Below are 57182 nucleotides of genomic sequence, written 5' to 3' on the forward strand. Positions count from 1 at the left end.
CATCGGACAACGTGATCGCCACAGCAGAGGGCCCCGAATGCGACATGGCAACAGGGTACTTACTAATCCTCAGGATTTCCGGCGCATCACACTAGAGATGCCCCCTCTAAGGGACGCCCCCCTCTAGGGACGCTCGCCGCAGTTCCCACCCGTGGTCCACCGGCCCGATCCCGCCCCCGAGCGCGAAGCCCGCCGCGATGGCGCCGGTCACATAGCGTTTCGCCGCCGTCACCGCCGCCGGGACCGGGTCGCCGAGGGCGAGGCGGGAGGCTATCGCGGAGGCGAGGGTGCAGCCGGTGCCGTGGGTGTGGCGGTTGTCGTGGCGCGGGGCCCGCAGCCAGTGCTCGGCACTGCCGTCCGTGAGCAGGTCCACCGCCTCGCCGGGCAGATGCCCGCCCTTGACCAGCACCCACCGGGGGCCGAGGTCGAGAAGCGCCGCGGCGGCCGTCCGCAGATCGTCCTCGGATCCGACCCGGACGCCGGTGAGCTGTGCCACCTCGTCCAGATTCGGGGTGACGACGGTCGCCAGCGGCAGCAGCCGGGTGCGTACGGAGTCCAGCGCGGAGGCGGCGAGCAGGGAGTCGCCGTGCTTGGAGACGCCCACCGGGTCGATCACCGCGGGCGCGTCCGTGCCGCCGATCAGTTCGGCGACCGTCTCGACGAGTGCGGCGGAGGCCAGCATCCCGGTCTTGACCGCCTGGACGCCGATGTCGTCCACGACACTGCGGAACTGGGTGCGCACCGCCTCCGGCGGGAGTTCCCAGGCGCCCTGGACGCCGAGGGAGTTCTGCGCGGTGACGGCGGTGATCACGCTCATGCCGTGCACCCCGAGGGCGAGCATGGTCTTGAGGTCGGCCTGGATCCCGGCGCCGCCGCCGGAGTCGGAGCCGGCCACCGTGAGAACGCGGGGAGGTGCGGTGCTCATGACTCGATGTCCCCCAGGTCCCCGAAGTGGTCCCAGCCGCCCTTGCGGGTCCAGGGTGCCCCGTCCACGGTCACCTGCGGCAGCGCCGAGGGGTTGAGCACCTCGCCGATCACCTTCCAGCGCGCGGGCAGTTTCACCTCCGGCGGGAAGGTGGCGACGATGGCGTGGTCCTCGCCGCCGGTCAGCACCCACTGGAGCGGATCGACGCCGACGGCCTGGCCGATGTCGTTCATCTGGGACGGGATGTCGATGGCGCCGGAGCGGATGTCGATCCGTACCTTGCTGGCCTCGGCGATGTGCCCGAGGTCGGCGATCAGTCCGTCGCTGACATCGCACATCGCGGTCGCGCCCAGCCCGGCGGCGGCCGGTCCGGCGTGGTAGGGGGGCTCGGGGCGGCGGTGGGCCTCGACAAAGGCGCGGGGGGAGCGGAAGCCGCGGGAGAGGACCGCGTACCCGGCGGCGGACCAGCCCAGCCAGCCGGTCACCGCGACCAGGTCGCCCGGCCGGGCGCCGGCCCGGGTGACCGGCTCCTGGTTGCGCAGATCGCCGAGCGCGGTGATCGACACCATGATGGTGTCCCCGCGCACCACATCGCCGCCGACCACCGAGGCACCGGCGACCTGGCACTCGTCGCGCAGTCCGTCCATCAGCTCGGTGGGCCAGGTGACGGGGAGTTCGGCGGGCACCACGAGCCCCAGCAGCAGGGCGGTGGGTACGGCGCCCATGGCGGCGATGTCCGCCAGGTTCTGGGCGGCGGCCTTGCGGCCGACGTCGTAGGCGGTGGACCAGTCGCGGCGGAAGTGCCGGCCCTCCAGCAGGATGTCCGTGCTCGCCACGACACGCCGGTCGGGTGCGGCGACCACCGCGGCGTCGTCGCCGGGGCCGACCCGGACCGCCGGGTTGGTGGTGAGCCGGGAGGTCAGCTCCCTGATGAGCCCGAACTCACCCAGCTCGCCCACAGTGCCCTTCATCGCCCTTGCACCCCTTCTATGCCGATAGAACCAGATGGAATCCGATACAGCCCGAGGTGATCCGTTGTGGCCTGACGCAAGCGACATGACCCGATATGCCCACTACAGAGGCCAACACCCCTCGCCCGCGCACCCCGGCGCGTGCGCGCCCCGCCCGACCAGGTCTCCCCCTTGCGAGCGGCGACGCGATACCGTGGCGTTCCTTTTCCCCACATGATCCTCGTGGCCGCCCTGGAGGTTCCGTGGTACAGGCGTACATCCTGATCCAGACGGAGGTCGGTAAGGCGTCGACCGTCGCCGACACGATCAGCAAGATCCCTGGAGTGATCCAGGCCGAGGACGTGACGGGACCCTATGACGTCATCGTCCGCGCCCAGGCCGACACCGTCGATGACCTGGGCCGCATGGTGGTCGCGAAAGTCCAGCAAGTGGACGGCATCACGCGCACCCTGACCTGCCCGGTCGTCCATCTGTAGCCCCCGTCTACGCTGGGCCGGTGCCTCTCTTCCGTCACCGGCCGCTCGGCCTGCCCCCGCTTGCGCTTGTGCTCGTGATCACTGTCGCGGGCTGCTCATCAGCAGACGACACCGCCACCGCGGCGGTTCCGTCGCCGGACGCGGCGGTGACCGAACTGTGCGGAAAGCTGGACGATGCGCTGCCCGCGACGGTGGCCGGTCAGAACCGTGACGATCCGGAACCGGCTTCCGCGCTGACCGCGGGGTGGGGGAGCAGCCCGGCGATCATACTGCGGTGCGGGGTGATCCGACCGCCGAAGATGATCGATCCCAAAGTGGCGGAGGGCGGGGACGCCGATGCCGTCGCGGGCGGTGTCGACGGGGTCGACTGGCTCCAGGAGAAAGGCGACGACGGGGCGTTCCGCTTCACGACCGCGAGCCGGGTCGCCTATGTGGAGGTGGCGGTTCCAGGGGAGCGGGAGGGGGACAGCGCGGGGGTGCTGGTGGATCTCGCCCCGGCGATCAAGTCGGCGATCCCGGAAGGCATCGCCGACTGATCACACCGCTGCCGCCCTACCGCAGTCCCGTCGAGCGGTTCAGGGCCGCCCGGATCAGGCGGTCCACCAGTTCCGCGTAGCCGACCCCGCTCTTCTCCCACATCTGCGGGTACATCGAGATCGGGGTGAAACCGGGCATCGTATTGATCTCGTTGATCACGAACTCGCCGGAGTCGGTCAGGAAGAAGTCCGCGCGGACCAGTCCCTCGCAGGACGCGGCCTCGAACGCGGCCACCGCCAGCCGCTGCACCTCGGCGGTCTCGGCGGGCGTCAGCGGGGCGGGGACGATCCCGGGGGTGGAGTCGATGTACTTGGCCTCGAAGTCGTAGTACGCGTGTTCCTGCGGCGGCGGGATCTCGGCCGGTACGGAGGCCCGGGGGCCATCCTCGAACTCCAGCACCCCGCACTCGATCTCCCGGCCCCGCAGCGCGGCCTCGATCAGGATCTTCGGGTCGTGGCGGCGGGCCTCGGCGAGGGCCTCGTCCAGACCGGCGGGGTCGTCGACCTTGGTGATGCCGATGGAGGACCCGGCGCGGGCGGGCTTCACGAACAGCGGCCAGCCGTGCTCACCGGCGAACTCCACGATCCGCTTGCGCGCGGCGGACTCCTCGCGCTCCCACTCCCGGGGGCGGATCACCAGATACGGGCCCACCGCCAGCCCGAAGGAGGTGAACACCCGCTTCATGTACTCCTTGTCCTGGCCGACGGCCGAGGCGAGCACCCCGGAGCCGACATAAGGCACCCCGGACAGCTCCAGCAGCCCCTGGAGCGTGCCGTCCTCGCCGTACGGGCCGTGCAGCACCGGGAAGACGACATCGACCTCGCCCAGCGCCTTGGGCACCGAGCCCGGTTCGCTGTAGACGACTTCGCGGTTGGCGGGGTCGACGGGGAGCACGACGACGCCCTCGTCGGACTCGGCCAGGTCGTCGACGCTGGGCGTACGGCGCTCGGAGATCGCCATCCGCTCCGGGGCGTCGGCGGTGAGGGCCCAGCGGCCGTCCTGGGTGATGCCGATCGGCAGGACCTCGTACTTGGTCCGGTCGATGGCCCGCAGTACGGCGCCGGCGGTGACCACGGAGATCCCGTGCTCGGAGCTGCGCCCGCCGAACACGACGGCCACACGCGGCTTACGGAAGGGCTGTCCCGGCCCAGGGCTCTGGGGGAGGTTCTCGCTGCTCATATCGCGTTGAGCGTACCCGCTGCCCCGGCGCGCTCCTAGCGTTCCCGGCCGGGGCGTCGCACAGGTGTCCACCGTCCGCCGGGTTGCGGCGCGGGGCCCGGCGGCGGCTGCTCAGCGCCGTTCCGGCTTGGCGCTGCGGGACATGAGTTCCTTCAGGGCGACCACCGGCGGTTTGCCCTCGTGGACGATGCCGACGACCGTCTCGGTGATGGGCATGTCGACGCCGTGGCGGCGGGCCAGATCGAGCACCGACTCACAGGACTTGACGCCCTCGGCGGTCTGCCGGGTGACCGCGATGGTCTGCTCCAGGGTCATGCCCTTGCCGAGGTTGGTGCCGAAGGTGTGGTTGCGGGACAGCGGCGAGGAGCAGGTGGCGACCAGATCGCCGAGGCCCGCGAGCCCGGCGAAGGTCAGCGGGTCGGCGCCCATGGCGAGACCGAGGCGGGTGGTCTCGGCGAGCCCGCGGGTGATGAGCGAGCCCTTGGCGTTGTCGCCGAGACCCATGCCGTCCGCGATCCCTACGGCGAGCCCGATGACGTTCTTCACCGCGCCGCCCAGCTCGCAGCCGACGACATCGGTGTTGGTGTACGGACGGAAGTAGGGGGTGTGGCAGGCGGCCTGGAGACGCTGGGCGACCTCATCGTCGGCGCAGGCCACGACGGCCGCGGCCGGCATCCGCGCGGCGATCTCCCGGGCCAGGTTGGGGCCGGTGACCACGGCGATCCGGTCGGGGCCGGACCCGGTGACATCGGCGATGACCTCGCTCATCCGCATGGTGGTGCCGAGTTCGACCCCCTTCATCAGGGAGACCAGGACGGTGCCGGGGGCCAGCAGCCCGGTCCAGGCGGCGAGGTTGGCGCGCAGGGTCTGCGAGGGGACGGACAGCACCGTGAAGTCGGCGGCCTCGGCGGCCTCGGCGGGGTCGGTGGTGGCGCGCAGATTGCGCGGCAGCTCGATGCCGGGGAAGTAGTCGGGGTTGGTCCGGGTGGAGTTGATGGCGTCCGCGACCTCCGCGCGGCGTGCCCACAGGGTGACCTCGCACCCCGCGTCGGCGAGCACGATGCCGAACGCCGTGCCCCATGAACCGGCGCTGAACACCGCCGCCTTGACCGCCTTGCTCACTTGCTCCGCCCCTCCGCCTGCTTGCCCTGCGTCTGTGCCCTGCTCCGCGCCCCGGCGCCCGTACCCCGGATCTGCCGGGGGGCCTGCTCCCGGGACCGGTCCCGCTCCTGTGCGCGGGACCGCCCCCCTTCCCCTTCCACTTCCCCTTCCCGGGGCTGCTCCCGCGTCTGTTCCCGGGTGCGCCGACGCTGCTCGATCCGCTCGCGGCGGGGATCGTAGGGCGTGGCGGGTGCCCGTTCGCCGCGGACCTCCTCCAGTTGGCGGGTGATGGCGGCCATGATGACCTCGGTCGCCTCCCTGAGCACCTCGGCGGTCATCTCGCGGCCGTAGAAGCGGGAGAGGTCCACCGGCGGCCCGGCCAGCACATGGTGGGTCTTGCGCGGCAGCAGCCGGGGTCTCTTGGCGTACGGCGGGAGCAGTTCGTTGGCGCCCCACTGGGCCACCGGCACCACCGGGCACCTGGTCTTCAGGGCGACCCGGGCGGCGCCGGTCTTGGCGGTCATGGGCCAGCCGTCCGGGTCCCGGGTGATGGTGCCCTCCGGGTAGAAGGCGACGCACTCACCGCGCTCCACGGCGTCGATGGCGGCGCGGAAGGCGCTGAGGGCGTCGGTGCTCTCCCGGTAGACGGGGATCTGCCCGGTGCCGCGCATGGCGGCGCCCACGAACCCCTTCTTGAAAAGACCGCTCTTCGCCAGGAATCGCGGAACGCGTCCGGTGTTGTACTGGAAGTGCGCGTACGCGAAGGGGTCGACGTGGGAATTGTGGTTCACCACGGTGATAAATCCGCCCTCGGCCGGAATGTGCTCCATTCCGCGCCAGTCCCGCTTGAGCAGAACCAGCAGGGGCGGTTTGCAGATCACCGCGGCCAGGCGGTACCAGAAGCCCTTTCTGCGGCGGGGCACGCGAACACCTTCCTCTAGGGCCTGGGGGGCCGCACAAGTGTCGCCCCAGGCCGCCTGTCTGTCGAGAACACCGTACGCCCGCCGGTCACCGGCCAGCGCTTCCCCGAGCGGCGTCACGCGCCTGCGCAGAGGAAACCGTGCGACGGCCCGGGTGACAATGGCCGCGACAAGAGAAGGACGGAAACGCTGGTGCAGTGGACCTTGGTGGTACCCCTGAAGCCCTTGGCGCGGGCCAAGAGCAGGCTCGCGGACACGGCGGCGGACGCGCTGCGCCCGGGACTGGCGCTGGCCTTCGCCCAGGACACGGTGGCAGCGGCCCTGGCCTGCCCTGCGGTACGCGGTGTGGCAGTCGTCACGGACGACGCGCTGGCCGCCCGGGAACTGTCCGCACTGGGCGCGGGGGTCCTCCCCGACGAACCCGGCCGGGGTCTGAACGCCGCCCTGGAGTTCGGCGCGGCAAAGGTACGGACCGCTCTCCCCAATACCCCGGTGGCCGCTCTCAACGCCGATCTCCCGGCACTGCGCCCCAGGGAATTGGCCCGGGTCCTGGACTCGGCCGCGCAATTCCCGCGCGCTTTCCTGCCGGATGCGGCCGGCATCGGTACGACTCTGCTCACCGCGTCCCCCGGCCTGGAATTGCGCCCGGCATTCGGCCCGGATTCCCGCATCCGGCACCACACCTCGGGGGCCCAGGAACTCATCCTCGACTCGGTGGATTCGGTACGCCAGGACGTGGACACCGGCGCCGATCTGCGCGCGGCACTCGCCCTCGGGGTGGGTCCGCGAACGGCGGCGGTCGGCGCGCGGCTGCTCATCGCCGGGCAGTAGGCTGCGCTCATGCAGGCCACCGCATACGCATACGACGCCGAGACCCGCAGCGGGCAGGTGCTGCTGGACGACGGCACGCCGGTGCCCTTCGACGCCGCCGCGTTCGACGCGGGCGGGCTGCGGCTGCTGCGGCCGGGTCAGCGGGTGCGGATCGAGGCGGAGGGCGAGGGTGCCTCCCGGCGGATCACGCTGGTGACGCTCCAGACCCTGTGACACCGGCACCGAACCCCGGGTAACGGCAGCTGGCCTGGGCCGGAACACGCCGCGGGCCGGGCTCCCGAGGGAGTCCGGCCCGGCGCGTGAGTGCCCTGCGGTCCGCCTACTTGCGGGCGGTGGCCTTCTTGGCGGTGGTCTTGCGGGCCGTCGACTTCTTGGCGGGGGCCTTCTTGGCGGTCGCCTTCTTCGCCGGGGCCTTCTTGGCCGTCGCCTTCTTGGCGGTGGTCTTCTTCGCGGCCGTCTTCTTGGCCGCCGCCGTGGTCTTCTTGGCGGTGGTCTTCTTGGCGGCGGTGGTCGCCTTCTTCACCGCGGCGGTGGTCTTCTTCGCCACGGTCTTCTTGGCGACGGCCTTGGTGGCGGCCTTCTTCGCGGTGGTCTTCTTGGCCGCGGCCTTCTTGACGGTGGCCGAGGCGCCGCCGGTCAGGCTGCCCTTGGGGGCCTTCTTCACGGCGATGTCGCCCTTCGGGAGCTTCTTCGAGCCGCTGACCAGGTCCTTGAAGCCCTGACCCGCGCGGAAGCGCGGCACGGAGGTCTTCTTGACCCGAACCCGCTCGCCCGTCTGGGGGTTGCGGGCGTAGCGAGCGGGACGCTCGACCTTCTCGAACGAGCCGAACCCGGTGACCGAGACCCGGTCCCCGGCGACGACCGCGCGGACGATGGCGTCCAGGACCGCGTCGACGGCATCGGCGGCCTGCTGGCGGCCACCCATCTTGTCGGCAATCGCTTCTACGAGCTGCGCCTTGTTCACGTCTTCCCCTTCGGAGACATCGCCGGAACGAAAGTGTTCAGGCTTTTTCGCACGTTAGGCAGATATATACCGCAAATCAAACACGAAACGGGCTTATCACCCTTGTGCCGCAACGGACTCGACTGCCCTGTCTCGTTCAGCCTTCCTCGTCGGGGAATCGACCCTCGTCGAGGTCAGCGGTGAACGCCTCCAGACGCCTTGCCGCATCGGCGAGATCGTGCTTGGCCGCGGCCGTAATGACCAGCAGCTTCCGGGTCAGCGCCATCCGTACGCCCTCCGGGACTTGCAGTGCGCGCACAGCTGTGTGCGCTTCCTTGAGTTGGTCCGCGACTGCCGCATAGAGCTTGAGTTGGCCGTCGTGTCCCATGCACAGATTGTGCCATCTGGGGCGAGTTGTCGCCTGCTCGGGGGGCAACTGCCCCCTCCAACGGCCCTTTCGGGGCCCGCCGCCGGACCTCCCGCCGATCCGCCCTGTGCCGCCAACCACCCTTGTGACATGGGCAGTTGCAGACGCCTCCGGCCGGGCATGCCGCCGTACGGGTACAGAAACGGCTGTACCCCCGATCGGGCCGATCGGGGGTACAGCCGGGGTGTTCGGTGGCCGAAATTCGACCGTCGGGCGGGGCCTCACGGACCCGCCCGAGCTCACACGGGCAGGGTGCGCGGCTTGTAGGAGGGCCGCCCGGCCTCGTAGGTGGCGATGTCCGCCTCGTTCTGGAGGGTGATCGAGATGTCGTCGAGGCCGTTCAGCAGCCGCCAGCGGGCGTTCTCGTCCAGCTCGAAGGAGGCGGTGATGCCCTCGGCGCGGACCTCGCGCCGCTCCAGGTCGACGGTCACCTCGGCCTTGGGGTCGCGCTCGGTCAGCTCCCACAGCGCGTCCACGATCTTCTGCTCCAGCACCACCGTGAGCAGGCCGTTCTTCAGCGAGTTGCCCCGGAAGATATCGGCGAACCGGGAGGAGATCACGGCCTTGAAGCCATAGTTCTGGAGCGCCCAGACGGCGTGCTCACGGGATGAGCCGGTACCGAAGTCGGGCCCGGCGACCAGCACGGTCGCCCCCCGCCGCTCGGGCAGGTTGAGCACGAAGGTCTCGTCCTTGCGCCACGCCTCGAAGAGCCCGTCCTCGAACCCGTCCCGGGTCACCTTCTTGAGCCAGTGGGCGGGGATGATCTGGTCGGTGTCCACATTGCTGCGGCGCAGCGGGACGGCCCGGCCGGTGTGGGTGGTGAATGCTTCCATGGCGGTTCAGACTCCAGCGGGCGTGCGGTCGTCGGTCAGGTCGGCCGGGGAGGCGAGATGCCCCAGCACCGCGGTCGCGGCCGCGACCTGCGGAGACACCAGATGCGTACGGCCGCCCTTGCCCTGCCGCCCCTCGAAGTTGCGGTTGGAGGTGGACGCCGAGCGCTCCCCCGGGGCCAGCTGGTCCGGGTTCATGCCCAGACACATCGAGCAGCCCGCGTGCCGCCACTCAGCGCCGGCCTCCTTGAAGACCGTGTCCAGACCCTCGGAGACGGCCTGGAGCCCGACCCGCGCGGAGCCCGGCACGACCAGCATCCGTACCCCGTCGGCGACTTTGCGGTCCTTCAGGATCTCGGCCGCGGCCCGCAGATCCTCGATCCGCCCATTGGTGCAGGAACCTACGAAGACGGTGTCCACGTTGATGGACCGCAGCGGCTGCCCGGCCGCCAACCCCATGTACTCCAGGGCCTTTTCGGCGGCGAACCGCTCCGAGGCGTCTTCGTACGAAGCCGGGTCGGGGACGTGCGCCGAAAGCGGGGCACCCTGGCCCGGGTTGGTGCCCCAGGTGACGAACGGCGACAGCGCGGCGGCGTCGATGACGACCTCGGCGTCGAACTCGGCGTCGTCGTCCGTGCGCAGCGTCCGCCAGTAGGCGACCGCGGCGTCCCAGTCCGCACCCTCGGGGGCGTGGGCGCGGCCCTTGAGGTAGGCGAAGGTGGTCTCGTCGGGGGCGATCATGCCCGCGCGGGCACCGGCCTCGATGGACATGTTGCAGATGGTCATCCGGGCCTCCATCGAGAGCTTCTCGATGGCCTCGCCCCGGTACTCCAGGACATAGCCCTGGCCGCCGCCGGTGCCGATCCGCGCGATGATCGCCAGGATCAGGTCCTTGGCGGTCACCCCGTCGGGCAGCTCGCCGTCGACCGTGATCGCCATGGTCTTCGGGCGGGCCATGGGCAGCGTCTGGGTGGCGAGCACATGCTCGACCTGCGAGGTGCCGATACCGAACGCCAGCGCGCCGAAGGCACCGTGCGTGGAGGTGTGCGAGTCGCCGCAGACCACGGTCGTACCGGGCTGGGTGAGCCCCAGCTGCGGGCCGACGACATGGACGACGCCCTGCTCGACGTCTCCGAGCGGGTGCAGCCGGACGCCGAAGTCGGCGCAGTTCTTGCGCAGCGTCTCCAGCTGGGCCCGGGAGACCGGGTCCGCGATCGGCTTGTCGATGTCGAGGGTCGGGGTGTTGTGGTCCTCGGTGGCGATGGTCAGGTCCAGGCGGCGCACGGGGCGCCCGGTCTTGCGGAGGCCGTCGAACGCCTGCGGGCTGGTCACCTCGTGCAGCAGGTGCAGATCGATGTAGAGAAGGTCGGGCTCGCCCTCCGCGCGCCGGACGACATGGTCGTCCCAGACCTTCTCCGCGAGTGTCCTACCCATCGCTTTCCCTCCGGCCGGCGCACTGCGCGACGGCCCAACTAGAGATCGAGAGGCGGCGGCGCCCTCCCCCTCGGTTCCGGGCGCGGACCGCCGGGCCCCTTCGCAACCGCGGGCCCCTGTGCCTTCGTGTACCTCCAGAGTGGCGCGTTCCACGAAAAATTGAACTTGCGTTTCACAGAGTGAGACGCGAATATCGTTGCATGGACAACAGTAGCGGCGTCGGCGTTCTGGACAAGGCGGCCCTCGTCCTGAGCGCTCTGGAGTCCGGCCCGGCCACCCTCGCGGGTCTGGTCACGGCCACCGGACTGGCACGACCCACGGCTCACCGCCTGGCCGTGGCCTTGGAACACCACCGCATGGTGGCACGCGACATGCAGGGCCGATTCATCCTGGGCCCGCGCCTCGCCGAACTGGCGGCGGCGGCGGGCGAGGACCGGCTGCTGGCCACGGCCGGCCCGGTCCTGACCCATCTGCGCGATGTGACGGGCGAGAGCGCCCAGCTCTACCGCCGCCAGGGCGACATGCGCATCTGCGTCGCGGCGGCGGAGCGCCTCTCGGGTCTGCGGGACACGGTCCCGGTCGGCTCGACCCTCACCATGAAGGCGGGTTCCTCCGCCCAGATCCTGATGGCCTGGGAGGAGCCGGAGCGCCTGCACCGCGGCCTCCAGGGCGCCCGCTTCACGGCCACGGCCCTGTCGGGCGTACGCCGCCGGGGCTGGGCCCAGTCGATCGGCGAGCGCGAGCCCGGGGTGGCCTCGGTCTCCGCGCCGGTGCGCGGCCCGTCCAACCGCGTGGTGGCCGCCGTCTCGGTCTCGGGCCCCATCGAACGCCTCACCCGCCACCCCGGCCGCATGCACGCCCAGGCCGTGATCGACGCGGCAGGCCGCCTCTCAGAGGCCCTACGCCGCACAGGCTGACCAGCAAGGAAGGGCAAAAGGGGGCCTCAACGCCGCGACCCCCTTTTCCCACCGGAACCGTCTCCCCACAGCGGGGCAGAGACTCTGATTTCCAGGGGCGCGGGGAACTGCGCGCTTTTTAGGGGCGCTGGGGGTACCCCCTCTGGGGGAGGAACTGCGCAAAAGCGACCACGACCCGCGCACGAAAACGGCCCCCCACCCGACCTCCCGGTCAGGCGAAGAGCCATCGTCGCCGTACCCCCGACCGGATTCGAACCGGCGCTACCGCCTTGAGAGGGCGGCGTGCTAGGCCGCTACACAACGGGGGCGAGGATCTTGCGTTTCCGCAGATCCGAGCTGGTCTACCTGGACTCGAACCAAGACTAACTGAACCAGAATCAGTCGTGCTGCCAATTACACCATAGACCAATGTGGTTTAGACCAGTTTGTACCCCCGACCGGATTCGAACCGGCGCTACCGCCTTGAGAGGGCGGCGTGCTAGGCCGCTACACAACGGGGGCCCTAGCGATCCTGCATCGACATCAGTGGGTGCGACCCGACTGTCGTCGCGGGAAGGATCTGTACCCCCGACCGGATTCGAACCGGCGCTACTGCCTTGAGAGGGCAGCGTGCTAGGCCGCTACACAACGGGGGCTTTGCGGATGAGATCCGCGGGTGCAGATGAAGCTCTGCGAGCTGGCCTACCTGGACTCGAACCAAGACTAACTGAACCAGAATCAGTCGTGCTGCCAATTACACCATAGGCCACTGGAACGCAAGCCCCTGCGGGGATCTTGTTCTAGTCTGCGACGCTGGGTTTGGCCTCTCGGCCCGCTCCCCGGCGGCGCAGGAAGAACATTACCCGAAGGTGGACGGGGCTCCAAAACGGGTATCCGCGCCGAGGAGCGCGGGGAGTTCGGCGAGGGAGACGATCCGGTGGCCGCCCTCGGGGACGGCCCCGGTGTCCGTACCGGTCCGGTCGATCCACACCGACAGCAACCCGGCGGTCACCGCGCCGCGTCCGTCGATCTCCGGGTGGTCGCCGACGTAGGCGATCTCGTGCGGGGCGAGGGCGAGGGCCTCGCAGGCGGCGCGGAAGGCGGCCGGCTCCGGTTTGCTCACGCCGAGTTCGGCGGCGCAGAGCACCGACTCGAAGCGGTCGCGCACCCCGAGGATCCGCAGTTTGCGGTCCTGGACGAGGAGGCTGGAGTTGGAGAGCACCGCGTGCCGGTGGCTGGCGGCGAGGGCGTCGAGGACCGGCAGCACATCGGGGAAGAGCGCCCAGGCGGCCTCGTAATGGGCGACGTAGCGCTCGAACCAGGTCTCGGCCTCGGTGTCGGTGAGGTTCTGGCCGAGGGGGCCGAGGAAGACACGGACCCGGTCGCGGCGCTGCTGTTCGAAGGTGACCTCGCCGGCGGCGAAGCGGGCCCACAGGCTGTCGGTGATCGCGCGCCAGCGGGTGAGCGCGGCCTCGGCGCCGCCATGGGCGTCGAGGAGGCCCTCGGCGGCGAGATGGCTGCCCATGCCGGACCGGTCGGCGGTGGTGTAGTCGAAGAGGGTGTCGTCGACGTCCCAGAGAACGGCTCGGATGCTCATGAACCGACGGTAACGCCTGGGCGCCGGGCCCGGGGCGGCAACCGGGATGCCGGTCGCCGCCCCGGGGGCGGGACTACGCGGTGAGCCGGGCCAGGGCCGCGTCGATCCGGGCCAGGGTGGTGTCCTTGCCCAGGACCTCCAGGGACTCGAACAGCGGCAGGCCGACCGTACGGCCGGTGACCGCGACGCGGACCGGGGCCTGGGCCTTGCCGAGCTTGAGGCCATGGGCCTCACCGGCGGCGAGGACGGCGTCCTTGAGGGAGTCCGGGGAGTTCCAGTCGGCGGACTCCAGCTGCTCGCGGGCCGTGCGCAGCAGGGCGTCGGAGCCCTCCTTCATGGCCTTGGTCCAGCTGGCCTCGTCGAGGACCGGCTCGGCGAGGAAGAGGAAGTCGACGTTGTCGGTGATCTCGGAGAGGACCTTGAGGCGGGTCTGCGCGTGCGGGGCGATGGCCTGCCACTTGGTCTCGTCGAAGTCCTCGGGGGCCCAGGGGGCGAAGGGGGCGCGCAGCCAGGGGGCGCAGCGCTCGGTGAAGTCCTTCACCTCCAGGAGGCGGATGTGGTCGGCGTTGATCGCCTCGCACTTCTTGAGGTCGAAGCGGGCCGGGTTGGGGTTCACGTCCTTGATGTCGAAGGCCGCGACCAGCTCGGCGAGGGTGAAGACATCCTGGTCGGCGGAGAACGACCAGCCCAGCAGGGAGAGGTAGTTGAGCAGGCCCTCGGGGAGGAAGCCGCGCTCGCGGTAGAGGTTGAGGGAGGACTGCGGGTCGCGCTTGGAGAGCTTCTTGTTGCCCTCGCCCATGACGTAGGGCAGGTGGCCGAAGGCGGGGACGGACTTCGCGATGCCCAGGTCGATCAGCGCCTTGTAGAGGGCGATCTGGCGTGGGGTGGAGGAGAGGAGGTCCTCGCCGCGCAGGACGTGGGTGATCTCCATCAGGGCGTCGTCGACCGGGTTGACCAGGGTGTAGAGCGGGGCTCCGTTGGCGCGGACGATGCCGTAGTCCGGGACGTTCTCCGGGGTGAAGGTGAGGTCGCCGCGGACCAGGTCGGTGAAGGTGATCGTCTCGTCGGGCATCCGGAAGCGGACGATCGGGGCGCGGCCCTGGGCGCGGTACTCCTCGACCTGGGCGGCGGTGAGGTCGCGGCAGTGGCCGTCGTAGCCGGAGGGCTTTCCGGCGGCGCGGGCGGCCTCGCGGCGGGAGTCCAGCTCCTCCTGGGAGCAGTAGCAGTGGTAGGCGTGCCCGGCGTCCAGCAGCTTGGCGGCCACGTCGGCGTAGAGGTCCATGCGCTGGGACTGGCGGTACGGGGCGTGGGGGCCGCCGATCTCGGGGCCCTCGTCCCAGTCGAAGCCCAGCCAGCGCATCGCGTCGAGGAGCTGCCCGTAGGACTCCTCGGAGTCGCGGGCGGCGTCGGTGTCCTCGATGCGGAAGACCAGGGTGCCCTGGTGGTGCCGGGCGAACGCCCAGTTGAACAGGGCGGTGCGGACCAGGCCCACATGGGGGTTACCGGTGGGCGAGGGGCAGAAACGGACGCGTACGGGGGCGGGTGCGCTAGCCACGCTTGACAACCTTGTTGGTGAGAGTGCCGATGCCTTCGATGGAGACGGCGACCTCGTCGCCGACGGTGAGGGGGCCGACCCCCGCGGGGGTGCCGGTGAGGATGACGTCTCCGGGGAGCAGGGTCATGGCCTCGGTGATGTGGACGATCAGATCCGCGATGGAGTGGATCATCTCGCTGGTGCGGCCGAGCTGGCGCTGGGCGCCGTTGACCGTGAGCTGGACGGTGAGGTCGGACGCGGTGGCCAGGTCGAGGCCGGTCTCGACCCAGGGGCCGAGCGGGCAGGCGGTGTCGAAGCCCTTGGCCCGCGCCCACTGCTTCTCGCGCTTCTGGACGTCCCGGGCGGTGATGTCGTTGGCGCAGGTGTAGCCGAAGATCACGTCCTGGACGCGGTCGCGGGGCACCTCGCGGCAGAGCCGGCCGATGACGACGGCCAGCTCGGCCTCGTGGTGGACCTCGGTGGAGAAGGCGGGGTACTGGATGTCGTCGCCGGGGCCGATGACCGAGGTGGACGGCTTGAAGAAGGCGAACGGGGCGTCGGGCACCTCGTTGCCGAGTTCGCGCGCGTGCTCGGCGTAGTTGCGGCCATAGGCGATGATCTTGCTGGGGAGCACCGGGGGCAGCAGCCGCACCTTGCTCAGCGGGACCTTCGTGCCGGACAGCTCGAAGTCCGTGAAGGGGATGCCCTTGATGATGTCGAGGACGAGTTGGTCGGGCTGCTCGCCCTCGACCGCGCCGAAGGCGACATTCCCGTCGATGGAGAACCTGGCGATGCGCACGGGATCCTCGCGCCCCTCACTGAACCGGCTGGAGTCTGACGCTCCAGGCTATCCCGGCGGCGGGGGGCCGCTCCGCGCACAGGCCGCTCACCGGTGAGAGGGGCCGCCCCGCGCAGTGCGGGACGGCCCCTCTCATGGGCCCGCTCATTGGACCTCTCATTGAGGCCCTCTTATGAGGTACGGGTGCGGGTTACTCCGGGACGGCGGCCGTGCCGGCCGGGATCTCCATGAGCACCGTGCGCCGCGGGTTGGCGGTCGACGCGGGGAGGTCGACGGAGTGCTCCAGCTCCGGGGTCTGCAGCTCGTCGGCGTCCGCCAGATGTGCCAGGGTGGTGCGGCGCGGGTTGGCCGTCGTGTGGAACATCATCGTCTTCACGGGTGTCCGGGACCTTGTCGTGTACGGGCGTTCCGGGCCGCCGGGGCGGTGCCGGGCACGCCGGGTTGTCAGAGAGTCACCTCTTGTAAACCGTCAGGCTAAACATCCGATTCCCCGCGGGCCGGGCCCGGACCCCATGATCGGCGTGTGAGTTTGCTCACGACGTCAACCCCAAATCCGCCCATACCCACCTCGTCCCGCACATCGGTGAATCGGACATTGGTCCATCGAAGCGATGATTCCGCTCCTGATCATGGCGACTGGGACACCGGGAGCACTCCGGCAACTCGCTCCGTTATGCCCGATATATGGGATACGTTGACCCACGCCCGGTGATCCGGCCCTCACAAGCAGTCACAGATGTCACAGCCTGACCAACTGGCCTTGTTGGAGATGCGGCACTGTGCTGGAATTCCAGCGACCGCCGCAGGATCGAGCCGGCGCGCAGGGGGCGCGGAACGCGCGCCGAAGTGGCGGCGAGACAAGGGGGAGCCAGCGCCGGTCACTCACGACCACTCGGGGACGTAATTCAGGACGTGCCCGACCACGCCGACACCGTCCGTCCGGTCACCCGGAAGGGCGCCTGGTCCAGAGGTTGCGACGCTAGTGCAGGGACGTTTCAAGAGGGATGGCAGCGCTTCGGCGGAGCCGGAGCCGCACGGCGGGACTGGCCCTATGGCCGTCAGCTCCTCGCCCCAGCACGCCCAGAACCCAGGCCAGCCGGCATCCGCGGACGGCGCTGAGCGGGGCGGGCGCCCCGGCGCGAACCCGGCGGCGGCCGTGCCCTCCCCGCCGGTCAAGCCGCCGCAGGGGGCGAGCGGGCCGGGTCCGCGAATAGCGCTGCGCAACTGGCGCATCTCCACCCGGCTGGTGGCCCTGCTGACCCTTCCCGTGGTCGCCGCCACCACCCTGGGCGGGCTCCGTATCGAACAGTCGATGGACGACATCCAGCAGCTCGACAACATGAAGCTGCTGACGGACATGACCAAGCAGGCCACCGAGCTGGCCACCGCCCTCCAGGAGGAGCGCGACAAGTCGGCCGGTCCGCTGGCCAACGGCTCGACCTCCAGCGCGATCACGGTCAAGGGCCTCCAGGACAAGACCGACCGGGCCGTCGAGAACTTCGTCAACGCCTCCGAGGAGATCGACGCCTCCGCCCGGGACGGCAACCTCCAGGGCGTCCGCGACACCCTGGTCGGCCTGGTCGGCGAACTCGGCACCCTGGCCCGGATCCGCAACACCGCCTACGAGGCCGAGGACAACTCGACCCAGACGGTGGACGCCTACCACCGGGTGATCAGCCATCTGCTGGACCTCTCCCAGGACATGGCGGAGGCCACCAGCAACCCGGAGATGATCGCCCGCACCCGTACCCTCGCCGCCTTCTCGTCGGCCAAGGAGTACGCCTCCATCCAGCGCGCGGTGATCGCGGCGGCCCTGCCCGCCAACAAGACCACCGCGGGCGACCTCTCCGAGAACGACCGCCTCTACGCCGAATCCGCGCTGGAGAGCGAGTCCTCGGAGCTGAGCAGCTTCCGCTCCATCTACGGCGACGAGTCCGCCGCCGAACTGCTCCAGCCCATCGAAGAGGGCAACGCGATCATCGAGGCGACGGACACCTACGCCTCCCGCGCGCTGAGCAGCCGCGACGGTCTGGCCGACCGGCCCAACCGCTCGTACCAGGACTGGGTGGACGACAGCTCCACCAAGATCCAGCAGATGCGCAACATCGAGCGGCGCCTGCTGGAGGACCTGGAGCAGACCGCCCGTACGCTGCGCAGCGACTCCGAGCGCGAGGCGTACATCTCCGGTGCGCTGATCCTGCTGGTCCTCGGTGTCTCGCTGGTCGGCGCGTTCGTCGTCGCCCGGTCCATGATCCGCTCGCTGCGCCGGCTCCAGGAGACCGCCACCAAGGTCGCCCAGGATCGGCTGCCCGAGCTGGTCAAGCAGCTCTCCGAGTCGGACCCCCAGGATGTCGACACCTCCGTCGAGTCGGTCGGTGTGCACTCCCGGGACGAGATCGGCCAGGTCGCCGCGGCCTTCGACGACGTGCACCGCGAGGCGGTCCGCCTCGCCGCCGAGCAGGCGCTGCTGCGGGGCAACGTCAACGCGATGTTCACCAACCTCTCGCGCCGCTCCCAGGGCCTCATCCAGCGCCAGCTGTCGCTGATCTCCGAACTGGAGTCGCGCGAGGCCGACCCGGACCAGCTGGCCTCGCTGTTCAAGCTGGACCACCTCGCCACCCGTATGCGCCGGAACGGCGAGAACCTCCTCGTCCTCGCCGGTGAGGAGCCGGGCCGCCGCTGGACGCGTCCGGTGCCGCTGGTCGACGTGCTCCGCGCCGCCGCCTCCGAGGTGGAGCAGTACGAGCGGATCGAGCTGGCGTCCGTGCCCACCACCGAGGTGGCCGGGCGGGTCGTCAACGACCTCGTGCACCTGCTCGCCGAGCTGCTGGAGAACGCCACCTCGTTCTCCTCCCCGCAGACCAAGGTCAAGGTCACCGGTCACGCGCTGCCCGACGGGCGGGTGCTGATCGAGATCCACGACACCGGTATCGGCCTCTCCCCCGAGGACCTCGCGGCGATCAACGAGCGGCTCGCCTCGCCGCCCACCGTGGATGTCTCCGTCTCGCGCCGCATGGGTCTGTTCGTGGTCGGCCGGCTGTCCCAGCGGCACGGCATCCGGATCCAGCTGCGCCCCTCCGACTCGGGTGGTACGACCGCGCTGGTCATGCTGCCCGTCGATGTGGCCCAGGGCGGCAAGAAGCCGCAGGGCAAGCCGGGCCAGCCCGGTCAGGTCGGGGGGCCCGCGGGCGGTCCGGCCGCGGCGCAGGCCGCCGCCGGAGTGGCCGCGGCCCGTCGCCAGGGCGGCGGAGCGGTCGGCGCGGGCGCCGGTGCGCCCGGTGGGCGGCTCGCCGCCGGTCAGGGTCCGCGGGCCGCGCTGCCCGGCGACCCGGGCGGGCGTCCGGGTGGCCCCGGTGGACCGGGCGGGCCCGGCGGGCCACGTGGTCCGCAGCAGGGCCGGCCGCAGCCCGCGGGCGCGGGCGCCGGCTTCGGCGGTCAGGCTCCGGGTGCCCCGCAGGGGCTCCAGGCGGCCGGGACCGGCACGGGCCAGGACATGTTCGGCGGCGCGCGGGGTCCGGCCCTTCCGCAACGCGGTGGCGCGGGCGACGGGCAGGACCGTCCGGACCGGCAGGACCGTCAGGGGGCGCGCGGGCGTCAGCCGCAGTTGCCGCCGCGCGGCGGGCCCCGGGCCGAGCTGCCCGGCGGTAACCCGCAGCAGCGCCCGAGCTGGAGCGACGAGAACGCCCAGCCGCCGCTCTCCCCGGCCTCGCTGGACGCCCCGCGCGGCCATGACGAGCCGGACAGCGCCCGCACCTCGCGGATCCCCCGGGTGGACGACCGCCAGGGTCCGGGCTCGACCACCGAGATCCCCCGGGTGGGCTCCGGCCCGTACCCGGGGCCCACCGGCCCGTTCGCCGCCCCCGGCGGCAACGGCCCCCAGGACACCGGGCAGTTCCCGCGGCCCGGCACGAACGCCCCGCAGGACCCCGACCCGTTCGCCGCCCAGCCGGGTCAGGGCGGCGGCCGTCAGGACGGTGGCCCGTTCGTCCGCTCCGATGTCTTCGGCGCGCCCGGACAGGCCCCGGTCCCGCAGGGCTTCGACAACGGCTACGACAACGGCTCCACCGGGCAGACGCCGGTGCCGCAGGGCTATGACAGCGGCTCCACCGGGCAGTTCACGGTCCCGCAGGGGTACGACAACGGCTCCACGGGCCAGTTCCCGGTGCCGCAGGGCTACGACAACGGCTCCACCGGGCAGTTCCCGGCGCCGGGTCGTGAGGACGCCGAACGTCAGGCGCCGCCCACCGGGTACAACGGCCGGCCGAACGGACAGCAGGCCGACCCGCACGCCCCGCACCAGACCGGTCAGTTCGAGCGGCCGCAGATCCCGCAGCGGCCGGTGCGCGAGCCGGAGGCACTGCCCCCGGCCGGTCCCGGCGACGGGCGGACCCCGCTGTTCGACACGCTGGAGACGGACTGGTTCCGCGGCCAGCAGGAGCAGCAGCGGGCGGCCGGTCACGGCGGTGACACCCCGGTCGTACCGACCGCTCCCCAGCAGCCGCCCGCCGCTCCCCCGCAGCGTCCCGCGACCGCTCCGGGCGGTCCCGGTGGTCCCGGCGGTTCGTGGCGCAGCTCGCCCAACGACGAGCTGGTCCGCCGGGCCGAGCGGGTACGACAGCCCGCCGCCGGCGGAGTGACGACGTCCGGCCTTCCGCGCCGGGTGCCCCGGGCCAACCTGGTCCCGGGCACGGCTCAGCAGCAGCCGCAGCAGAGCGGTCCGCAGGTCTCGCGCGCCCCACAGGACGTGCGCGGCCGGCTGACCAACCTCCGTCGGGGCATCGCGCAGGGCCGTCAGGCCGGTGGTACCGGTCAGACGGGCAGCTTCACGAGCCCCACTCACCAGCAGGAGCGTTAGTTGAGCCCGATGAGCCAGGCGGCACAGAACCTGAACTGGTTGATCACCAACTTCGTGGACAACACCCCCGGGGTGTCCCACACCGTCGTCGTGTCCGCCGACGGTCTCCTCCTGGCTATGTCGGAGGGCTTTCCGCGGGACCGGGCCGACCAGCTGGCGGCGGTCGCGTCGGGTCTCACCTCGCTGACGGCCGGTGCGTCCCGGATCTTCGAGGGCGGCAATGTGGCACAGACCGTGGTGGAGATGGAGCGGGGTTTCCTCTTCCTCATGTCCATCTCGGACGGTTCGTCCCTCGCCGTGCTCGCGCATCCGGAGTGCGACATCGGTCTCGTCGGCTACGAGATGACTCTCCTGGTCGACCGCGCGGGGGCCGTGCTCACACCCGATCTGCGCGCCGAACTCCAAGGAAGTCTGCTTCACTGACCGGCTCTGGATCCACCCGTCTCACCACATCGACATCCGGCCGTCACACTCCCCCCACCGGCCACGTCAGATAGCACGACTGACCCACATGCTGTCCCGCCCGGAGGATTCATGACCCCGCCCACCGCTCCTCACGATCCGTACACAGAGGCGTACGGGGACGAGGGCAACGAGCCGCTGGTACGCCCGTATGCCATGACCGGCGGCCGGACCCGGCCGCGCTACCAGCTCGCCATAGAGGCGCTGATCAGCACCACGGCCGACCCGGCGGCGCTCATGGGGCTCCTTCCGGAGCACCAGCGCATCTGCCATCTGTGCCGTGAGGTGAAGTCGGTCGCCGAGGTCTCGGCGCTGCTGACCATGCCGCTGGGCGTCGCCCGGATCCTCGTCGCCGACCTCGCCGAGGCCGGTCTGGTCGCCATCCACCAGCCGGGCGGCGACGAGACCACCGGTGCGCCCGATGTGACACTGCTCGAAAGGGTGCTCAGTGGACTTCGCAAGCTCTAGCGCGGGGCCGGCGGCACCCGGCCGCTCCACCACCTCCGCGAAGATCGTGGTGGCGGGCGGCTTCGGCGTGGGCAAGACCACGTTCGTCGGCGCCGTCTCGGAGATCAACCCGCTGCGCACCGAGGCCGTCATGACGTCCGCGAGCGCCGGCATCGACGACCTCACCCACACCGGGGACAAGACGACCACCACGGTCGCCATGGACTTCGGCCGCATCACCCTCGACCAGGACCTGATCCTCTACCTGTTCGGCACCCCCGGACAGGACCGGTTCTGGTTCATGTGGGACGACCTGGTGCGCGGCGCGATCGGCGCGGTCGTGCTCGTCGACACCCGGCGCCTCGCGGACTGCTTCCCCGCCGTCGACTACTTCGAGAACAGCGGGCTGCCCTTCGTCGTGGCGCTCAACGGGTTCGACGGACAGCAGCCCTACACCCCCGACGAGGTGCGCGAAGCCCTTCAGATCGGGCCGGACACCCCGATCATCACGACCGACGCCCGGCACCGCGCGGATGCGAAGTCCGCGCTGATCACGCTGGTGGAGCACGCGCTGATGGCGCGGCTGAGGTAGCGCTCAAGTCCGACAGCGCGTACGGCAGTTGTCGTAGTCACTTCGGAGCCGGCTGTGGCCTTTGACACGGTCGGCTCCGGTGTTCATAACGTTTCGGCAGAGGAATCGGGTGGTACCGCAACGCGTCGCGTTCATGTGGTGCCGCTATGCGTACGACAGCCCCGTCTTTTGACGGGGCTCGCTCTTTATGACCGTTTTATCTAGTACTTACATCACCTGGAATCCGGGGTTCCCCATGTTTGGAGTAGTCCCGGATGACGTGCTGGAATGCCTGAACTGCCCATGGGTCGATGACGTACTTCCCGTCGACGGCGTCGATGGCACCGGGCTCTGAGACACTGCGGCACGACGAAGGTGCCGACCGCCGAGAGGTTGTTGGTCGAGTGAGGCGAAGCAACAAAGGTCCCGAGCCGCCCGCCCGGGGCAACTTCACCCCGCCGGCGCGCGGAGCGGTACCCGCCCCCGTGCCCGGCCCGGACCGGTCGGCACCTCCCGCCCGCGGCGGCGGCAGCCGGCTCTCCCCCCGCAACTGGCGGGTGCCCACCCGGCTGAACGCGATCCTCCTCATACCCGTGGCCGTCGGACTGGTCATGGGCGGCTTCCAGGTCAAGAGCTCGACCGACACCTGGCGGGAGGCCGAGGACGCCCACAAGGTGGCGCTCCTGGTCCGCGCCGCCGACGACTACGGCACCGCCCTGCTCAACGAGCGCGACCTCTCCGCCGCCGATCTGCTGACCGGCAGGGGCGAGACCGACGCCGTACGCACACTCCGCCAGGACACCGACGCCGCCAAGCAGCGGTTCGACGAAGCCGCCCAGGATCTGCCGGGCACGGCCCGCCTCGACCGCCGGATGGAGCTGTTCCGCTCCAACGAGACCAAGCTCGGCACGCTGCGGGAGCGCGCCTACACCCCCGCCATGGACCCGGTGGCCACCGAGGAGGGCTATGTCTCGGTCCAGCACTCGCTGACCGAGTTCGCCAATGAGCTGGGACTCGGCACCGGCAATGTCACCAGCTACGGCCGGACCGTCTACGCCGTCTCGCTCGCGAAGGCCGCCGCCTCGCTGGAGCGCGCGATCGGTGTGCATCTGCTGCTGCGCCCCGCCGACGAGGCGGCCGTCGCCGCCCAGCAGCGGGTCTCCCTCGCCTCCTACCGCTATCTCGAAGGCATCGCCGTCAACGAGTTCGTCTCCGGCGCCGAGACTGCCGATGTCGAGCGGCTGAACGCGGTCATGGCCGAGAAGCGCCAGGAGGTCGGCGACCGGGGCGAGGCCGTCGACGCCGGGACCTCGACCCAGGGCGGCGCCTACTCGGCGATGCCGCTCGCGGACACCATGGTCCAGGCCATCGCGGGCGGGCTGGACACGGACGCGCTGGAGCGGCGCGGGGTCACCCCCACAGCCTGGATGGGGGTCGCCACCGCCAAGTTCGAGGGCTACGACCAGATCGAGAAGGAACTCGTCGACAAGGCGGTCAACGAGGCCGCGACCCTCGCCGACAACGCCCGGCGGGACGCCTTCATCACCGGCGCCATCGTTGTCGTCGCCCTGCTCGCCGCGTTCATCCTGGCCGGCATGGTGGCCCGCCAGATGAGCCGCTCGATGCGCCAGCTGCGCAACGCCGCGTTCGGCATAGCCGAGCAGCGGCTGCCGATGCTGGTCGACCAGCTCTCGCGCACCGACCCCGGCCGGGTGGACACCCGGGTGGCGCCGATCCCGATCACCTCGACCGATGAGATAGGCGAGGTCGCCCGCGCCTTCGACCAGGTGCACCGCGAGGCGGTCCGGCTCGCCGCCGAGCAGGCGCTGCTGCGGGGCAACATCAACGCGATCTTCACCAATCTCTCGCGCCGCAACCAGTCGCTCATCGAGGGCCAGCTGACCCTGATCACCGATCTGGAGAACAACGAGGCCGACCCCGACCAGCTGGCGAACCTCTTCAAGCTGGACCATCTCGCCACCCGGATGCGCCGCAACGGCGAGAACCTGCTCGTCCTCGCGGGCGAGGAGCCCGGCCGCCGCTGGGACCAGCCGGTCCCGCTGGTCGATGTGCTGCGGGCCGCCTCCTCCGAGGTGGAGCAGTACGAGCGCATCGAACTCCAGGGCGTCCCCGAGGCCGAGATCCACGGCCGGGCCGTCACCGACCTGGTCCATCTGCTGGCCGAGCTGCTGGAGAACGCCACCACCTTCTCCTCCCCGCAGACCAGGGTGCGGGTCACCGCGACCCGGCTGCCCGACGGCCGGGTGATGATCGAGATCCATGACAAGGGCATCGGCCTGACCGCCGAGGACTTCGCGGACATCAACCACAAGCTGGCCAACCCGCCCACCGTGGACGCCGCGATCTCGCAGCGCATGGGCCTGTTCGTGGTCGGGCGGCTCTCCGACCGGCACGGCATCCGGGTCCAGCTGCGCCCCTCCGGCGAGCAGGCCGGGACCACCTCGCTGGTCATGCTCCCGGACGCCATCACCCATGGCGGTGGCGGCGAGAGCCCGCTGGAGCGCGAGGAGTTCACGGTCTCGCAGATCATCCCGGAGCAGAACTTCAGCGGCGGCGAGAGCTTCGCCCCGCAGCCCCACCAGTCCCAGCAGCCTCAGCAGCCCCTCCAGCCCCATCAGCCGCAGCCCCAGCTCACCGCGGCCGACCTGGGCTTCGACGACAGCCGCTACGGCACCGAGGTCCCCGACGACCCGCGGGATCTGGACCCGGTGGGCCGCTCCCTGATGCGCGAGGAGCGCCGGGCGTCCCTGGAGTCCCAGACCCAGCCGGAGCCGGGCACGGACCTCCCGGGCGGCCCGACCTACGACGGGTTCGGCACCGCCCAGCAGCCCCCGTCCTACGGCAGCGGCAACGGCACCGGCGCCATCGGCTACGACGCCGCCCCGGCCCAGCCCGGATACGCCGAGCCGGACGCCTTCGGCCGACCGCAGCCCGGGTACGAGGAGCAGCCGCAGCAGCAGTCGGGCTACGAGGAGCGGTACTTCGCGCCCGGCACCGAGCTGCCGCAGCACGAGGGGTACCCCGGCCAGGACGGCTACCCGGCTCAGGGCGACTATCCGACGCAGGGCGACTTCCCCACCCGGAGCGACTTCCCCGCGCAGGGCGACTATCCGACGCAGGACGGCTACCCGGCTCAGGCTCCCTATGCGGAGGAGCCGCAAGCCCCGTATGCGGAGCAGCCGCAGGGCGAGTCGGGGACCGCCGGGCAGAATGGTTACCCCGGGCCTGAAGAGCGGCCCTACCAGGACGACTGGCCCCAGCCGAACGGCTATCGGAACGGATACCCGGACCAGTTCACCCCGGAAGCGGAATCTCCGGGGGCCGCTGACGCGGGTGAGCGGGAGCGCGTAGGCTTCGAGCGTCCGGGACCGACCCCCTCCGTCGGCCATGAGCTGACCGACGCCGGGCTTCCGCGCCGCGGCTCCACCGCGAGCGGCGCGGGCGCGGGCCGCCCCGCGAACCGGGAATCGGCGGCTCCGGCGGCGAACGGAACCTCACACGCCACCGCGAACGGCACGGCCCAGGACAACGACGACTGGCGCTCGGCGAACGACGAGCGCTGGCAGCAGGCCGCGCAACTCCGCAAACCCAAGGCGGGTGGGGTCACCTCCTCCGGCCTGCCGCGGCGGGTGCCCAAGGCCAATCTGGTCGAGGGCGCCGCGGAGACGACCCCGCAGGGCGGCCCACAGGTCTCCCGCGCCCCCGAGGACGTCCGGGGCAGGCTGAGCAACCTGCGCCGGGGTGTCCAGCGGGGACGCAGCGCAGGAAGTGACAAGAGCAACGGCCAGGCCACCAGCAGCCAAAACGGTGGTCCTGACAGCACCTACAACCAGGAGCGTTAGTGTGAGCCCGATGAGCCAGGCGGCACAGAACCTGAACTGGTTGATCACCAACTTCGTGGACAACACCCCCGGGGTGTCGCACACGGTGGTGGTCTCCGCCGACGGACTCCTTCTGGCGATGTCCGAAGGCTTTCCCCGCGACCGCGCCGACCAGCTCGCGGCCGTCGCCTCCGGTCTGACCTCGCTGACCGCCGGTGCCTCACGCATCTTCGAGGGCGGCAGCGTGAATCAGACGGTGGTGGAGATGGAGCGGGGCTTCCTCTTCATCATGTCCGTCTCCGACGGGTCGTCGCTGGCGGTGCTGGCCCACCCGGAGGCGGACATCGGTCTCATCGGGTACGAGATGGCGCTGCTGGTCGACCGTGCGGGCACGGTGCTGACGCCGGATCTCCGGGCCGAGCTCCAGGGGAGCCTTCTCAACTAACAGACAACGGTGCGTTTTCGGGTCCCGTGGCCGTAAGGTTTCGGAACGCGGCTCCACAGCGATGGGTGCCCGACACAGGCACAGTCGGAGGAGGAGAAAGTGGCAACACCCCAAGGCGGTTCCTCGGGCAACTGGTCGTACGGCCCCGGTCAGGGGCACGGCGACGGGTCCGCGAACCCGTACAACTTCCCCTCCACGCCGAGCCACCGTCAGCAGCCGTACGCCCCGCAGGGCCCGGGTCCCTCGCCCTACGGCGGGGCGGGGGCGCCGCGTTTCCAGCCGGTGCAGCCGCAGCGCCGTGCCCCGGAACCGGCACCCGCCGGGACGATGAACAACCCCCTGGTGCGCCCGTACGCCATGACGGGCGGTCGCACCAGGCCGCGGTACCAGCTCGCCATCGAGGCGCTGGTGCACACCACCGCGGCTCCGCACCAGTTGCACGGGCAGTTGCCCGAGCATCAGCGGATCTGCAACCTGTGCCGGGAGATCAAGTCGGTGGCCGAGGTCTCGGCGCTGCTCTCGATCCCCCTCGGCGTGGCCAGGATCCTCGTCGCCGACTTGGCGGAGGCGGGACTGGTAGCCATCCATCAGCCCGGCGGCGACGAGAGCGCCGGCGGCCAGCCAGACGTGACACTGCTCGAAAGGGTGCTCAGTGGACTTCGCAAGCTCTAGCGGAGGGCCTTCCCGCTCCACCACCTCCGCGAAGATCGTGGTGGCGGGCGGCTTCGGCGTGGGCAAGACCACGTTCGTCGGCGCCGTCTCGGAGATCAACCCGCTGCGCACCGAGGCCGTCATGACGTCCGCGAGCGCCGGCATCGACGACCTCACCCACACCGGGGACAAGACGACCACCACGGTCGCCATGGACTTCGGCCGCATCACCCTCGACCAGGATCTAATTCTTTATCTGTTCGGTACGCCCGGACAGGACCGGTTCTGGTTCATGTGGGACGACCTGGTGCGGGGGGCGATCGGCGCGGTGGTGCTGGTCGACACCCGGCGGCTCGCGGACTGCTTCCCCGCGGTCGACTACTTCGAGAACAGCGGGCTGCCGTTCGTGATCGCGCTGAACGGGTTCGACGGGAATCAGCCGTACTCGCCCGATGAGGTGCGGGAGGCCCTTCAGATCGGGCCGGATACGCCGATCATCACGACGGACGCGCGGCATCGGGCCGATGCGAAGTCCACGCTCATCACGTTGGTCGAGCATGCGTTGATGGCTCGGTTGAGGTAGGTCGGGCTCGGCTACGGGGGGGGCCGGTTGTTGTGGTGTGCCGGGTGCGGGTGGGGTGTGGCTGGTCGCGCAGTTCCTCCCCCGGAGGGGGTACCCCCAGCGCCCCTCAAAGACAGGGCGTTGCCCCTGGTGGTGTCGGAAAAGGGCCCTTCTCCGGGTGGAGAAGGGCCCTTTCGGGTTTTCAGCGCCAGCTGTGGGGGGCTCGGAAGCCCGGTTCGCGTTCCAGGCGGCGCCAGGGGGCGCGGCGGGTGGCCGCGGGGGCGGGCTCGGGGGTGTGGGCACTCGCGCGGGCCAGCAGGATCGCCGTGAGAGCGGCGACCTCTTCGGGCTCGGCATGGCCCTTCTCGACGCGGATGTCAGGGGTGTTCATGGCTTCAGTCTCCGTGGAAGAGAGGTCCGCGGGGTTGCCGCGGCGGGTCCGCCGGGTTACTGCGGGGGATTGCCGTGCTTGCGGGAGGGCAGGTCGGCGTGCTTGGTGTGCAGCATCGCCAGGGCCTTGGCCAGTACCTCACGGGTCTCGGCGGGGTCGATGACGTCGTCGACCAGGCCGCGCTCGGCCGCGTAGTACGGATGCATGAGTTCGGACTTGTACTCCTTGACCATGCGGGCCCGCATGGCCTCGGGGTCCTCGGCGTCGGCGATCTGCCGGCGGAAGATGACATTGGCGGCACCGTCGGCGCCCATCACGGCGATCTCGTTGGTCGGCCAGGCGTAGGTGAGGTCGGCACCGATGGACTGGCTGTCCATCACGATGTAGGCCCCGCCGTACGCCTTGCGGAGGATCAGGGAGAGCCTCGGCACGGTGGCGTTGCAGTAGGCGTAGAGCAGCTTCGCTCCATGGCGGATGATTCCGCCGTGCTCCTGGTCGACGCCCGGGAGGAAGCCGGGGACATCCAGGAAGGTCACGATCGGGACATTGAAAGCGTCACACATCTGCACAAAGCGCGCAGCTTTTTCGGATGCCTCGATGTCCAGGACCCCGGCGAGCACCTGGGGTTGGTTGGCAACGATGCCGACCACCTGGCCGTCGATCCGGGCCAGCGCGCAGATGATGTTCCGCGCCCAGCGCTCATGGACCTCCAGGAACTCGCCGTCGTCGACGATCTCCTCGATCACCTTGGCCATGTCGTACGGCCGGTTGCCGTCGGCCGGGACGAGGTCCAGCAGGGTGTCGCCGCGGCGGTCCACCGGGTCGGTGGCGTCGACGCGGGGCGGGTTCTCGCGGTTGTTCTGCGGGAGGAGGGAGAGGAGGTAGCGCACCTCGGCGATGCAGGTCTCCTCGTCGTCGTAGGCGAAGTGGCAGACGCCCGAGGTCTCGGCGTGCACATCGGCGCCGCCCAGGCCGTTCTGGGTGATCTCCTCGCCGGTGACCGCCTTGACGACGTCCGGGCCGGTGATGAACATCTGCGAGGTGTCGCGGACCATGAAGACGAAGTCGGTCAGCGCCGGGCTGTAGGCCGCGCCGCCCGCGCACGGGCCGAGCATCACCGAGATCTGCGGGATGACGCCGGACGCCTTGGTGTTGCGCTGGAAGATGCCGCCGTAGCCGGCGAGGGCGGAGACGCCCTCCTGGATCCGGGCCCCGGCGCCGTCGTTCAGGGAGACCAGGGGGGCTCCGGCCGCGATGGCCATGTCCATGATCTTGTGGATCTTGGTGGCGTGGGCCTCGCCCAGGGCGCCGCCGAAGATCCGGAAGTCATGGGCGTAGACAAAGACCGTACGGCCCTCGACCGTGCCCCAGCCGGTGATGACACCGTCGGTGAACGGCTTCTTGGCCTCCAGGCCGAAGCCCTGCGCGCGGTGCCGGCGCAGCTGCTCGACCTCCTGGAAGGACCCCGGGTCCACGAGCAGCTCGATGCGCTCGCGCGCCGTCAGCTTGCCCTTGGCGTGCTGGGCGGCCGTCGCCTTCTCGCTCGGCCCGGCGACCGCCTGCGCCCGGATCTCGTGGAGCTCGGCGACGCGCCCGCGCGCGTCGGTCGGCTCACCGGTGGGCTCACCCGTCGTCTCTTCCAAAACGGTCATGTAGCGACCTTACGAAGTCCGCCAAGGAAAGCGAGCCGTCGACTCCGTACAGTCTCCGGCCCGTTTTCCTGGTACCACTGAACAGAACCTCACCGCCATGCAGGCGTTCCGACTGCTCAGACGGCGTGGCCGTTGTGGGGGTCGCACAAAGCCGTCACCCGGTCGCCACCCCGCATTCTCGTCCGCGGCATGCCGTCGCCGGAGTGATGTGCCCGGTGTCCGGGCCGTTTGTGCGGCACGCTTCCGGTGGACAAGAAGACATGCACGGGCAACCAGAAGGCAAGCACGCGCAACACCTTCGCTCTGATGTTGAAACTTGAACCGAATAGGTCTAGGGTCATCACCGCAGCGAGATTCTTGAAGATTCAACCGAAACGAACGACTGTGCGGCTGTACGGATACACGGATGTACGACCGCCCTCGACCCCAAGGAGCACGCCATGACCGACCTCTCCGCGCTGACCGGCGAGTACACCCTCGACCCGGCCCACACCACCATCGGCTTCACCGCCCGGCACGCCATGGTCACCAACGTCAAAGGCAAGTTCCTCGACTTCACCGGCAGCCTGCACCTGGACGGCTCGGACCCGGCCAAGTCCACGGCGACCATCGACGTGAAGATGGAGAGCGTGGACACCGGCAACGCCGACCGCGACGGCCATCTGAAGAGCTCGGACTTCTTCAAGATCGACGAGTTCCCGACGATGACCTTCCGCTCCACCGCGGCCGAGGCCCTCGGTGACGAGGACTACCGGATCACCGGCGATCTGTCGGTGCTCGGGGTCACCAAGCCGATCACCATCGACCTGGAGTTCAACGGCGCCGCCAAGGACCCGTTCGGCAACGAGCGCGTCGGCTTCGAGGGCAAGACCGAGATCAAGCGCTCCGAGTGGGGCCTGACCTGGAACGCCGCGCTGGAGACCGGCGGCTTCCTGGTCTCCGACAAGATCAAGCTGATCTTCGACATCTCGGCGATCAAGAACGCCTGACCACCACGGCAGCGGGCCGCCCTCCGGGGCGGCCTTCGTGTGTCACGCCCCCGTCACGCCCCTCATCACGCCCCCCTCACTCCCCCGCCTTCTCCAACCGGGCCACGTCCGTCGCCAGGCGGGTGGCGCGGCCCTGTGCCGTGCGGGTGCGGAGCAGGCCCAGGATGATCAGATAGCGGTCGGTGCGGCCCAGCGCGTCGAAGGCCGCGCGGGCGCGCGGGCTGGCGTCCAGCGCCGCCGCCAGATCGTCGGGCACGGTCGCCCTGCTCTGCGATTCGTACGCCGCGTCCCAGCGGCCGTCCGCGCGGGCCGCCGTCACCTCGGACCGGCCGCCGGAGCGCATCCGGCCCGCCGTCTCCAGTTCGGCCACCCGGCGCACATTGACCATGGACCAGTGGCTGCCGCGCCGCCGCGGGGTGATGCGCTGGAGGTAGTGGGTGGCGTCCAGGGTGCGGCGCTGGCCGGTGATCCAGCCATGGCACAGGGCCACGTCGTTGACGTCCTCCCAGGTGACCGAGGCCAGCCCCGAGTCCTTCTTGGCGACCTTCACCCACAGGCCGGGATGCGGTGCGGGATGCGCGGCGAGCCAGGCGTCGAGGGCGTCGGCGGAGGTGAAGGGGAGCGGGGTGGAGCCGTCGGGCGTGGCGGGCGTGGGCTTCGCGGTCGTCGTCATCTCCGTACCGTAGGGGGGATGTAGGACGGAAGCTGGCCTAGTGGGGCGGGGGGTGGGTCAGAAGCCGCCGCCGCCTCCGAAATCGCCGCCGCCGAAGCCGCCCCCGCCACCGAAGTCACCGCCCCCGCCGAAGTCCCCGGGGTCGAAGTCCGCGCCCGAGACATCGCCGCCCTGGTAACCGGCGGCGCCGAAGTCGCCGTAGCCGGAGCCGTAGTCGGCGGCGTAGGACGGGGTGGCCATGGCGCTGCCGAGCAGGGTGCCGACCAGCAGGCCGGGGAGCAGGCCGCCGCCGAAGTAGCCGCCCGCCCAGGGGCCGTAGGCGGGTCCGGCGTCCCAGTACGGGCGGCGTCCCGTGGGGGTGTCGACCTCGCGGACCAGCGGGGCCTCGCCGTCCGCCAGCCGGGTGCGGTCGGCCGCGCAGACCGGCACCTCGCGGGTGGCGCCGCCGGGCGGGGTCCAGGTGACCTCGGCGACCGAGGGGCCGTGGCGCGGGTCGAAGAAGCAGGGCGGGCGGCGCTCGGGCAGCGGCTGTCCGGCCCGGCGGGCGGCGAGGGAGGCGAGCGCGAAACGGCCGTCCTGGAGGGCCTGGGTCACCTCGCGCACCTGCTCGGGGCGGGTCGCGGCGGCCATCAGGGACTTGGCCTGTTCATAGGCGTCCAGGGCGTGGGTGTAGTCGGCGCGCATGGCGTCGTCGGCGCCGGGTTCGCCGGGGTGGAAGTCGAGGCGGTCGAGTTCCTCGCCGTAGGCGGTGATGTCCTCGTCGACGACCACGGCCAGCTTCTCCAGCGCGGCCCGGCGCTCCTGCTCGTGCCGGGTGCGGTTGCGGCGGAGCAGGGCGTACGCGGTGACGCCGCCCGCCGCGAGGACCCCGCCGGCGGTGATCAGACCGGTGGCGGAGACGCCTGAGCCGGTGCCGCTGCCGTCGCCCCAGCTCGCGGGGGCCGTGCCGCCGACACTGCGCAGGGCGTCGTCCACGAAGTCGTTGAGCTGGGCCTTGGCGTCGCCCGCACCCTGGGCCGCGGTGACCAGGTTGGCCACGCCCTGGCGGCTGAGCACGCTGCTGTCGGCGCGGGCGTCGAAGCGGTCGCTGAGCCGGATGCCGTAGAGGCCGGTGATGCCGGTGTCGGTGCGCAGGTTCTGGAAGAGGTTCTGGGTCGGCCGGCCGGGCGGGAGGACGGCGACGAAGACCGGCTTTCCGGCATCCTCGATCTTGTCGGCGAGGGCCTGGGCGTCGGAGGCGGCGAGGATGTCCGTCGCCGCGGGGTCGACATAGACCGGGCTCTCGCGCAGGGCCGCGGCGACGGTGGAGAGGTCGGTGTCGGCCTGTGCGCCCGGGGCGCCCAGCAGCACCGCCAGCACCGCCGCGACCGGCACGGCCAGCAGGCGTACGGCGTCCCGGACGAGCGTGCCGTTGCCCTTCATAGGTACGAAAGTACCTGAATAGCCAGGAATCAGGCATTCGGGTGCTGCTCTTCGGCCGGTCCGGAGGGCGGTTCACAGGCTGGGGGAGATGGCGTACTCGTCGCCGCGCTGGAGGGACTGGAGGCGGCGCTGGCGCATGCCCTGGATGATGTGGTTGAAGTGCTGGGTGCGGGCCGGTCCGGGCGGGACCTCCTTGCGGTGCAGGGCTATGTCGCACAGCAGGCTCTCCAGCGCGCCCAGCTCGTCCTTGCCCAGATCGGGCTGGAGATAGCTGGTGAAGGCGAACAGCCGCAGGATCTCGCCGATCACCTCCCGCTCGCCGTGCCGCTTGATCACGGCCGAGGCGTGCCTGACCCAGTCCCGGTCGCCCATGTGCCGCATCAGCAGCACCGCCATCAGGGCCTGTCCCGGCTGTGCGACGAAAGCGGCGTCGCCGAGCGCCTCGCCGGTCAGCCGGGACAGCTTGCCGCTGGCCAGCACCTGGGACAGCGCCCAGTAGGAGGACAGGATCGGCGAGTACAGCTCGACCCGGCCCATGAAGCTCTCGAACTCCTCCTCGCCGATCTCCTGCCGGTCCAGGACCTCGGCGAGGGAGTCTCGGAAGATGCTGCGGCCGTCGCGGTCGCTCCACTCGGCGGCCATCAGCGCGGCCCGCACCCCGTAGCCGTTCAGACAGAGCCTGAGGGTCTCGTTCTTCAGCTCCAGATTGCGCACCAGTTCGCTGCTGCGCAGCACATCGGCGAGGAGATCGAGGGCCTCGACGTACGCCTCGAACTCGGTGGGGTTGAAGCCCGCGCCCTGACGCTGGTCCTGGGCGAGCGTCTGCATGGCGTCGGCCTGGTCCTGGAGGTCGTCCATCATCACCCGGAAGTCGCCGGGGACCTGGGCCGGCGGGGCGGACTCATAGGCCAGGTCGGCGGGGAAGAAGTCGTCCAGGGCGGCCTTGGCGTCCTCCAGCCAGCCCTCCTTGGTGGCGAGCACGGAGAACGGGTCGCTGCCGCCGTCGCCGAGGCGTTCGCGCAGCGCCCGGAAGCCCTGGGCGGTGGTGCTCAGCAGATCGGCGTCGTTGCGGCGCAGGGCGGCGGTGTGCCGGATGACCTGGGCGTGGCGCTGGGGGGTGGCCAGCACCAGGTCCTTCAGCTCGGTGGACTGGTCCAGCCGGTAGGCGGCGAGCAGCGGGCGGATCATCGGCTGGCAGAAGTGGATGGTGCCGTCCCGCTCGGTGAGCAGCCGCTTGGCTATCAGCGCGTCCAGCACGGCCCCGGGCGGCTCGGACCAGCCGAGGCCCTTGAAGTAGTCCAGCAGGAACTGCTCGGCGTCGATCCGGGGCAGGGAGTCCTGCCCGGTGAGCATCAGATGCTCATTGACGCAGGCGACGATGTCCCGCAGGGCGAGGAAGTCGAGTTCGAAGCGGCGGTCGACCCGGGGGTCGTCCCGGCCCAGCAGCAGCCCGAGGTAGGACTCCAGGATGGCGGTGCTGTTGGCGCCGGTGGTCCAGTCGCGCTGTCCGGCGGTGGACAGCAGCGCGGCCAGCATCACCGGGGTGCGGGGCAGTCCGCCGCGGGCCAGCAGATCGAGCATGGCGTTGACATCGGCCTCGGACTCGTCGGGCCGCAGCAGCCGTACCAGCGCGCGCAGCTCCCGGCGCCCGAACGGGCCGAGATGGCGGATCCGGGCGGGGCACTCCTCGGCGGTCATGGCGTCGGAGACCCGGTGGTGGGCGGTGGTGCGGCAGCCCAGGAAGGCGAGGTGGTCCGGGTGCTGGGTGAGGAACTTCAGCAGATGCCGCAGCCGTTTCTCGGAGCGGGGGTCGATGTTGTCGACGGCGAGGGCGAGGCGGGGCAGCGGGTCGCGCCGGCCGAGGGCGATACCGGCCCCGGCGAGCTGGCGGCGGATCTCCTTCTCGACCCCGCTGGGCCCGTTCTCGACGGCCGTGAAGTCGATGACGACGGGCACGTACTGGGGGTCGCCCCGGTAGGCGGAGTGGGCGAGCCACTGGAGGGTGCTGGTGAGTCCGGTGTACTCGTCGCCGACGATCAGGAAGTGGCGGTGCTCGGCGAGGCTCTCGATCAGTTCGTCGGCGCCGACCCGGCCCTCGTCCAGGTTCTCCAGCGCCATCCACTGGTCGACGCTCATCCGCAGCAGCACGGGGGGCACGAGCAGCCCCTCCATCGGCAGTTGCTCCCGCTCGGGCCCGAGGATCAGGCTCCGCTCGCGGACGGCGTCCACCAGGGTCTCGGCGGCCAGGTCGGCGGGCGAGAGGGGGGCGGGGGGCTCCGGTGCAGCGGCGGAACCGGGGGTGGTGGGGGCGGAGCCGGTGGTGGACGTGGTGGGGGCGCCCGGTGCCGCGAAGTCGATGTCGAGCCGGCCCTCGGCGACCGCGTTGACGCCGGTGTCGAAGGCGTCCCGCTCGTCGTAGTAGCTGCGGATGTGCACGGTGTAGGCGCGCGGGGCCCGCAGGGCGCGGACGTCGATGACGCTGTAGGCGTTGAGGTAGTTCCGCCACTGGAACAGGGACCCGGCGGCGCTGTGCATCAGGCTGCCGGTACGGCCCGCGATCCCGGCCGGGTCGACCACATGGACATGGCCGGTGCACAGCACGTCGAACCGGCCCAGCTCGCGGCGGACGTCGGCGCGGTCGAACTCGGCGAGCCAGTCGACGGGGTGGTGCATCGCGGCGAGCTTGAGATCGGCGTCGCCGAGCCGGTCGACGGCCTGGGTGAGCTGCCGGTCGCCGACGATGAGGTGGGCCCGGTCGGCGTCGTCCCCGGCGCCGGTGGCCCGCCAGCAGGAGGTGAGGGAGGCGGCGGCGACCTCGGCGGCGCCGACGGTGAAGCGGTGCAGGGTGATCAGCGGGGAGAGGCGCTCGACCGCGGTCCCGGCGTAGTAGGCGTCGCTGAACTCCACCCAGGCGGCCAGCCGGTCGAGCTGGGCCGGCAGGTCCCCGCGGTCGAGGAAGGCGTTGACCTGGTCGCGGTCGGTGAGCCGGGCGAGCAGTCCGGCCTCCTGGTACTCGTCGATCCGGGAGATGTCGACATCGTGGTTGCCGGGCGCGAGGATCATCCGCTCCCGGTCCAGGCCGAGCGCCTCCTGCAAGGGGTCGAGGAGCAGCTCGCGGGCCTGGGCGAACTGCTCGGGCTTGCCGCCGAAGGCCAGATCGCCGCTGAAGACCACGCAGTCGACCGGTGTGTCCGCGTGCTGTTCGGCCACATCCGTGAGGAAGGCCCGCAGCACCTTTTTCTGGTCGGTCTGCCAGTCGCCTCTGGCGTGCAGATCACTGATGTGGACGATGCGCACGGAACACCCCCGGCTTGCCTGTGACGCGAAACAGCTTATGCGGGCCATTGCCCCTCCGGAGGGGGTGTCAAGCACCCCGGACCACCTCAACTGCCTATGCCGGACGCACTTCTTGACGACGTGTGAGACAGGGCCGCGAGTGGCGCATACCATGCCCCAAGCACTGGATCGGCCGGGAGGACAGGAACGGGCATGCCGAGGAGACGCAAGGTGGCGGACATGACGGTGTCCGAACTCACCGAACTGGACCGGACGCGTTCCCGGCCGGAGGTGCTGTGGGAGCTGTTCAAGCAGGCGGAGGCGGAGGTCACCACGGCGATCGGCTGGTACCTGGGGCGGCGCCGGGCCCCCTCGCGCTGGTCGCGCTCGCTGCGCGCGCTCGCCGGGCTGCTCGGGATCGTCGGGACGCTCACCCCGCTGGTGCACGCGGCGGACCCGACGCTGCTCCAGCCGGAGTGGGGCTTCGTGTTCCTCGCGGCGGGCGCGGGGTGTGTGCTGTTCGACCGGATCTTCGGCTTCTCGGCGTCCTGGACGCGGTACATACGGACCGAGATAGCGCTCCAGCAGGTGCTGAAGAAGGCGCAGTCGGACTTCACGCAGGCGTATCTGCGCAGCGGTGACACCCCGAGCGAGAAGGAGCAGGCGGCGCTGCTGCTGGTGATCGAGCGGCTGCGGGGGGACGCGCAGCGGATCATGGAGGAGGAGAGCGCGACGTGGATCGGGTACCTCTCCGACAGCATGGAGGAGCTGACGCGGTCGACGGCTTCGGGGGCGGCGGCCCAGCGGTCCGCTGGCGCGGGGCTTTTCCGGCTGGATCGGGTTCCCGGGCGGGACCGGGGACCCGAGGTCCCGCGGTCCCGGGATTCGGCGATGTAGGGGTGGGTGGGGTGCGTTGCCGGGTGCGGGTGGTCTGTGGCTGGTCGCGCAGTTCCTCCCCCAGAGGGGGTACCCCCAGCGCCCCTTTGAGGCACGTTGCCCGCAAGGGCCTTTAGGGGCGCGGGGAACTGCGCGAACGAGCCCCACCGGCCCGCACCCGCACCACTACCTCGCCGGTGTCACACCCGCCCGCAGCAACCCGTACGTATACGCATCCTCCAGCGCCTGCCAGCTCGCGGCGATGACGTTCTCCGCCACCCCCACCGTCGACCACTCCCCCGTCCCGTCCGTCGTGGAGATCAGGACGCGGGTCGTGGACTGGGTGCCGTGGACGCCCTCCAGGATGCGGACCTTGTAGTCGACCAGCTCCAGCTTGGCGAGCTGGGGGTAGATCTTCTCCAGCGCCACCCGCAGCGCCCGGTCGAGCGCGTTGACCGGCCCGTTGCCCTCAGCCGTGGCGACGATCCGCTCCCCCTTGGCCCACAGCTTCACCGTGGCCTCGTTGGCGTGGGTGCCGTCGGGGCGGTCCTCCACGATCGCCCGCCAGGACTCGACCTGGAAGTAGGACAGCGGGGCGCCCTCGACCTCGGCGCGCAGCAGCAGCTCGAAGGAGGCGTCGGCGGCCTCGTAGGTGTAGCCCTTGAGCTCGTGTTCCTTGACCCGCTCGACGACCCGGCCGACGAGGTCGCGGTCGCCGCCGAGGTCGATGCCGAGTTCCTTGCCCTTCAGCTCGATGGAGGCGCGGCCGGCCATGTCGGAGACGAGCATCCGCATGGTGTTGCCGACCTGCTCGGGGTCGATGTGCTGGTAGAGGTCCGGGTCGACCTTGATCGCGGAGGCGTGCAGCCCGGCCTTGTGGGCGAACGCGGAGACCCCGACGTAGGGCTGGTGGGTGGACGGGGTGAGGTTGACCACTTCGGCGATGGCGTGCGAGATCCGGGTCATGTCCCGCAGCCGGCCCTCGGGCAGGACCCGCTTGCCGTACTTCAGCTCCAGCGCGGCGACCACCGGGAACAGATTGGCGTTGCCGACCCGCTCGCCGTAGCCGTTGGCGGTGCACTGGACATGGGTGGCGCCCGCGTCGACGGCGGCGAGGGTGTTGGCGACCGCGCAGCCGGTGTCGTCCTGGGCGTGGATGCCGAGCCGGGCGCCGGTGTCGGCGAGGACGGTGGTGACGACGGCCTGGATCTGGGCGGGGAGCATGCCGCCGTTGGTGTCGCAGAGGATGACGACCTCGGCGCCGGCCTCGGCGGCGGTCCGGACGACGGCCTTGGCGTACTCGGCGTTGGCCCGGTAGCCGTCGAAGAAGTGCTCGCAGTCGACGAAGACCCGGCGGCCCTGCGCGCGCAGATGGGAGACCGTGTCGCGGACCATCTCCAGGTTCTCGTCCAGGGTGGTGCGCAGGGCCAGCTCGACATGGCGGTCGTGGGACTTGGCGACCAGGGTGATCACCGGGGCGCCGGACTCCAGCAGGGCCCGGACCTGGGGGTCCTCGGCGGCCCTGGCACCGGCCCGGCGGGTGGCGCCGAAGGCGACGAGCTGGGCGTGGCGGAAGGTGATCTCCTGCCGGGCGCGGGCGAAGAACTCGGTGTCGCGGGGGTTGGCGCCGGGCCAGCCGCCCTCGATGAAGCCGACGCCGAAGTCGTCCAGGTGCCGTGCGATGGCCAGCTTGTCGGCGACGGTGAGGTTGATGCCCTCCCGCTGCGCACCGTCGCGCAGAGTGGTGTCGAAGACATGGAACGAGTCGTCGCGCTCGCTGGTTTCCGTCATGGTTCAAGGCTCCTGAGGTGATGATCGCGGTCTGTACCGGAATGACCGGCTCCACCGTCCCCCTATGATCCCTCGCGCTCCGCCACCGGCTGCGGGTGGGCCAGAAATGCGAAAAACCTCTCGCGGGTGCGAGAGGTCTGCGCGCGGGTCGAGAACGACGGTGGCCACCTGTACGTGGTCGTACGAGGCGGTCACTGCGGACCGGCGCGCCTGCTGCCAATAATCGTGGCGAACGAGAACACGGGGGCAGTCTGGCACAGACCGTCCCCGTGCTCACCGTGTGTCTCAGGATGCGGTCAGCGCGTGGCCGTCACGGCCGCACCACAAAGCCGTCGCCCTCCCCATTGGTGTCGCCGGTGACCAGGCGGGACGAGGAGGAGAACAGACCGAGCACCCGGCCCCGGGCGGCGAAGTCGGTGGCGGCCGAGTAGCCCTCGGTGAGCGCCCCGCCGCCGAGGTCCCCGGTGGCCCGTACGGTCCGCCCGGCGCCGCCGAGATCACGAACGTAGACGTTGTCGGCGGTCGTGCCGTCCGGGCGCTCGGTCTCCCGGGTGTAGGCCAGCCTGCGGCCGTCGGCGCTGAGGACGCCCGCGCCGAGCCCGCCGGTGCCCTCGTGGGTGATCCAGCGGGTGGTGCCGGTCCGGGTGTCGTGCAGATACAGCTCCCAGGTGTACTCCGGCGCCCCGGGCACCACCCGGTCGTCGAAGGAGCCGTACGCCACCCGGCCGCCGTCCGCCGACAGGGACAGGCCCGCCGGGCCGCCGCCGGTCTGCTCGCCCTCCGGGGTGAGATTGAGCTGGCGCTGCTCACCGGTGCGCAGATCGGCCAGCCAGAGCTGACCCGGGCCGCCGCGCGGATGGCGCTGGATGTAGGCGGCGTGGGTGCCGTCGGCGCTGAGCCGCAGGTTCTGGACGTACCAGTCGGCGGGCAGCCGGTCGCTGATGGTGCGCCGCTCGCCGGTCACCCGGTCGGTGACATAGGCGCGGGTCTGGTGCGGGGCGTCGCCGCCCTCGACCCGGTGCGCCTGCGCGGTGAAGGCGACCAGCCGGCCGTCGGCGGACAGATCGAGGCTGTCGGAGACGGCGGCCGATCCCCCGTCGGCGGCTCCACTGACCCGCTCGGTCGTCCCGGTCCGCCGGTCGCGCACATACACGTCGTCGCTGTACGGGGTCTGCGGCACCGGCCAGTCGACCAGGTTCGACGCCCGGGAGACGAAGGCCACGTACCGGCCGTCGCCGCTGATCCGCGCGGAGTGGGCGGCGGCGTCGGCGGGGGTGCCGTCGGATGCCGCGCTGACCCGCTCGACGGTCCCGCGCCGCAGATCCCGGACGAGGACATCGGGCGCCTCGTTGGTGTCGCCGGGCACCGCGTCGGCGGCGTAGGAGGCGAAGGCGGCGTAGCGGCCGTCGGCGCTGAGGCGGGGGCCGTCCGACGCCCCGGTGAGCTGGCCGCCGGTGGCCGACAGCGTGATCCGCTCGGTGAGCGGTGCCGGGGCGGCCGTGGCGGTCGTCGCCGTCAGGGCCACCACCGTTGTCGCGAGCATCCCGACCGGCAGTGCGCGCATGCGTGTGAGCACAGTTCCCCCTGTGTTCTTTTCCCCGTTGTTCCCCGTGGGCGCGTGGTCGTCGCGCCCCCGTTCATGGTCGGCAACGAGGCAACCGCACCACCCGGCGCGCGGTCAATCATCCGCAACGCGTACAACCTGGACCGGAGTTCAGGGGTCGGGGGTCACTCCGGCCGGGTCAGCGACTCGTCCAGGAACTCCCCGACATGGCCGAGAATCGTCCCCCGGTCGGCGCCGCGCAGTCCGATGGCGACCTGGATCGAGAAGCCGTCGAGCAGAGCCCGCAGCCGGGCCGCGAACCGGTCCGGGTCGACAGCCCGGAACTCACCGCGCGAGACGCCCTCCGCCAGCAGCGCCACCAGGTCCCGGTGCCAGGCGCCCTCGATCGCCGCCTGCCGGTCGCGGGCGTCGGCGGGGGCGTTCTGCGAGCGGTTCCAGACCTCCAACCAGAGCGTCCAGTGCGGGTCGCGGGGACCGTCGGGGACGTAGAGGTCGACGTAGGCGTCGAGCCGGGCGCGGGCCGGGGCCTCGCGGGTGAGCAGCCGGGAGCGCTCGGCGCCGAGCCGGCCCTCGCTCCACTCCAGGGTGCGCAGCAGCAGTTCGTCCTTGGAGCCGAAGTAGTAGAGCAGATGCCCGCTGCTCATCCGGACCTCGGCGCCGAGCGCCACCATGGTCAGCTTCTCCAGACCGCGCGCGGCGATCATCTCCATGGCGGCGGAGAGGACGTCCTCGCGGGGCGGGGCCTGTCTGCGCCCACCGGCCATGTCCGGCCCTCCTCGCTCGCTGCTCGCTAGACCTTCGGCTGCTGCTGGGTGACGCAGTGGATACCGCCGCCGCCCGCGAAGATCGTACGGGCGTCGACCAGGGTGATCGCGCGCTCGGGGAAGAGGCGGCCGAAGAGCGCGGCGGCCTCCGTGTCGCGCGGGTCGTCGAAGGCGCAGAGGACGACCCCGCCGTTGCAGAGGTAGTGGTTGATGTAGGAGAAGTCGGCCCAGTGGCCGTCCGCCTCCAGGGTGGTCGGCGCGGGCACCCCGACCACCTCCAGGGGCCGTCCGGCGGCATCGGTGGCGGCCCGCAGGATGCCGATGACCTCGCGGCTGACCTCGAAGTCCGGGTGGGCGGGGTCGGTCTGGTGGTGGGCGACGACCACCCCGGGGCGGGCGAACGCGGCGACGATGTCGACATGGCCGAGCGTGCCGTACCCGTACGGGGGATAGTCGGCGGTGAGGCCGCGCGGGAGCCAGATCGCCTTGCGGGTGCCGAGCAGGCCGTGGATCTCGGTCTCGACCTCCTCGCGGGTCCAGCCGGGATTGCGCTCGGGGCCGAGCTGGACGGTCTCGGTCAGCAGGACCGTGCCCTCGCCGTCGACATGGATCGCCCCGCCCTCGTTGACCAGCCGCGAGGCGTACGTACGGGCCCCGGCGAGGTCGGCGACCTGGGCGCCGATCTTCGCGTCGTGCTCCCAGCGGGCCCAGTGCTGGGCGCCCCAGCCGTTGAACGTCCAGTCCACGGCGGCGAGTTCGCCGCGTCCGTTCGTCAGGAAGGTCGGGCCGATGTCCCGCATCCAGGCGTCGTCCAGCTCGCGTTCGACGGTCTCCACCTCCGGGCCGAGCAGCGCCCGCGCCCCCGCCGACTGGCCGGGCCCGCACACCACCGTCACCGGCTCGAAGCGGCGGACGGCTCGGGCGACCGCCACCCAGGCGATCCGGGCGGCGGCGAGGTCGTCCGGGGTGTCGAAGGTGGGGTTGGGGCCGGGCCAGGCCATCCAGGTGCGTTCGTGCGCGGTCCACTCGGCGGGCATCCGGAAGCCGTCGGCGGCAGCAGACATGGGGGCGGTCCTCACAGGAAGTACAGACGGTTGAGGGAGACGGAGTCGGCGGGCGCCGAGCGGATCGGCTCGCCGTCCAGGGTGACCAGGCCGGTGCGCTGGTCGACGTCGACGGCCCCGGTACGGGAGTTGCGCCGCAGGTCGGCCGGGCCGATACCGCGGGTGTGGCGGACCGCGACCCGGCGGCGCCGGGTGGGCATCCGGTCGGCGCCCAGATCGAGGGCGGCCCGTGCGACGAACGCCACGGACAGTTCGGCCGGGGCGGCGCCGTACGCGCCGAAGAGCGGGCCGAGGACGAGGGGTTCGCTGGTGTCGGTGGCGGCGTTGGGGTCGCCGGTCACGCCGTAGGCCGGGAAGCCCGCCTTCAGGACGAGCTGCGGTTTGGCGCCGAAGTACTCCGGCCGCCAGAGCACCAGGTCGGCGAGTTTGCCGGTCTCGATGGAGCCGACCTCGTGGGCGAGGCCGTGGGCGAGGGCCGGGTTGATGGTCAGCTTGGCGATGTACCGCAGGACCCGCTCGTTGTCGTGCCCGTCGTCCGGGGCGCCGAACTCGGCCTTCATCTTCCCGGCCATGGCGAACGTCCGCCGCACGGTCTCCCCGGCGCGGCCCATGCCCTGGGCGTCGGAGGAGGTGATGCCGATGGCGCCCAGGTCGTGCAGTACGTCCTCGGCGCCCATGGTCCCGGCGCGGATCCGGTCCCGGGCCATGGCGGCGTCGCCGGGCAGGTCGGTCTTGAGGTCGTGGACGGAGACGATCATCCCGTAGTGCTCGGCGACGGCATCCCGGCCGAAGGGCAGGGTGGGGTTGGTGGACGAGCCGATGACATTGGGGACGCCCGCCATCTTCAGCACGTTCGGGACGTGTCCGCCGCCGCAGCCCTCGATGTGGAAGGCGTGGATGGTCCGCCCTTCGAGCACCTTGAGGGTGTCCTCGACGGACAGGCACTCATTGAGCCCGTCGCTGTGCAGCGCGACCTGGACGTCATGCTCCTCGGCGACGCGCAGCGCGGTGTCCAGGGCCCGGGTGTGCGCCCCCATGTCCTCGTGCACCTTGAACCCGGACGCCCCGCCCTCGGCGAGCGCCTCGATCAGCGGGGCCGGGTCGGAGGACGAACCCCGGCCCAGAAAGCCGATGTTGACGGGCCAGGCGTCGAAGGCGCCGAAGGCGTGTTTCAGCGCCCAGGGCGAGTTGACCCCGACGCCCCAGACCGGCCCGAACTCCTGCCCGATGATGGTGGTGACGCCGGACGCGAGCGACGCCTCCATGATCCGGGGCGAGAGCAGATGCACATGGGTGTCGACGGCCCCGGCGGTGGCGATCAGCCCCTCGCCGGACACGATGGTCGTACCGGTGCCCACGACCACGTCCACGCCGTCGAGGGTGTCGGGGTTCCCGGCCCGCCCGATGGCCGAGATCCGCCCCTCGCGGATCCCGATGGACACCTTGCGGATCCCGAGCACGGCGTCGATCACGACGACATTGCTGATCACCACATCGCAGGTGTCCCGCACCGCGGCGGCCTTCAGATGCAGCCCGTCCCGCGCGGTCTTCCCGAACCCGGCGAGGAACTCGTCCCCGGGCCGCTGGGAGTCGTCCTCGACCCGGATCACCAGCCCCGAGTCCCCGAGCCGGATCCGGTCCCCGGCACGCGGGCCATGGGTGGCGGCGTACTCGTACGGATTCATCGCCCGACCCCCGGTTCCGCTCCCGGCTCCACTCCCAGATATCCGCAGGCGGCGGCCCTGCGCAGGGCCTCCTCCTTCGCGCCGGGCGCGTCCAGCGCCCCGTCGACCAGCCCGGCGAAGCCGATGGCGATCCGCGCGCCGCCGATCGGCAGCAGCCCGACCTCCACGCTCTCCCCCGGCCCGAACCGCACCGACGACCCGGCGGGCACCGCGAGCCGCATCCCGTAGGCCGTCTCCCGGGCGAAGTCCAGGCGGGGGTTGGCCTCGAAGAAGTGGAAGTGGGAGGTGACGGAGACCGGCACGGTCGCGGTGTTGGTGACGGTGAGCCGGACGACCGCCTCCGGCTCGGAGTGCCCGGCGTACTCGGAGTGCTCGGAGTGCCCGGCGTGTTCCGGCCCCGGCAGCAGCGCGCCCGGCGCCTCCTCCCCCAGTCCGCCGCCGATCGGGTCGGAGACCACGGCCAGCCGGGACCCGTCCTCGAAGACGGCCTCGACCTGCACCTCGGTGACGACATCGGCGACGCCCGGCAGCACGTCCCCGGGCCCGAGGACAGCGCGGGCCCGCTCGACCGCCTCGGCCAGCCGCACCCCGTCCCGGGCGGCCTCGCAGACGGTGTCGGCGATCAGGGCGGTGGCCTCGGGGACGTTCAGCCGCAGCCCGCGGGCCCGGCGGGCGCGCGCCAGCTCGGCGGCACCGAAGAGCAGCAGCCGGTCGCGTTCGGTGGGGGTGAGTCTCATGGCGGGGTACCTCCTCGGCTGCCCAGGTTAGAGCATTGCTCTAAAGATGGGGAGGGGTATTGACCTGTGTATCTACCCATTCGCGAGGGATGGGTTTGAACGATGCTCAAAATGGTGGGCGCAGCAAAAAGAGGCCCGCTCCCGTCACGGAAGGTGACAGGAGCGGGCCTCTCGGGGAGCGCCGGGCGGGCTAGCCCAGCGGGTGCATCCAGCCGTGGGTGTCCTGCGCCGTGCCGCGCTGGATGTCCAGCAGGGCGCTGCGCAGCCGCAGGGTCACCTCGCCGGGCTCACCGCCGCCGTGCTGCCACTCGCCGCTAGCCCGCTTGACCGTGCCGACCGGGGTGATGACGGCGGCCGTGCCGCAGGCGAAGACCTCGGTGAGGGCGCCGCTCTCGGTGTCCCGTCGCCACTCCTCCAGGGAGATCCGGCGCTCCTCGGCGGTGTAGCCGAGGTCGCGGGCGACGGTGAGCAGGGAGTCACGGGTGACGCCCTCCAGGATGGAGCCGGTGAGGGTGGGGGTGACGATCCGGTCGCCGTGGACGAAGTAGAGGTTCATGCCGCCGAGTTCCTCGACCCAGGTGTGCTCGACCGCGTCGAGGTAGCAGACCTGGTCGCAGCCGTGGGCGGCGGCCTCGGCCTGGGCGAGCAGGGAGGCGGCGTAGTTGCCGCCGGTCTTGGCGTCGCCCATGCCGCCGGGGACGGCGCGGACCCGGTCCTCGGAGACCCAGATGGAGACCGGCTTGACCCCGCCGGGGAAGTAGGCGCCGGCCGGGGAGGCGATGACCAGGAAGAGGTACTCGCTCGACGGGCGCACCCCGAGCCCCACCTCGGTGGCGATCATGAAGGGGCGCAGATAGAGGGACTCCTCGCCGCCGTGGGCGGGGACCCAGTCCTTGTCCTGCTTGACCAGGGCGTCGCAGGCGGCGACAAAGGTCTCGACCGGGAGTTCGGGCATGGCGAGACGGCGGGCCGAGCGCTGGAAGCGCAGCGCGTTCTGGTCGGGGCGGAAGGTGGCGACCGAGCCGTCGGGGCGGCGGTACGCCTTGAGTCCCTCGAAGATCTCCTGCGCGTAGTGCAGCACCGCGGTGGCCGGGTCGAGCGAGATCGGCGCGTACGGGACGAGCTGTCCGTCGTGCCAGCCGCGGCCCTCGGTCCACTTGATGGTGACCATGTGGTCGGTGAAGTGGCGACCGAAGCCGGGGCTGGCCAGGATCGCCTCGCGCTCGGCCGCGGAGAGGGGGGCGGCGGAGGGCTTGAGCTCGATCGTGGGCGTCGTCATGAGTGGGGTCCTTTGCTTCCTGGCAGGGGCGGGGCAGCTCCGGTCGGCCGAGGTTCGGGGGGTGTCCGGCCGTCATTAGTAGGACGTCCGAGCATCACCTCGTGGCACGGTCGCTTGTCCGATTATCGCCCGGAGGTGGGGGCGGAAGAAACGGGGTGAAGCGGCCCAGGGGCGATGGTGGCACCCCACGGGGGCAGACGAAAGCCGCCGGGCGCTGCTGCGACCCGGCGGCCTGGTTCGAGTGATCGAGCAGACCGTGGGGTCAGCCGGTCACCCGTACGGCGAGCGCGTCGCCGATCTCGGCGGTGGAGCGGGCGGGCTTGCCGACCCGGTCGGCGAGGTCGGCGGCAACCGCCTCCTCGATCCGGGCGGCCTCGGCCTCGTGGCCGAGGTGGCGCAGCAGCAGGGCGACCGAGAGCACCGTGGCGCTGGGGTCGGCCTTGCCCTGGCCGGCGATGTCCGGGGCGGAGCCGTGCACCGGCTCGAACATGGAGGGGAAGTCGCCGCTCGGGTTGATGTTCCCGCTGGCGGCGACGCCGATGCCGCCGGAGACGGCCGCGGCGAGGTCGGTGATGATGTCGCCGAAGAGGTTGTCGGTGACGATGACGTCGAAGCGCTCGGGCTGGGTGACCAGATAGATGGTGGCCGCGTCGACATGCATGTACTCGGTGGTGACCTCGGGGAACTCCCCGGCCACCCGGTTGAAGACATCGGTCCACAGATGACCGGCGAAGGTCAGCACATTGTTCTTGTGGATCAGGGCGAGCTTCTTGCGCGGGCGGGCCTGGGCGCGGGCGAAGGCGTCCCGGACGACGCGCTCGACACCGAACGCCGTGTTGACGGAGACCTCGGTGGCGACCTCGTGCGGGGTGCCCTTGCGGATGGTGCCGCCGTTGCCGGTGTACGGGCCCTCGGTGCCCTCGCGGACCACCACGAAGTCGATGGCGGGCTCGCCCGCGAGCGGGGTGGCCACGCCGGGGAGCAGCTTGCTCGGCCGCAGATTGACATGGTGGTCGAAGGCGAAGCGGAGCTTCAGCAGGAAGCCGCGCTCCAGGACGCCGGACGGCACGGAGGGGTCGCCGATGGCGCCGAGCAGAATGGCGTCGTGCTGCTTGAGGGCGTCGAGGTCGGCGTCGGTGAGGGTCTCACCGGTGGCGCGGTAGCGCCGGGCGCCGAAGTCGTACTCCTTGGTCTCCAGCTTCACATCCTGCGGAAGGACGGCGGAGAGGACCTTCAGGCCCTCGGTCACGACTTCCTGGCCGATGCCGTCACCGGGGATCACTGCGAGATTGATGCTGCGAGACATGCGGGCACCCTACCCCTCGTCCCATGGGATGACACAAGACGTCCGGGATACGGACAGCGGGGCGGGTGTTCCGGCCATCCGTCACCGCCCGTTCACCCCGATGCGTTGCGGCCGTCGGCCGGCGCTGGGAACTTCACCGCCATGGAGATCCCCGACTTCGGCATCCCGCCCCGGCAGGCCGCCCGGCTGAGCATGGCGGAGCAGCACGCGTATCTGCGGGCCCGGCTCTCCCGGCGCCGGGCGCTGGTGACGGCGGGCATGGTGGCGGGCGGTCTGGTCACCGGCTGCGGCGGCGGTGCCCCGGGCCGGGACAGCGCGTCCCGGGCTCCGGGTGCGTCCGTCGTCCCCTTCGGCCGCCATCTCGCGCTGGGCGACGATCCGCGCACCGGGATGCGGATCTCCTGGCAGGTCCCGGCCGCGGTGCGCGGACCGTATCTCCGGCTGGGCACCCGCCCGGACGACCTGGGCGGGCGGACGAGGGCCGAGGTACGCCCCCTGAACACCCCGGAACTGAAGGGGATCCGGGCCGCGGTCGAGCAGTACTACGTCCACGCGTCCCTCACCGGTCTGCTCCCCGGCACCACCTACTACTACGGCGTCGGCCACGAGGGCCACGACCCGGCCGACCCCGCCCACCGCGCCACCATCAGCAGCTTCCGCACCGCCCCCGCCACCCCTGCCTCCTTCACCTTCACCGCGTTCGGCGACCAGGGTGTGGGCGAGGCCGCCGCCGCGAACGGCCGGGTGCTGCTGGCCGCCGAACCCGCCTTCCATCTCCACGCCGGTGACCTCTGCTACGCCAACCCGACCGGCCGGGGCACGGCCGAGGACACCTACGACGCCACGCACTGGGACCTGTTCCTGAAGCAGAACGAGCCGGTGGCGCGGTCGGTGCCCTGGATGGTGACGACGGGCAACCACGACATGGAGGCGTGGTACTCCCCCGACGGCTACGGCGGCCATCTGGCCCGCTTCTCCCTCCCCGGCACCGGCTTCGACCCGCGCTCGGCGCCGGGGGTGTACTCCTTCGTCTACGGCAATGTCGGGGTGATCGCCCTGGACGCCAACGATGTGTCGTACGAGATCCCGGCGAACCTCGGCTGCACCGACGGCCGGCAGACGGCGTGGCTGGCGCGGCGGCTGTCGGAGCTGCGGGCGTCCGAGGAGGTCGAGTTCGTGGTGGTCTTCTTCCACCACTGCGCCTACTCCACCTCCTCGCACGGCTCGGACGGCGGGGTGCGCGCGGAGTGGCTGCCGCTGTTCGCCGAGCACCGGGTGGATCTGGTGATCAACGGCCACAACCATGTCTACGAGCGGACCGACGCGATCCGGGACGGCGAGGTCGGCCGGGCGGTGCCCATCGGCGGCCGGACGGACCCGGCCCGGGACGGGATCGTGTACGTCACCGCGGGCGGCGGCGGCAAGGATCTGTACGGCTTCCCGGCGGGCACCCCGGAGAGCTACGCCGGGCGGGTCCGCGACACCGAGTCGGTGCCCTCGATCCGCTGGACGCGGTCACGGGACACCCCGCAGGAGCGGGTGGAGTGGTCGCGGGTGCGGTACCGGGGCTTCTCGCTGCTGTCGGTGACGGCCCACGCGGGCGCCTCGCCCCGCCTGGAGGTGACGGCGCTGAACCAGAAGGGCGAGCGCATCGACGCCTTCGAGGTACGGCGGGGCGGATAGGGGGAGCCGGGCTCAGTGCCCGGTCTGGCCGCCGTTGTCGCGGCGGTCGAGGGCGCGCTGGAGGGCCGCGGCGGCGTTCTTGCGGTCCGACTCGGTGGTGCGGGAGTGGTGACGGACGCGGCGGCGTGCGGTCGTCTCGGCCATGGGGGATCGACTCCTTGAGAAGTGCGGGAGCACGGAGGTGAGTGCGAGACGCCGGAGGGCGGGGAGCGTCGGCCACAGGGGTTGCCTGTACGGGGCCGGCTCACGACCGCCATTCGCTGGATCGAGCGATTCGTTCGGCTCCTACCAAGCTAAGGGAGCGAACCGCCGCTGTCTCCACAGTTACTCGGACTTCCTACTATCTGAGACGGAACGATCGATCACCCGTCTCCGACCTGCGCCTTCTCGCCCCGCCGCCCGGTGTGGACTAGAGCACATCCCCGTCCCGCCAGTCGAAGACCAGGCCGTCGTCCGCGCCGTCCGCGCCCCCGGAGCCGTCCACCCGGCCCCAGACGAAGATCGCGCCCTCCTCCTCCCGGAACCGGACCACCCCGTCCGGCCCCGCCGCGCTGATCCGCCCGCCCCAGACCCGCCAGCCCCGGCCCGCGTACAGCAGCGCCCCGTCGTCGCTCGCCCCCAGCGCCCCGAAGTCGTAGGCGCGGTCGATGACGCCCTCCAGCGCGCCCATGATCCGCCCGCCCAGCCCGGTCCGCCGCGCGTCCCGGCGTACCGCGACCCCCTCGACGTACCCCACCCGGCACCAGCGCCCACCCGCGAGCACCCGCCGCATCACCACCGCCCCGTGCGCCACCGGCCCCCGCTCGTCCACCACCAGGGCATGCAGTCCGCCCAGGGTGTGGTCCCAGTCCTCGGCGGTGAGGTCCCCGTCGAAGGCGTCGGTCAGCAGGGCATGGACGGCGGTCCGTTCCACTGGGGTGAGCCCGGCGGTGTGGACGAGGCGTACGGCTGCGGTCATCCCTCCAGTCTGGCGCTCGGGGGATCCGGGTTCCATCGCCTTTGACCGGCCCGCGGAATCTCCTCCGCCCGGAAAAGGACCGGGCCGCCGCTTCCCGGGGGGTGGGGAGCGGCGGCCCGGTGGGTCGGGCCGAGGGGAAGTCGGCCCGTGTCGGGAGGTCAGCCCATGTGGGGGTAGGTGTAGTCGGTCGGCGGGACGAGGGTCTCCTTGATGGCGCGGGTCAGGGTCCAGCGCATCAGGTTCTGGGGGGCGCCCGCCTTGTCGTCGGTGCCGGAGGCCCGGCCGCCGCCGAAGGGCTGCTGGCCGACGACCGCGCCGGTCGACTTGTCGTTGATGTAGAAGTTGCCGGCCGCGTAGCGCAGCTTGTCCATGGTGTGCGCGGTGGCCGCGCGGTCGGTGGAGATCACCGAGCCGGTGAGGGCGTAGTCGGAGACCGACTCCATCTGCTCCAGCATCTCCTCGTACGCCTCGTCCTCGTAGACGTGCACGGCGAGGATCGGGCCGAAGTACTCGGTGCGGAAGATCTCGTTCTCCGGGTCGGAGCACTCGATGACGGTCGGGCGGACGAAGTAGCCGACCGAGTCGTCGTAGGAGCCGCCCGCGACGATCGTGCAGGTCGGGTCCTGCTTGGCGCGGTCGATGGCGGCCTTGTTCTTGGCGAAGGCGCGGTCGTCGATGAGGGCGCCGAGGAAGTTGGCGAGGTCGGTGACATCGCCCATGGTGAGGTAGTCGACCTCGGCCGCGAACTCCTCCCTGAAGCCGGAGTTCCAGATGGAGGCCGGGATGTAGGCGCGGGAGGTGGCGCTGCACTTCTGGCCCTGGTACTCGAAGGCGCCCCGGGTCAGCGCGGTCTTGAGGACGGCCGTGTCGGCGCTCGGGTGGGCGACGACGAAGTCCTTGCCGCCGGTCTCGCCGACGATCCTCGGGTAGGAGCGGTACTTCTCGATGTTGGCGCCGACCGTCTTCCACAGGTACTGGAAGGTCCTGGTCGAGCCGGTGAAGTGGATCCCGGCGAGGTCGCGGTGTTCGAGGGCGACCTCGGAGACCGCGATGCCGTCGCCGGTGACCAGGTTGATGACGCCCTTGGGCAGCCCGGCCTCCTCCAGCAGCCGCAGCAGCAGCACGGCGGCATGGGTCTGCGTCGGGGACGGCTTCCAGACCACGACATTGCCCATCAGGGCGGGCGCGGTGGGCAGATTGCCGGCGATGGCCGTGAAGTTGAACGGCGTGATCGCGTAGACGAAGCCCTCCAGCGGGCGGTGGTCGAGGCGGTTCCAGACGCCGGGCGAGTTCGCCGGGGGCTGCTCGGCCAGGATCTGGCGGGCGTAGGCGACATTGAACCGCCAGAAGTCGATCAGCTCGCAGGGGGTGTCGATCTCGGCCTGCTGGGCGGTCTTGGACTGGCCGAGCATGGTGGAGGCGGCCAGCGTCTCGCGCCAGGGGCCGGAGAGCAGCTCGGCGGCGCGCAGGATGATCGCGGCGCGGTCGTCGAAGGACATCGCCCGCCAGGCGGGGGCGGCGGCGAGGGCCGCGTCGATGGCGTCCTGGGCGTCCTGGTGCGTGGCGTTGCGGTAGGTGCCGAGCACCGCCTTGTGGTGGTGCGGCTGGACGACCTGGACGGCGTCGCCGCCGCCCATCCGGCGCTCGCCGCCGATGGTCATCGTCAGTTCGAGCGGGTTCTCGGCCAGTTCCTTGAGCTTGACCTCCAGCCGGGCGCGCTCGGGCGAGCCGGGGGCGTAGCCGTGCACCGGCTCGTTGACGGGGGTGGGGACCTGGGTCACAGCGTCCATGAGATCCGTAACTCCTTGTACGTGAGCGGGTGCGGGGGCTAGCCCTTGGTGATCATGCTGCGGGCGAAGAACCGCAGGTTGGCCGGCTTCTCCGCCAGTCGCCGCATGCTGTGTCGGCCCGGGGGACAACCCCCGGACCCCCGGCCGTGGTCTGGTGCGTGCGTCATCTCTCAGCCTCGGGTCAGCATGCTGCGGGCGAAGAACCGCAGGTTGGCCGGCTTCTCGGCCAGCCTGCGCATGAAGTAGCCGTACCAATCGGTGCCGTACGCCGTGTAGACGCGCATCCGGTGGCCCTCGGCGGCCAGGCGCAGATGTTCCTCGCCGCGGATGCCGTACAGCATCTGGAACTCGTACTCGTCGGGCTTGCGTCCGGCCCGGTGGGCGAGTTCCTGGGCGATGGAGATCAGCCGGGGGTCGTGGGACCCGATCATCGGGTACCCCTCGCCCTCCATCAGAGTCCGCAGGATCCGGACGTACGCCTTGTCGATCTCGCGCCGGTGCTGGTGGGCGACCTCGGCGGGCTCCTTGTAGGCGCCCTTGACCAGCCGGACCCGGCTGCCGGCGGCGGCCAGCCGGCGGGCGTCGGCCTCGGTGCGGAAGAGATACGCCTGGATGACGCAGCCGGTCTGCGGGTGGTCGGCGCGCAGTTCCTCGTGGATGGCGAACATCGAGTCGAGGGTGGTGTGGTCCTCGGCGTCCAGGGTGACGGTGGTGCCGATCCCGGCGGCGCGCTCCACGACGGGGCGGACGTTCGCGAGGGCGAGGTCGTGCCCGCCGGGCAGCGCCTGCCCGAACATCGACAGCTTGACCGACATCTCGACACGGTCGCCGAGACCCAGCGGGGTGAGCCGGTCGATCAGCTCCAGATAGGCGTCCCGGGCGGCGGTGGCCTGCCCCGGGGTGGTGATGTCCTCGCCGACCACGTCCATGGTCAGCTCCAGGCCCTGCCCGGTCAGCCGCTCGACGATCGGCACGATGTCGTCGACGCTCTCGCCGGGGATGAACCGGTCCACCACCTGCTTGGTGACCGGCGCGGCCGAGATCAGCCGGCGCATCCGGTCGCTGCGCGACGCGGCGAGAATCACGGGACCCAGCACGGGGCACCTCCACACAACACACACTCAACAGACGGCCGTCTCCCGGCTCCGGGTACGGCACGGGGAACCACCGTGAAACCTAGGGATCCCCTCGATCGTGGGCCATCGACAGCTGTCACGCATCCGTGCCGCAGATCTCAGACAGATGTATGAAGGCCGCCCGGAAATACGGCAGAATGCCCAGGGTGACACCGGAGTACGCGGACCATCGCGGCGACCATCGGGAGCATCGGGACCCTCACGACCACCGGGGCGACTACCAGGAACTGGTCGACGAGCTGTCCGAGCTGCTCGGCGCCCCCGCCACCCTGGAGAACCGCGACTTCGAACTGATCGCGTTCGGCGCCTACGACAGCGAGCAGGACCTCGACCCGTCCGCGCTGGACCCGGTCCGCACCCGCTCGATCGTCACCCGGCGCTCCACCGCCGCCGTCCGCGCCTGGTTCGAGAGCTTCGGCATCACCCGGGCGACCGGCCCGGTCCGGATCCCGCCGACACCGGAGGCCGGGGTGAACCGGGGACGGATCTGCCTCCCGGTACGCCATCGGGGTGTCGTCCTCGGCTATGTCTGGCTCCTGGACACCGACCCGGGCCCCTCCGACGCCCGGCTGACGGCGGCGATGGAGGTGGCCGGCCGGATCGGCGCGCTGTTCGCCGACGAGGCCCAGTACGGCGCCGACCTCACCCGGGAACTGCGCGCGGTGCTGACCGCCGAACGCGACTGGCAGCACGACATGGCGGTGGCGGAACTGCGTACCGCCCTCGGCACCCGGGCCACCGGCCCGCACACCCTGCTCTGTGTGGCCCCCTGGCCGTCCGCCGACCCCGACGACGCCCCCTCGGTCCGCACCCTCCCGGGCGCCGCGGCCCGCTGCACCATCCCCTGGGGCACCTCCGCCCAGTCCCTCGCGGTCCTGGTCCGGCTGCGGACGGCGGAGAACCTGGGCCCGGCGGTGTCGGCGGCGACCCGGCTGCTGGACCGCCCGGCCCACGAGCGGCGCCCGGCGGCCGGGATCGCCGCCGCCCACACCGGACTGGCCGAGCTGGGCCGGGCCTGGCGCCAGGCGACGGCCGCCGCCCGCGCCGCGCTCGCCGAACCCCGGTTCGGCCCGGTCGCCGACTGGACCTCGATCGGCCCGTACCGGCTGCTGACGGCGCTGCCCCCGGACGCCGCCCGCGACCCGGCCGTGGCGGCGCTGCTGGCTCCGGCCCACCGCGATCTCGTCCGCACCGCCGAGACCTATCTCGACCGCGCGGGCCAGGCCGCCCGGACGGCGGCGGAGCTGGGCATCCACCGCCAGACCCTCTACTACCGGCTGTCCCGGGTGGAGCAGCTGACCGGCCTCGACCTGGACGACGGCGAGGACCGGCTGCTCCTGCACATGGCCCTCAAGGCCCGCCGCCTCATCTGAGCCCCTACGGCTTGCCCTGCGCCGCCGCGATCAGCGACCGCATCCCCGCGGTCAGCTCGTCCGCCGTCGGTGCCGTCTTGGGGTCGAAGGCCCACTGGGCGATGAGGCCGGTCATCAGCGTCGAGTAGAGCTTGCCGAGGGTGTCGACCTGGTCGTCGGGGAAGTCCTCCTCGGGCAGGCCCAGCAGCATCCCCATCAGCCCGCGACCGGCCTGGCTCTGTGCCTCGGCGAGCCGGTCGCGCAGTTCGGGCATCCGGTCGCCCATGGTCAGCACCTCCATGCTGAGCCGCCAGACCGAACCGGGGCCCATGGTGGCGATGATGCCGGACCAGACCTCGCCGAACCGTTCGAGCGAGCCGGGCGGAGTGGCGAACTCCCCGCTCTCCGGCCCGAACGCGTCGCCCTGCTCCCCCACCAGCGACACATACGCCTGGGCGAGCAGCGCGTCCTTCGAGCCGTAGTGGTAACCGATGGAGGCGAGGTTGGCCCCGGACTCCTTGACGATGTCGCGCGCGGTGGTACGCGCGAAGCCCTTCTCCAGCAGACAGCGCTTGGCGCCTTCGAGCAGATCCTCACGGTGACCCATGCGGCCATGGTAGCGCGGTCCATATACAACCGTCTTAAACAACCGTACTAGACATTCGTTTAATACATCCGTACAGTCCCTGCCATGACGACGACCTCCGGGATTCCGCCCGTCTCCCCCGCCCGCGCCGGCCGCCGGGAGTGGACCGCGCTGGGCGTACTGATGCTGCCGCTGCTGCTGGTGTCGATGGATGTCTCGGTGCTGTACTTCGCGGTCCCCGCGATCAGCGCCGATCTGGCACCGACCGGCACCCAGCAGCTGTGGATCTTCGACATCTACGCCTTCGCCGTGGCCGGTCTGCTGCTGACCATGGGCTCGCTCGGCGACCGCATCGGCCGCCGCAGACTGCTGCTGATCGGCGCCGCCGCCTTCGGCCTGGCCTCCCTCGCCGCCGCCTACGCCCACACCGCCGAGATGCTGATCGCCGCCCGCGCGCTCCTCGGCATCGGCGGCGCCACCCTGATGCCCTCCACGATGGCCCTGCTGCGCACCATGTTCACCGACCCCGGCCAGCGGGCGAAGGCCATCGCCCTGTGGTCGACGGTGATGACGGCGGGCGTGGCACTGGGCTCGGTGATGAGCGGGCTGCTGGTCGAGCACTTCTGGTGGGGCTCGGTCTTCCTGGTCAACCTCCCGGCGATGGCCCTGCTGCTCCTGGTCGGCCCGCTGCTGCTCCCCGAGGCCCGCGACCCGGACCCCGGCCGCTTCGACTGGCCGAGCGTGCCCCTGTCCATGGCCGCGGTCCTGCCAGTGATCTACGGTCTGAAGGAGATCGCCGCCGAGGGCTGGAACCCGGGCTATGTCGTCTCGATCACCACGGGTCTGCTCTTCGCCACGCTCTTCGTGCACCGCCAGCGCACCGCGCGCTCCCCGATGATCTCCCCCGCGCTCTTCAGCAGCCGCGGCTTCTCCGCCGCGATCTCCCTCAATCTGATCGCGCTGTTCGCGATGATGGGGTCGGCGTACTTCACCACCCAGTACCTTCAGTCGGTCCTCGGCAAGAGCGCCCTGGAAGCGGCCCTGTGGGCCCTGCTCCCCTCGGTCCCGATCGCCGTCGCCGCGCCGACCGCCGCCACGCTGGTGCAGCAGGGCGTCCACCGCGCCCATGTGGTCACCGGCGGCTTCCTCATCGCCGCGGCCGGCTACGCCCTGCTCGCCCTCGCCGGCACCGACTCCCTCTGGCTGGTGCTGGCCGCCTGCGGGGTCCTCGCCTCCGGCATCACCATCGCCCTGTCCCAGATGGTCGACCTCGCCCTCGGCACGGTCCCGGTGGCCCGCGCCGGTTCCGCGTCCTCCCTCCTGGAGACCGCGGCCGAGTTCGGCGGCGCCCTCGGCATGGCCGTCCTCGGCTCCATCGGCACGGCGGTCTACCACGACGCCGTCCCGGCCGACGCCCCGCCCGAGGCCCGGGAGACCCTGGGCGGCGCCCTGGCCGTCGCCGCCCGCCTCCCCGCCGAGGCGTCCGACGCCCTGACGGCAGCGGCCCGCGCGGCCTTCACGGACGGGATGCGGGCGGCGTCCCTGGCGGCGGCGGTCCTGCTGCTGGCGGGGGCGGTGCTGGCGACGGTGATGCTGCGGAACGTACAGGTCAGGGACCACAGGAAAACGCCGGACGAGCCGAGTCACCTCAGCTCGTCCGGCGTTTGAGGACGAGGCCCTTCAGGGCCGAAGCGGCGGCCCGGGGGCGGCAGCCCCCAGACCCGCCGCCCACCTCAGACCAGGTTCACCGACCGCGCCGACTTCGCGCCGATCTCCGCCGAGACCTCCGCCAGCACCCCGGGCGCCACGGTGTCGTCCACGGTCAGCACGGCGAGTGCCTCCCCGCCGACCGCCGCGCGGGCGACCTGCATCCCGGCGATGTTGATCCCGGCCTCGCCGAGGATCCGGCCGACCGTGCCGACCACACCGGGACGGTCCTCGTAGCGCAGCACCACCATGTGGTCCGCGAGGGCGAGATCGACGTCGTACTCCCCGACGGCGACGATCTTCTGGTGGTGCTTGGGACCGGCGAGCGTGCCGGACACGGACACCTCCTCGCCGCTGCCGAGCGTGCCCCGCACGGTGACCACATTGCGGTGGTCGGGCGACTCGGAGGAGGTGGTCAGCCGCACCTCGACGCCGCGCTCCTGGGCGAACAGCGGGGCGTTGACATAGGACACCGTCTCGGCGACGACATCCTCGAAGACGCCCTTGAGCGCGGAGAGTTCGAGCACCTTCACATCGTGCTGGGTGATCTCGCCGTAGACCTCGACATCGAGGCGGACCGCGACCTCGCCGGCGAGCGCGGTGAAGATCCGGCCGAGCCGCTCGGCCAGCGGCAGCCCCGGCTTGACGTCCTCGGCGATGACCCCGCCCTGGACGTTCACCGCGTCCGGGACCAGCTCACCGGCGAGGGCGAGCCGCACCGAGCGGGCGACGGCGACCCCGGCCTTCTCCTGGGCCTCGTCGGTGGAGGCACCGAGGTGCGGGGTGGCGACGACCTGGTCGAACTCGAACAGCGGCGAGTCCGTGCACGGCTCCTTGGCGTAGACATCGAGCCCGGCACCGGCGACCCGGCCCTCCTTGAGGGCGGAGTACAGCGCCTCCTCGTCCACGATCCCGCCGCGCGCGGCGTTGACGATCCGCACGGTCGGCTTGACCTTGCGCAGCGCCTCGTCACCGATCAGACCGGCGGTCTCGGGGGTCTTGGGGAGGTGGACGGTGATGAAGTCGGAGACCTCCAGCAACTCGTCCAGGGAGAGCACCTTGACGCCCATCTGCGCGGCCCGCGCGGGCTGGACGTAGGGGTCGTAGGCGACGACCTTCATCCCGAAGGCGCTCATCCGCTGGGCGACCAGCGCGCCGATCCGGCCGAGGCCGACGACACCGAGGGTCTTCTCGGCCAGCTCGACACCGGTGTACTTGCTGCGCTTCCACTCGCCCTGCTTGAGGGCGGCGTTGGCCTGCGGGATG

General features: G+C 71.3%; 50 protein-coding genes and 5 tRNA genes (1 of these 55 running past the window's edge). 18 read left to right on the forward strand and 37 right to left on the reverse strand.

What is annotated here, in order from left to right:
* Positions 1-106 precede the first annotated feature (106 nt).
* Together thiD and ABZX40_RS27060 are read right to left on the reverse strand one after the other, a co-directional pair.
* Positions 107-925 carry a bifunctional hydroxymethylpyrimidine kinase/phosphomethylpyrimidine kinase gene (gene thiD / locus ABZX40_RS27055; protein WP_355744099.1) on the reverse strand — a complete coding sequence of 273 codons (819 nt, stop codon included), beginning with the start codon at positions 923-925 and terminating at the stop codon, positions 107-109.
* Positions 922-1896 carry a thiamine-phosphate kinase gene (locus tag ABZX40_RS27060; protein ID WP_355744096.1) on the reverse strand — a complete coding sequence of 325 codons (975 nt, stop codon included), beginning with the start codon at positions 1894-1896 and terminating at the stop codon, positions 922-924. The genes thiD and ABZX40_RS27060 overlap by 4 nt, the downstream gene beginning before the upstream one ends.
* Positions 1897-2138: 242 nt before the next feature.
* Between ABZX40_RS27060 and ABZX40_RS27065 the strand changes: the two genes are divergently transcribed.
* Both ABZX40_RS27065 and ABZX40_RS27070 read left to right on the forward strand, forming a co-directional pair.
* Positions 2139-2372, forward strand: coding sequence for an Lrp/AsnC ligand binding domain-containing protein (locus ABZX40_RS27065; RefSeq protein ID WP_019068732.1), 234 nt, complete (start codon positions 2139-2141; stop codon positions 2370-2372).
* Between the two features lie 20 nt (positions 2373-2392).
* Positions 2393-2908, forward strand: a complete 516-nt coding sequence (locus ABZX40_RS27070) for a DUF3515 domain-containing protein (RefSeq protein WP_355744093.1) — start codon at positions 2393-2395, stop codon at positions 2906-2908.
* 16 nt (positions 2909-2924) lie between these two features.
* Here the strand turns inward: ABZX40_RS27070 and ABZX40_RS27075 are convergent, their stop codons facing one another.
* From ABZX40_RS27075 to ABZX40_RS27085, 3 genes are all read right to left on the reverse strand, one after another.
* Positions 2925-4088, reverse strand: coding sequence for a D-alanine--D-alanine ligase family protein (locus tag ABZX40_RS27075; RefSeq protein ID WP_355744090.1), 1164 nt, complete (start codon positions 4086-4088; stop codon positions 2925-2927).
* Positions 4089-4199: 111 nt separating this feature from the next.
* Complete coding sequence (locus tag ABZX40_RS27080; RefSeq protein WP_355744087.1) at positions 4200-5210, reverse strand: NAD(P)H-dependent glycerol-3-phosphate dehydrogenase; 1011 nt, start codon at positions 5208-5210, stop codon at positions 4200-4202.
* Complete coding sequence (locus ABZX40_RS27085; protein ID WP_355744084.1) at positions 5207-6112, reverse strand: lysophospholipid acyltransferase family protein; 906 nt, start codon at positions 6110-6112, stop codon at positions 5207-5209. Before ABZX40_RS27085 ends, ABZX40_RS27080 begins: the two co-directional genes overlap by 4 nt.
* Before the next feature lie 189 nt (positions 6113-6301).
* On the opposite strand from ABZX40_RS27085, the gene cofC reads away from it, so the two are divergent.
* Both cofC and ABZX40_RS27095 read left to right on the forward strand, forming a co-directional pair.
* Positions 6302-6940, forward strand: coding sequence for a 2-phospho-L-lactate guanylyltransferase (gene cofC, locus ABZX40_RS27090; protein WP_355744081.1), 639 nt, complete (start codon positions 6302-6304; stop codon positions 6938-6940).
* A 9-nt stretch (positions 6941-6949) separates the two neighbouring features.
* Entirely contained in the window at positions 6950-7153 is a 204-nt protein-coding gene (locus ABZX40_RS27095; protein WP_355744078.1) for a hypothetical protein, read from the forward strand.
* A gap of 106 nt (positions 7154-7259) precedes the next feature.
* Here the strand turns inward: ABZX40_RS27095 and ABZX40_RS27100 are convergent, their stop codons facing one another.
* The 4 genes from ABZX40_RS27100 to leuC all read right to left on the reverse strand — a co-directional run bounded on the left by ABZX40_RS27100 (position 7260) and on the right by leuC (position 10574).
* Positions 7260-7904: an HU family DNA-binding protein gene (locus ABZX40_RS27100; RefSeq protein WP_355744075.1), complete on the reverse strand. Its 645-nt coding sequence runs from the start codon at positions 7902-7904 to the stop codon at positions 7260-7262.
* 136 nt (positions 7905-8040) lie between these two features.
* The gene (locus ABZX40_RS27105; RefSeq protein ID WP_355744072.1) at positions 8041-8271 is read right to left on the reverse strand and encodes a hypothetical protein; all 231 of its coding nucleotides are present in this window, start codon (positions 8269-8271) and stop codon (positions 8041-8043) included.
* A 278-nt stretch (positions 8272-8549) separates the two neighbouring features.
* The gene (leuD, locus tag ABZX40_RS27110) at positions 8550-9143 is read right to left on the reverse strand and encodes a 3-isopropylmalate dehydratase small subunit (protein WP_355744069.1); all 594 of its coding nucleotides are present in this window, start codon (positions 9141-9143) and stop codon (positions 8550-8552) included.
* Between the two features lie 6 nt (positions 9144-9149).
* The gene (leuC, locus tag ABZX40_RS27115; RefSeq protein ID WP_355744066.1) at positions 9150-10574 is read right to left on the reverse strand and encodes a 3-isopropylmalate dehydratase large subunit; all 1425 of its coding nucleotides are present in this window, start codon (positions 10572-10574) and stop codon (positions 9150-9152) included.
* 200 nt (positions 10575-10774) lie between these two features.
* Between leuC and ndgR the strand changes: the two genes are divergently transcribed.
* Positions 10775-11491 (forward strand): IclR family transcriptional regulator NdgR, encoded by a 717-nt coding sequence (gene ndgR, locus ABZX40_RS27120; RefSeq protein WP_355744063.1) that lies wholly within the window; start codon positions 10775-10777, stop codon positions 11489-11491.
* Between the two features lie 235 nt (positions 11492-11726).
* Here ndgR and ABZX40_RS27125 read toward each other — a convergent pair.
* From ABZX40_RS27125 to ABZX40_RS27165, 9 genes are all read right to left on the reverse strand, one after another.
* Positions 11727-11799 (reverse strand) — tRNA-Glu (locus tag ABZX40_RS27125).
* Positions 11800-11827: 28 nt separating this feature from the next.
* Positions 11828-11899 (reverse strand) — tRNA-Gln (locus ABZX40_RS27130).
* Positions 11900-11919: 20 nt separating this feature from the next.
* A tRNA-Glu gene (locus ABZX40_RS27135) sits at positions 11920-11992 on the reverse strand.
* Between the two features lie 61 nt (positions 11993-12053).
* Positions 12054-12126: transfer RNA gene (locus tag ABZX40_RS27140), tRNA-Glu, on the reverse strand.
* Between the two features lie 41 nt (positions 12127-12167).
* Positions 12168-12239, reverse strand: a tRNA-Gln gene (locus tag ABZX40_RS27145).
* Between the two features lie 90 nt (positions 12240-12329).
* Positions 12330-13067 carry an HAD family hydrolase gene (locus ABZX40_RS27150; RefSeq protein ID WP_355744061.1) on the reverse strand — a complete coding sequence of 246 codons (738 nt, stop codon included), beginning with the start codon at positions 13065-13067 and terminating at the stop codon, positions 12330-12332.
* Positions 13068-13140: 73 nt separating this feature from the next.
* Positions 13141-14622 (reverse strand): glutamate--tRNA ligase, encoded by a 1482-nt coding sequence (gene gltX, locus ABZX40_RS27155; RefSeq protein ID WP_355744058.1) that lies wholly within the window; start codon positions 14620-14622, stop codon positions 13141-13143.
* Positions 14615-15400, reverse strand: coding sequence for a fumarylacetoacetate hydrolase family protein (locus ABZX40_RS27160; RefSeq protein ID WP_355744056.1), 786 nt, complete (start codon positions 15398-15400; stop codon positions 14615-14617). The genes gltX and ABZX40_RS27160 overlap by 8 nt, the downstream gene beginning before the upstream one ends.
* Before the next feature lie 190 nt (positions 15401-15590).
* Positions 15591-15776, reverse strand: a complete 186-nt coding sequence (locus ABZX40_RS27165; RefSeq protein ID WP_355744128.1) for a hypothetical protein — start codon at positions 15774-15776, stop codon at positions 15591-15593.
* Between the two features lie 606 nt (positions 15777-16382).
* Between ABZX40_RS27165 and ABZX40_RS27170 the strand changes: the two genes are divergently transcribed.
* From ABZX40_RS27170 to ABZX40_RS27205, 8 genes are all read left to right on the forward strand, one after another.
* On the forward strand, positions 16383-20255 hold the full coding sequence (locus tag ABZX40_RS27170; RefSeq protein ID WP_355744053.1) for a nitrate- and nitrite sensing domain-containing protein: 3873 nt from the start codon (positions 16383-16385) through the stop codon (positions 20253-20255).
* 9 nt (positions 20256-20264) lie between these two features.
* On the forward strand, positions 20265-20678 hold the full coding sequence (locus ABZX40_RS27175) for a roadblock/LC7 domain-containing protein (RefSeq protein ID WP_355744125.1): 414 nt from the start codon (positions 20265-20267) through the stop codon (positions 20676-20678).
* A 111-nt stretch (positions 20679-20789) separates the two neighbouring features.
* A complete protein-coding gene (locus tag ABZX40_RS27180; RefSeq protein ID WP_355744051.1) occupies positions 20790-21185 on the forward strand; it encodes a DUF742 domain-containing protein in 396 nt (131 codons plus the stop codon).
* Positions 21166-21756: an ATP/GTP-binding protein gene (locus ABZX40_RS27185; protein ID WP_355744048.1), complete on the forward strand. Its 591-nt coding sequence runs from the start codon at positions 21166-21168 to the stop codon at positions 21754-21756. The genes ABZX40_RS27180 and ABZX40_RS27185 overlap by 20 nt, the downstream gene beginning before the upstream one ends.
* Positions 21757-22139: 383 nt before the next feature.
* Positions 22140-25598, forward strand: a complete 3459-nt coding sequence (locus ABZX40_RS27190) for a nitrate- and nitrite sensing domain-containing protein (protein ID WP_355744045.1) — start codon at positions 22140-22142, stop codon at positions 25596-25598.
* 10 nt (positions 25599-25608) lie between these two features.
* Positions 25609-26022 carry a roadblock/LC7 domain-containing protein gene (locus ABZX40_RS27195; RefSeq protein WP_005479603.1) on the forward strand — a complete coding sequence of 138 codons (414 nt, stop codon included), beginning with the start codon at positions 25609-25611 and terminating at the stop codon, positions 26020-26022.
* Between the two features lie 99 nt (positions 26023-26121).
* The gene (locus ABZX40_RS27200; RefSeq protein WP_355744042.1) at positions 26122-26694 is read left to right on the forward strand and encodes a DUF742 domain-containing protein; all 573 of its coding nucleotides are present in this window, start codon (positions 26122-26124) and stop codon (positions 26692-26694) included.
* Positions 26675-27256, forward strand: coding sequence for an ATP/GTP-binding protein (locus ABZX40_RS27205; RefSeq protein WP_003997631.1), 582 nt, complete (start codon positions 26675-26677; stop codon positions 27254-27256). Before ABZX40_RS27200 ends, ABZX40_RS27205 begins: the two co-directional genes overlap by 20 nt.
* A gap of 181 nt (positions 27257-27437) precedes the next feature.
* Here ABZX40_RS27205 and ABZX40_RS27210 read toward each other — a convergent pair whose 3' ends face one another.
* Positions 27438-27626 (reverse strand): acyl-CoA carboxylase subunit epsilon, encoded by a 189-nt coding sequence (locus tag ABZX40_RS27210; RefSeq protein WP_355744040.1) that lies wholly within the window; start codon positions 27624-27626, stop codon positions 27438-27440.
* Positions 27627-27682: 56 nt separating this feature from the next.
* Positions 27683-29278, reverse strand: coding sequence for an acyl-CoA carboxylase subunit beta (locus ABZX40_RS27215; protein ID WP_355744037.1), 1596 nt, complete (start codon positions 29276-29278; stop codon positions 27683-27685).
* Between the two features lie 440 nt (positions 29279-29718).
* Here ABZX40_RS27215 and ABZX40_RS27220 point away from each other — a divergent pair, with 440 nt between their 5' ends.
* On the forward strand, positions 29719-30267 hold the full coding sequence (locus ABZX40_RS27220; RefSeq protein WP_355744034.1) for a YceI family protein: 549 nt from the start codon (positions 29719-29721) through the stop codon (positions 30265-30267).
* Between the two features lie 76 nt (positions 30268-30343).
* On the opposite strand, the gene ABZX40_RS27225 is transcribed toward ABZX40_RS27220, so the two are convergent.
* The 3 genes from ABZX40_RS27225 to ABZX40_RS27235 all read right to left on the reverse strand — a co-directional run bounded on the left by ABZX40_RS27225 (position 30344) and on the right by ABZX40_RS27235 (position 35659).
* Positions 30344-30940, reverse strand: a complete 597-nt coding sequence (locus ABZX40_RS27225; protein WP_355744031.1) for a YdeI/OmpD-associated family protein — start codon at positions 30938-30940, stop codon at positions 30344-30346.
* Positions 30941-30997: 57 nt separating this feature from the next.
* Positions 30998-32362 (reverse strand): hypothetical protein, encoded by a 1365-nt coding sequence (locus ABZX40_RS27230; protein ID WP_355744029.1) that lies wholly within the window; start codon positions 32360-32362, stop codon positions 30998-31000.
* 72 nt (positions 32363-32434) lie between these two features.
* A complete protein-coding gene (locus ABZX40_RS27235; protein WP_355744026.1) occupies positions 32435-35659 on the reverse strand; it encodes a metallophosphoesterase in 3225 nt (1074 codons plus the stop codon).
* Positions 35660-35878: 219 nt separating this feature from the next.
* Here ABZX40_RS27235 and ABZX40_RS27240 point away from each other — a divergent pair, with 219 nt between their 5' ends.
* Positions 35879-36535 carry an SLATT domain-containing protein gene (locus ABZX40_RS27240; RefSeq protein WP_355744023.1) on the forward strand — a complete coding sequence of 219 codons (657 nt, stop codon included), beginning with the start codon at positions 35879-35881 and terminating at the stop codon, positions 36533-36535.
* A gap of 165 nt (positions 36536-36700) precedes the next feature.
* On the opposite strand, the gene cimA is transcribed toward ABZX40_RS27240, so the two are convergent.
* The 8 genes from cimA to ABZX40_RS27280 all read right to left on the reverse strand — a co-directional run bounded on the left by cimA (position 36701) and on the right by ABZX40_RS27280 (position 46704).
* A complete protein-coding gene (gene cimA / locus ABZX40_RS27245) occupies positions 36701-38305 on the reverse strand; it encodes a citramalate synthase (RefSeq protein ID WP_355744020.1) in 1605 nt (534 codons plus the stop codon).
* A 310-nt stretch (positions 38306-38615) separates the two neighbouring features.
* Positions 38616-39869, reverse strand: coding sequence for a hypothetical protein (locus ABZX40_RS27250; RefSeq protein ID WP_355744017.1), 1254 nt, complete (start codon positions 39867-39869; stop codon positions 38616-38618).
* A gap of 164 nt (positions 39870-40033) precedes the next feature.
* Positions 40034-40633 (reverse strand): TetR/AcrR family transcriptional regulator, encoded by a 600-nt coding sequence (locus ABZX40_RS27255; protein ID WP_355744014.1) that lies wholly within the window; start codon positions 40631-40633, stop codon positions 40034-40036.
* Between the two features lie 26 nt (positions 40634-40659).
* The gene (locus ABZX40_RS27260; protein ID WP_355744011.1) at positions 40660-41697 is read right to left on the reverse strand and encodes an agmatine deiminase family protein; all 1038 of its coding nucleotides are present in this window, start codon (positions 41695-41697) and stop codon (positions 40660-40662) included.
* An 11-nt stretch (positions 41698-41708) separates the two neighbouring features.
* On the reverse strand, positions 41709-43382 hold the full coding sequence (locus ABZX40_RS27265; RefSeq protein WP_355744008.1) for an urease subunit alpha: 1674 nt from the start codon (positions 43380-43382) through the stop codon (positions 41709-41711).
* On the reverse strand, positions 43379-44119 hold the full coding sequence (gene ureA / locus ABZX40_RS27270; protein WP_355744005.1) for an urease subunit gamma: 741 nt from the start codon (positions 44117-44119) through the stop codon (positions 43379-43381). The genes ABZX40_RS27265 and ureA overlap by 4 nt, the downstream gene beginning before the upstream one ends.
* A 190-nt stretch (positions 44120-44309) precedes the next feature.
* Positions 44310-45398 carry a branched-chain amino acid aminotransferase gene (locus ABZX40_RS27275; RefSeq protein ID WP_355744002.1) on the reverse strand — a complete coding sequence of 363 codons (1089 nt, stop codon included), beginning with the start codon at positions 45396-45398 and terminating at the stop codon, positions 44310-44312.
* Positions 45399-45660: 262 nt separating this feature from the next.
* The gene (locus ABZX40_RS27280) at positions 45661-46704 is read right to left on the reverse strand and encodes a 3-isopropylmalate dehydrogenase (protein WP_355743999.1); all 1044 of its coding nucleotides are present in this window, start codon (positions 46702-46704) and stop codon (positions 45661-45663) included.
* A gap of 141 nt (positions 46705-46845) precedes the next feature.
* Here ABZX40_RS27280 and ABZX40_RS27285 point away from each other — a divergent pair, with 141 nt between their 5' ends.
* Positions 46846-48387, forward strand: coding sequence for a metallophosphoesterase family protein (locus tag ABZX40_RS27285; protein ID WP_355743996.1), 1542 nt, complete (start codon positions 46846-46848; stop codon positions 48385-48387).
* A gap of 12 nt (positions 48388-48399) precedes the next feature.
* Here the strand turns inward: ABZX40_RS27285 and ABZX40_RS27290 are convergent, their stop codons facing one another.
* The 4 genes from ABZX40_RS27290 to ABZX40_RS27305 all read right to left on the reverse strand — a co-directional run bounded on the left by ABZX40_RS27290 (position 48400) and on the right by ABZX40_RS27305 (position 52232).
* The gene (locus ABZX40_RS27290; protein ID WP_355743993.1) at positions 48400-48531 is read right to left on the reverse strand and encodes a hypothetical protein; all 132 of its coding nucleotides are present in this window, start codon (positions 48529-48531) and stop codon (positions 48400-48402) included.
* A gap of 265 nt (positions 48532-48796) precedes the next feature.
* Positions 48797-49345 (reverse strand): aminoglycoside 2'-N-acetyltransferase, encoded by a 549-nt coding sequence (locus ABZX40_RS27295; RefSeq protein ID WP_355743990.1) that lies wholly within the window; start codon positions 49343-49345, stop codon positions 48797-48799.
* Between the two features lie 158 nt (positions 49346-49503).
* Positions 49504-51135 (reverse strand): L-glutamate gamma-semialdehyde dehydrogenase, encoded by a 1632-nt coding sequence (gene pruA, locus ABZX40_RS27300; RefSeq protein WP_355743987.1) that lies wholly within the window; start codon positions 51133-51135, stop codon positions 49504-49506.
* Between the two features lie 170 nt (positions 51136-51305).
* The gene (locus tag ABZX40_RS27305) at positions 51306-52232 is read right to left on the reverse strand and encodes a proline dehydrogenase family protein (protein WP_355743984.1); all 927 of its coding nucleotides are present in this window, start codon (positions 52230-52232) and stop codon (positions 51306-51308) included.
* A gap of 266 nt (positions 52233-52498) precedes the next feature.
* Here ABZX40_RS27305 and ABZX40_RS27310 point away from each other — a divergent pair, with 266 nt between their 5' ends.
* Complete coding sequence (locus ABZX40_RS27310; RefSeq protein ID WP_355744122.1) at positions 52499-53644, forward strand: helix-turn-helix domain-containing protein; 1146 nt, start codon at positions 52499-52501, stop codon at positions 53642-53644.
* A gap of 4 nt (positions 53645-53648) precedes the next feature.
* On the opposite strand, the gene ABZX40_RS27315 is transcribed toward ABZX40_RS27310, so the two are convergent.
* Complete coding sequence (locus ABZX40_RS27315; protein ID WP_355743981.1) at positions 53649-54230, reverse strand: TetR/AcrR family transcriptional regulator; 582 nt, start codon at positions 54228-54230, stop codon at positions 53649-53651.
* 84 nt (positions 54231-54314) lie between these two features.
* On the opposite strand from ABZX40_RS27315, the gene ABZX40_RS27320 reads away from it, so the two are divergent.
* Positions 54315-55877 (forward strand): MFS transporter, encoded by a 1563-nt coding sequence (locus ABZX40_RS27320; protein WP_355743978.1) that lies wholly within the window; start codon positions 54315-54317, stop codon positions 55875-55877.
* A gap of 65 nt (positions 55878-55942) precedes the next feature.
* On the opposite strand, the gene serA is transcribed toward ABZX40_RS27320, so the two are convergent.
* On the reverse strand, positions 55943-57182 hold the 3' portion of the coding sequence (serA, locus tag ABZX40_RS27325) for a phosphoglycerate dehydrogenase (protein ID WP_355743975.1). It continues 350 nt past the right edge of the window; only the last 1240 of its 1590 coding nucleotides appear in the window; its start codon lies beyond the right edge, outside the window — the gene reads right to left on this strand; it ends in the stop codon at positions 55943-55945.

Source organism: Streptomyces sp. NPDC004610 (assembly GCF_040609715.1).
Classification (GTDB): domain Bacteria; phylum Actinomycetota; class Actinomycetes; order Streptomycetales; family Streptomycetaceae; genus Streptomyces.

Coding starts and splice junctions, on each gene's coding strand:
- ABZX40_RS27255 (WP_355744014.1), bottom strand. CDS start 40,633: ATGGCCGGTGGGCGCAGACAGGCCCCGCCCCGCGAGGACGTCCTCTCC.
- ABZX40_RS27290 (WP_355743993.1), bottom strand. CDS start 48,531: ATGGCCGAGACGACCGCACGCCGCCGCGTCCGTCACCACTCCCGCACC.
- ABZX40_RS27280 (WP_355743999.1), bottom strand. CDS start 46,704: ATGTCTCGCAGCATCAATCTCGCAGTGATCCCCGGTGACGGCATCGGC.
- leuD (WP_355744069.1), bottom strand. CDS start 9,143: ATGGAAGCATTCACCACCCACACCGGCCGGGCCGTCCCGCTGCGCCGC.
- ndgR (WP_355744063.1), top strand. CDS start 10,775: ATGGACAACAGTAGCGGCGTCGGCGTTCTGGACAAGGCGGCCCTCGTC.
- ABZX40_RS27150 (WP_355744061.1), bottom strand. CDS start 13,067: ATGAGCATCCGAGCCGTTCTCTGGGACGTCGACGACACCCTCTTCGAC.
- ABZX40_RS27230 (WP_355744029.1), bottom strand. CDS start 32,362: ATGAAGGGCAACGGCACGCTCGTCCGGGACGCCGTACGCCTGCTGGCC.
- ABZX40_RS27215 (WP_355744037.1), bottom strand. CDS start 29,278: ATGACCGTTTTGGAAGAGACGACGGGTGAGCCCACCGGTGAGCCGACC.
- ABZX40_RS27320 (WP_355743978.1), top strand. CDS start 54,315: ATGACGACGACCTCCGGGATTCCGCCCGTCTCCCCCGCCCGCGCCGGC.
- ABZX40_RS27315 (WP_355743981.1), bottom strand. CDS start 54,230: ATGGGTCACCGTGAGGATCTGCTCGAAGGCGCCAAGCGCTGTCTGCTG.
- ABZX40_RS27220 (WP_355744034.1), top strand. CDS start 29,719: ATGACCGACCTCTCCGCGCTGACCGGCGAGTACACCCTCGACCCGGCC.
- ABZX40_RS27105 (WP_355744072.1), bottom strand. CDS start 8,271: ATGGGACACGACGGCCAACTCAAGCTCTATGCGGCAGTCGCGGACCAA.
- ABZX40_RS27195 (WP_005479603.1), top strand. CDS start 25,609: ATGAGCCAGGCGGCACAGAACCTGAACTGGTTGATCACCAACTTCGTG.
- ABZX40_RS27060 (WP_355744096.1), bottom strand. CDS start 1,896: ATGAAGGGCACTGTGGGCGAGCTGGGTGAGTTCGGGCTCATCAGGGAG.
- ABZX40_RS27075 (WP_355744090.1), bottom strand. CDS start 4,088: ATGAGCAGCGAGAACCTCCCCCAGAGCCCTGGGCCGGGACAGCCCTTC.
- ABZX40_RS27285 (WP_355743996.1), top strand. CDS start 46,846: ATGGAGATCCCCGACTTCGGCATCCCGCCCCGGCAGGCCGCCCGGCTG.
- pruA (WP_355743987.1), bottom strand. CDS start 51,135: ATGGACGCTGTGACCCAGGTCCCCACCCCCGTCAACGAGCCGGTGCAC.
- ABZX40_RS27225 (WP_355744031.1), bottom strand. CDS start 30,940: ATGACGACGACCGCGAAGCCCACGCCCGCCACGCCCGACGGCTCCACC.
- ABZX40_RS27295 (WP_355743990.1), bottom strand. CDS start 49,345: ATGACCGCAGCCGTACGCCTCGTCCACACCGCCGGGCTCACCCCAGTG.
- ABZX40_RS27095 (WP_355744078.1), top strand. CDS start 6,950: ATGCAGGCCACCGCATACGCATACGACGCCGAGACCCGCAGCGGGCAG.
- ABZX40_RS27240 (WP_355744023.1), top strand. CDS start 35,879: ATGACGGTGTCCGAACTCACCGAACTGGACCGGACGCGTTCCCGGCCG.
- ABZX40_RS27175 (WP_355744125.1), top strand. CDS start 20,265: ATGAGCCAGGCGGCACAGAACCTGAACTGGTTGATCACCAACTTCGTG.
- leuC (WP_355744066.1), bottom strand. CDS start 10,574: ATGGGTAGGACACTCGCGGAGAAGGTCTGGGACGACCATGTCGTCCGG.
- ABZX40_RS27250 (WP_355744017.1), bottom strand. CDS start 39,869: ATGCGCGCACTGCCGGTCGGGATGCTCGCGACAACGGTGGTGGCCCTG.
- ABZX40_RS27210 (WP_355744040.1), bottom strand. CDS start 27,626: ATGAACACCCCTGACATCCGCGTCGAGAAGGGCCATGCCGAGCCCGAA.
- ABZX40_RS27180 (WP_355744051.1), top strand. CDS start 20,790: ATGACCCCGCCCACCGCTCCTCACGATCCGTACACAGAGGCGTACGGG.
- ureA (WP_355744005.1), bottom strand. CDS start 44,119: ATGAGACTCACCCCCACCGAACGCGACCGGCTGCTGCTCTTCGGTGCC.
- ABZX40_RS27275 (WP_355744002.1), bottom strand. CDS start 45,398: ATGACGACGCCCACGATCGAGCTCAAGCCCTCCGCCGCCCCCCTCTCC.
- ABZX40_RS27265 (WP_355744008.1), bottom strand. CDS start 43,382: ATGAATCCGTACGAGTACGCCGCCACCCATGGCCCGCGTGCCGGGGAC.
- cimA (WP_355744020.1), bottom strand. CDS start 38,305: ATGACGGAAACCAGCGAGCGCGACGACTCGTTCCATGTCTTCGACACC.
- ABZX40_RS27260 (WP_355744011.1), bottom strand. CDS start 41,697: ATGTCTGCTGCCGCCGACGGCTTCCGGATGCCCGCCGAGTGGACCGCG.
- thiD (WP_355744099.1), bottom strand. CDS start 925: ATGAGCACCGCACCTCCCCGCGTTCTCACGGTGGCCGGCTCCGACTCC.